This is a genomic window from Enterobacter sp. CFEC122, from assembly GCF_052983755.1.
Map to the genome: position 1 here is coordinate 57,672 of NZ_JBRIQR010000019.1, position 41,852 is coordinate 99,523.

The 41,852-nt window shown below is 55.7% G+C and carries 37 protein-coding genes and 2 pseudogenes (1 of these 39 only partly in view); 23 read left to right on the plus strand and 16 right to left on the minus strand.

Going from position 1 to position 41,852, the window contains the following annotated elements; genetic code table 11:
- Positions 1-1,282: the 5' portion of an ATP-dependent helicase HrpB gene (hrpB, locus tag ACVCAM_RS14855; RefSeq protein WP_407223068.1), read on the minus strand. It extends 1,148 nt beyond the left edge of the window; 1,282 of the gene's 2,430 nt are visible here — the first part of the coding sequence; the start codon lies at positions 1,280-1,282; its stop codon lies beyond the left edge, outside the window.
- Positions 1,283-1,355: 73 nt separating this feature from the next.
- Between hrpB and thpR the strand changes: the two are divergent.
- The 9 genes and pseudogenes from thpR to panD all read left to right on the plus strand — a co-directional run bounded on the left by thpR (position 1,356) and on the right by panD (position 8,294).
- A pseudogene (gene thpR / locus ACVCAM_RS14860) lies at positions 1,356-1,909 on the plus strand (RNA 2',3'-cyclic phosphodiesterase).
- Positions 1,899-2,603, plus strand: a complete 705-nt coding sequence (sfsA, locus tag ACVCAM_RS14865; RefSeq protein WP_021240498.1) for a DNA/RNA nuclease SfsA — start codon at positions 1,899-1,901, stop codon at positions 2,601-2,603. The pseudogene thpR and the gene sfsA overlap by 11 nt, the downstream one beginning before the upstream one ends.
- Positions 2,604-2,779: 176 nt before the next feature.
- Positions 2,780-3,235, plus strand: coding sequence for an RNA polymerase-binding protein DksA (dksA, locus tag ACVCAM_RS14870; protein ID WP_001155232.1), 456 nt, complete (start codon positions 2,780-2,782; stop codon positions 3,233-3,235).
- A 59-nt stretch (positions 3,236-3,294) separates the two neighbouring features.
- Positions 3,295-4,185: a tRNA glutamyl-Q(34) synthetase GluQRS gene (gluQRS, locus tag ACVCAM_RS14875; RefSeq protein ID WP_008501938.1), complete on the plus strand. Its 891-nt coding sequence runs from the start codon at positions 3,295-3,297 to the stop codon at positions 4,183-4,185.
- Positions 4,186-4,227: 42 nt separating this feature from the next.
- The gene (gene pcnB / locus ACVCAM_RS14880) at positions 4,228-5,625 is read left to right on the plus strand and encodes a polynucleotide adenylyltransferase PcnB (RefSeq protein ID WP_072203850.1); all 1,398 of its coding nucleotides are present in this window, start codon (positions 4,228-4,230) and stop codon (positions 5,623-5,625) included.
- Positions 5,622-6,101, plus strand: a complete 480-nt coding sequence (gene folK / locus ACVCAM_RS14885; protein ID WP_021240500.1) for a 2-amino-4-hydroxy-6-hydroxymethyldihydropteridine diphosphokinase — start codon at positions 5,622-5,624, stop codon at positions 6,099-6,101. Before pcnB ends, folK begins: the two co-directional genes overlap by 4 nt.
- A gap of 123 nt (positions 6,102-6,224) precedes the next feature.
- Positions 6,225-7,016 carry a 3-methyl-2-oxobutanoate hydroxymethyltransferase gene (panB, locus tag ACVCAM_RS14890; RefSeq protein ID WP_065102054.1) on the plus strand — a complete coding sequence of 264 codons (792 nt, stop codon included), beginning with the start codon at positions 6,225-6,227 and terminating at the stop codon, positions 7,014-7,016.
- Positions 7,017-7,027: 11 nt separating this feature from the next.
- Positions 7,028-7,879 (plus strand): pantoate--beta-alanine ligase, encoded by an 852-nt coding sequence (panC, locus tag ACVCAM_RS14895; protein ID WP_008501942.1) that lies wholly within the window; start codon positions 7,028-7,030, stop codon positions 7,877-7,879.
- Between the two features lie 34 nt (positions 7,880-7,913).
- The gene (gene panD, locus ACVCAM_RS14900) at positions 7,914-8,294 is read left to right on the plus strand and encodes an aspartate 1-decarboxylase (RefSeq protein WP_006173750.1); all 381 of its coding nucleotides are present in this window, start codon (positions 7,914-7,916) and stop codon (positions 8,292-8,294) included.
- Between the two features lie 3 nt (positions 8,295-8,297).
- On the opposite strand, the gene ACVCAM_RS14905 is transcribed toward panD, so the two are convergent.
- From ACVCAM_RS14905 to ACVCAM_RS14920, 4 genes are all read right to left on the minus strand, one after another.
- A complete protein-coding gene (locus ACVCAM_RS14905) occupies positions 8,298-9,545 on the minus strand; it encodes a polysaccharide deacetylase family protein (RefSeq protein WP_008501943.1) in 1,248 nt (415 codons plus the stop codon).
- 64 nt (positions 9,546-9,609) lie between these two features.
- Positions 9,610-10,050, minus strand: a complete 441-nt coding sequence (locus tag ACVCAM_RS14910; RefSeq protein WP_008501944.1) for a PTS sugar transporter subunit IIA — start codon at positions 10,048-10,050, stop codon at positions 9,610-9,612.
- 104 nt (positions 10,051-10,154) lie between these two features.
- Entirely contained in the window at positions 10,155-10,925 is a 771-nt protein-coding gene (locus ACVCAM_RS14915; protein ID WP_008501945.1) for an ABC transporter permease, read from the minus strand.
- Complete coding sequence (locus ACVCAM_RS14920; protein ID WP_008501946.1) at positions 10,922-11,848, minus strand: ABC transporter ATP-binding protein; 927 nt, start codon at positions 11,846-11,848, stop codon at positions 10,922-10,924. The genes ACVCAM_RS14915 and ACVCAM_RS14920 overlap by 4 nt, the downstream gene beginning before the upstream one ends.
- A gap of 107 nt (positions 11,849-11,955) precedes the next feature.
- Here ACVCAM_RS14920 and can point away from each other — a divergent pair, with 107 nt between their 5' ends.
- Positions 11,956-12,618 (plus strand): carbonate dehydratase, encoded by a 663-nt coding sequence (gene can / locus ACVCAM_RS14925; RefSeq protein WP_008501947.1) that lies wholly within the window; start codon positions 11,956-11,958, stop codon positions 12,616-12,618.
- 91 nt (positions 12,619-12,709) lie between these two features.
- Here can and hpt read toward each other — a convergent pair whose 3' ends face one another.
- Positions 12,710-13,246, minus strand: a complete 537-nt coding sequence (hpt, locus tag ACVCAM_RS14930; protein WP_008501948.1) for a hypoxanthine phosphoribosyltransferase — start codon at positions 13,244-13,246, stop codon at positions 12,710-12,712.
- A gap of 208 nt (positions 13,247-13,454) precedes the next feature.
- Between hpt and ACVCAM_RS14935 the strand changes: the two genes are divergently transcribed.
- Positions 13,455-15,845: a glucose/quinate/shikimate family membrane-bound PQQ-dependent dehydrogenase gene (locus ACVCAM_RS14935; protein WP_447093619.1), complete on the plus strand. Its 2,391-nt coding sequence runs from the start codon at positions 13,455-13,457 to the stop codon at positions 15,843-15,845.
- Positions 15,846-15,931: 86 nt separating this feature from the next.
- On the opposite strand, the gene cueO is transcribed toward ACVCAM_RS14935, so the two are convergent.
- Positions 15,932-17,500: a multicopper oxidase CueO gene (gene cueO / locus ACVCAM_RS14940; protein WP_065102053.1), complete on the minus strand. Its 1,569-nt coding sequence runs from the start codon at positions 17,498-17,500 to the stop codon at positions 15,932-15,934.
- 145 nt (positions 17,501-17,645) lie between these two features.
- On the opposite strand from cueO, the gene ACVCAM_RS14945 reads away from it, so the two are divergent.
- The 3 genes from ACVCAM_RS14945 to speD all read left to right on the plus strand — a co-directional run bounded on the left by ACVCAM_RS14945 (position 17,646) and on the right by speD (position 19,773).
- Entirely contained in the window at positions 17,646-17,993 is a 348-nt protein-coding gene (locus tag ACVCAM_RS14945; protein ID WP_014882582.1) for a YacC family pilotin-like protein, read from the plus strand.
- Positions 17,994-18,108: 115 nt separating this feature from the next.
- Positions 18,109-18,978 carry a polyamine aminopropyltransferase gene (speE, locus tag ACVCAM_RS14950; RefSeq protein ID WP_039265690.1) on the plus strand — a complete coding sequence of 290 codons (870 nt, stop codon included), beginning with the start codon at positions 18,109-18,111 and terminating at the stop codon, positions 18,976-18,978.
- Positions 18,979-19,773, plus strand: coding sequence for an adenosylmethionine decarboxylase (gene speD, locus ACVCAM_RS14955; protein ID WP_008501953.1), 795 nt, complete (start codon positions 18,979-18,981; stop codon positions 19,771-19,773).
- Positions 19,774-19,804: 31 nt separating this feature from the next.
- On the opposite strand, the gene yacL is transcribed toward speD, so the two are convergent.
- Together yacL and acnB are read right to left on the minus strand one after the other, a co-directional pair.
- A complete protein-coding gene (gene yacL / locus ACVCAM_RS14960; RefSeq protein ID WP_008501954.1) occupies positions 19,805-20,167 on the minus strand; it encodes a protein YacL in 363 nt (120 codons plus the stop codon).
- Positions 20,168-20,374: 207 nt separating this feature from the next.
- Positions 20,375-22,972, minus strand: a complete 2,598-nt coding sequence (gene acnB / locus ACVCAM_RS14965) for a bifunctional aconitate hydratase 2/2-methylisocitrate dehydratase (protein WP_407223067.1) — start codon at positions 22,970-22,972, stop codon at positions 20,375-20,377.
- Positions 22,973-23,370: 398 nt separating this feature from the next.
- On the opposite strand from acnB, the gene ACVCAM_RS14970 reads away from it, so the two are divergent.
- Entirely contained in the window at positions 23,371-24,924 is a 1,554-nt protein-coding gene (locus ACVCAM_RS14970) for a DUF3300 domain-containing protein (protein WP_407223066.1), read from the plus strand.
- Between the two features lie 10 nt (positions 24,925-24,934).
- Complete coding sequence (locus ACVCAM_RS14975; protein ID WP_407223065.1) at positions 24,935-25,726, plus strand: DUF2950 family protein; 792 nt, start codon at positions 24,935-24,937, stop codon at positions 25,724-25,726.
- 53 nt (positions 25,727-25,779) lie between these two features.
- Here the strand turns inward: ACVCAM_RS14975 and lpdA are convergent, their stop codons facing one another.
- From lpdA to pdhR, 4 genes are all read right to left on the minus strand, one after another.
- Positions 25,780-27,204 carry a dihydrolipoyl dehydrogenase gene (lpdA, locus tag ACVCAM_RS14980; RefSeq protein WP_003856313.1) on the minus strand — a complete coding sequence of 475 codons (1,425 nt, stop codon included), beginning with the start codon at positions 27,202-27,204 and terminating at the stop codon, positions 25,780-25,782.
- Positions 27,205-27,379: 175 nt separating this feature from the next.
- Positions 27,380-29,275, minus strand: coding sequence for a pyruvate dehydrogenase complex dihydrolipoyllysine-residue acetyltransferase (gene aceF, locus ACVCAM_RS14985; RefSeq protein ID WP_044597143.1), 1,896 nt, complete (start codon positions 29,273-29,275; stop codon positions 27,380-27,382).
- A gap of 14 nt (positions 29,276-29,289) precedes the next feature.
- Positions 29,290-31,953: a pyruvate dehydrogenase (acetyl-transferring), homodimeric type gene (gene aceE / locus ACVCAM_RS14990; RefSeq protein WP_008501959.1), complete on the minus strand. Its 2,664-nt coding sequence runs from the start codon at positions 31,951-31,953 to the stop codon at positions 29,290-29,292.
- Positions 31,954-32,076: 123 nt separating this feature from the next.
- Positions 32,077-32,841 carry a pyruvate dehydrogenase complex transcriptional repressor PdhR gene (pdhR, locus tag ACVCAM_RS14995; RefSeq protein ID WP_008501960.1) on the minus strand — a complete coding sequence of 255 codons (765 nt, stop codon included), beginning with the start codon at positions 32,839-32,841 and terminating at the stop codon, positions 32,077-32,079.
- Positions 32,842-33,104: 263 nt separating this feature from the next.
- On the opposite strand from pdhR, the gene ACVCAM_RS15000 reads away from it, so the two are divergent.
- The 4 genes from ACVCAM_RS15000 to ACVCAM_RS15015 all read left to right on the plus strand — a co-directional run bounded on the left by ACVCAM_RS15000 (position 33,105) and on the right by ACVCAM_RS15015 (position 37,272).
- Positions 33,105-33,332 carry a hypothetical protein gene (locus ACVCAM_RS15000; RefSeq protein ID WP_021240510.1) on the plus strand — a complete coding sequence of 76 codons (228 nt, stop codon included), beginning with the start codon at positions 33,105-33,107 and terminating at the stop codon, positions 33,330-33,332.
- Between the two features lie 46 nt (positions 33,333-33,378).
- Positions 33,379-34,749 (plus strand): aromatic amino acid transporter AroP, encoded by a 1,371-nt coding sequence (aroP, locus tag ACVCAM_RS15005; protein WP_008501961.1) that lies wholly within the window; start codon positions 33,379-33,381, stop codon positions 34,747-34,749.
- Between the two features lie 164 nt (positions 34,750-34,913).
- Positions 34,914-36,311 carry an MFS transporter gene (locus tag ACVCAM_RS15010; protein ID WP_320733334.1) on the plus strand — a complete coding sequence of 466 codons (1,398 nt, stop codon included), beginning with the start codon at positions 34,914-34,916 and terminating at the stop codon, positions 36,309-36,311.
- A gap of 10 nt (positions 36,312-36,321) precedes the next feature.
- Positions 36,322-37,272, plus strand: a complete 951-nt coding sequence (locus tag ACVCAM_RS15015) for a glycoside hydrolase family 43 protein (RefSeq protein WP_407223063.1) — start codon at positions 36,322-36,324, stop codon at positions 37,270-37,272.
- An 18-nt stretch (positions 37,273-37,290) separates the two neighbouring features.
- Here ACVCAM_RS15015 and ampE read toward each other — a convergent pair whose 3' ends face one another.
- The gene (gene ampE, locus ACVCAM_RS15020) at positions 37,291-38,145 is read right to left on the minus strand and encodes a beta-lactamase regulator AmpE (RefSeq protein WP_023326702.1); all 855 of its coding nucleotides are present in this window, start codon (positions 38,143-38,145) and stop codon (positions 37,291-37,293) included.
- Between the two features lie 9 nt (positions 38,146-38,154).
- Positions 38,155-38,706 (minus strand): 1,6-anhydro-N-acetylmuramyl-L-alanine amidase AmpD, encoded by a 552-nt coding sequence (gene ampD, locus ACVCAM_RS15025; protein ID WP_008501965.1) that lies wholly within the window; start codon positions 38,704-38,706, stop codon positions 38,155-38,157.
- An 87-nt stretch (positions 38,707-38,793) separates the two neighbouring features.
- On the opposite strand from ampD, the gene nadC reads away from it, so the two are divergent.
- The 3 genes and pseudogenes from nadC to ACVCAM_RS15040 all read left to right on the plus strand — a co-directional run.
- A complete protein-coding gene (gene nadC / locus ACVCAM_RS15030; RefSeq protein WP_021240514.1) occupies positions 38,794-39,687 on the plus strand; it encodes a carboxylating nicotinate-nucleotide diphosphorylase in 894 nt (297 codons plus the stop codon).
- 174 nt (positions 39,688-39,861) lie between these two features.
- Positions 39,862-40,299 (plus strand): prepilin peptidase-dependent pilin, encoded by a 438-nt coding sequence (gene ppdD, locus ACVCAM_RS15035; protein ID WP_032675951.1) that lies wholly within the window; start codon positions 39,862-39,864, stop codon positions 40,297-40,299.
- A 10-nt stretch (positions 40,300-40,309) separates the two neighbouring features.
- Positions 40,310-41,251: pseudogene (locus tag ACVCAM_RS15040) on the plus strand (ATPase, T2SS/T4P/T4SS family); the annotation flags it as partial.
- 382 nt (positions 41,252-41,633) lie between these two features.
- On the opposite strand, the gene ACVCAM_RS15045 reads toward ACVCAM_RS15040, so the two are convergent.
- Positions 41,634-41,852, minus strand: a 219-nt coding sequence (locus tag ACVCAM_RS15045) for a hypothetical protein (protein WP_447093620.1), incomplete at its 5' end; no start/stop codon positions are given.

Consider the following 41,852-nt stretch of genomic DNA (forward strand, 5'->3'; position numbering starts at 1 on the left):
GCGCGGCCACCAGCATCGCGGCCAGACGCGGATCGTTGCCCAGTGCCGCCATTTTCTGGCCGCGTACCGTCAGACGTTCGCCTTCCAGCGCACCAAGCTGGGTCAACAGGTTGCGCGCAGCGGTGAGGTTCACGGCTGGCGGGGAATCAAGCCAGGTAAGCTGTCCAGGCTCCGGGCAGCCCCACTGCAGCAGATCCATCACCAGGCCAGACAAATCGCTTTGTAAAATTTCCGGTGTGCTTTGCTGCGCCGCGCGTTCCGCCTGCTCTGCGCTGGTCAAATGCAGGCAGATACCCGGCTCAAGTCGCCCCGCGCGGCCCGCGCGCTGCACCATTGATGCCTGGCTGATGCGCTGCGTCAGGAGTTTAGTCAGCCCGGTGCGCGGGTCAAAGCTTGCCACCCTCTCCTGCGCGCTATCGACCACCAGGCGAATACCTTCGATGGTCAAACTGGTTTCAGCAATATTGGTTGCCAGTACCACCTTGCGCTGTCCAACCGGGGCAGGAAGGATAGCTTTACGCTGCTCCTGCAGCGACAGCGCGCCGTAGAGCGGGCAGAGCAGTACATCACCGCCTACGCGAGAGGAAAGCTGCTCCTGCACGCGCTGGATCTCCCCGACGCCCGGCAAAAACAGCAGCAGCGAGCCGGGTTCCTGACGCAGCAGTTCTGCGGTGGCAATGGCGACCGCTTCGTCAAAACGCTGATGGGAGGGAAGCGGTTGATAGCGGCGTTCAACAGGAAACGCCCGCCCTTCAGAGCTGATGACAGGCGCATCGGGTAGCGCCTGCCGTAGCCGCGCATTGTCCAGCGTGGCCGACATTATCAGCAGCCGGAGATCGTCACGCAGTCCCTGCTGAACGTCCAGCAACAGCGCGAGGGCCAGATCCGCCTGCAGGCTGCGCTCGTGAAATTCATCCAGGATCACCAGCCCGACGCCGGTCAGCTCCGGATCGTTTTGCAGCATGCGGGTGAGAATACCCTCGGTGACCACCTCAAGGCGCGTTGTCGGACCCACGCAGGTCTCGGCGCGCATCCTGTACCCTACCGTTTCGCCCGGTTTTTCATTCAGCAGTTCCGCCAGGCGCTGCGCTACGTTGCGCGCGGCCAGCCTGCGCGGCTCCAGCAGGATAATTTTCCCGCTGATGTTCCCCTCTTTCAGAATCTGCAGCGGCAGCCAGGTGGACTTACCCGCCCCCGTCGGGGCATTCAGCAAAACCTGCGGGGAATGGCGTAAGGCAGCGAGAAGGTCAGGAAGAACAACGGCGACCGGCAATGAGGACACTAACAGCTCCAGAGGGTTAACATTCGTCGGCGTACATTGTAGCATCGGCGCATATCATTACCGAGTCCTCCGTATGCCTGAGTCGAAACGGCTGTTTTTTGCCATTGAATTGCCCCCCCCTTACAGCGTCAAATTGTTCGCTGGCGCGCTGACCACTTCCCGCCGGAGGCCGGACGCCCTGTCGCGGCGGCCAACCTGCACCTGACGCTGGCCTTTTTGGGCGACGTCAGTGCCGAAAAACAGCGGGCGCTAGCCGCCATGGCAGGGCGTATTGCCCAGCCGGAATTTACGCTGCACCTCGACGACGCGGGCCAGTGGCTGCGTTCGCGCGTGGTCTGGCTGGGTACGCGACAGCCTCCGCGCGGATTATTACAGCTGGCGAACATGCTGCGCGCGCAGGCGGCGCGCAGCGGCTGTTATCAAAGCCCACAGCCGTTTCATCCGCACATCACCCTGCTGCGCGATGCCGGTCAGGCCGTTGCCATCCCGCCGCCGGGTTTTCACTGGGCCTTTCAGGTCAACACATTCGCGCTTTATGAATCCGTCTTTATTCAGGGACGCACCCGCTATACGCCGCTACAGCGCTGGACGCTGGGCGACACCGAAAGGAATTCTGATGAAGTTTAGTCCTCCCCTGCAGCACGCTACGCTTGTCCAACGCTACAAACGCTTCCTCGCCGATGTGATCACGCCAGAAGGCGAACAGCTCACCCTGCACTGCCCCAATACCGGTGCCATGACGGGCTGTGCGACGCCGGGTGACAGGGTCTGGTATTCCACATCAGAAAATACTAAACGCAAATATGCTCATACCTGGGAAATGACCGAAACCCAAAACGGGGCATTTATTTGCGTTAATACCCTGCGCGCCAATCAGTTAGTTAAGGAAGCGCTGACCCATGGCGTTATTCCCGAACTGGTTGGTTATGGCACGCATAAAAGCGAAGTGAAATATGGCGATGAAGGCAGCAGAATTGACTTCATGTTACAGGCGGAAGACAGGCCGGAGTGCTATATTGAAGTAAAATCAGTGACGTTAGCGGAACAGGAAAATGGCTACTTCCCGGATGCGGTAACGCTACGTGGTCAGAAGCATCTGCGAGAGCTAATGAGTGTTGCGGCGGCGGGCAAACGCGCCGTATTGCTGTTTGCGGTATTGCATTCAGCCATTGAACGTTTCTCCCCTGCCCGCCATATTGATCCTAAATACGCGCAATTGTTGAATGAGGCACAAAAGCAGGGGGTAGAGGTTTTCGCTTATAAAGCGGAACTTTCTGCCGATAATATGACTCTGAGATCCTCTCTTCCCATTGTCTTATAAGGGATTAGACGATTGACTATTAAGTGTTCTGGCCGCGTGCGCAAATACGCTTTTCCTCACAGGCTTGTCAAGTGTTACGTTTAGATAATTGCCATACGGAAAAGCATCTGCTATTTATAGCGACCTGATTTTTCCCCCAACACGGGGATCGATAGTGCGTGTTAAGGAGAAGCAACATGCAAGAAGGGCAAAACCGTAAAACATCGTCCCTGAGTATTCTCGCCATCGCTGGGGTGGAGCCGTATCAAGAGAAACCGGGCGAAGAGTATATGAACGAAGCCCAGCTGTCGCACTTCAAGCGTATTCTTGAAGCATGGCGTAATCAACTCAGGGATGAAGTCGATCGCACCGTTACTCATATGCAGGATGAAGCTGCTAACTTCCCGGATCCGGTAGACCGTGCCGCTCAGGAAGAAGAGTTCAGCCTCGAACTGCGTAACCGTGACCGCGAACGCAAACTGATCAAAAAGATCGAGAAAACGCTGAAAAAAGTCGAAGACGAAGATTTTGGCTACTGCGAATCCTGCGGTGTTGAAATTGGCATTCGTCGCCTGGAAGCGCGTCCAACCGCCGATCTGTGCATCGACTGCAAAACGCTGGCCGAAATCCGCGAAAAACAGATGGCCGGTTAACACCAGCGCTGTTTACACACTCCAAAGGCGGGAGTCTCTCCCGCCTTGTTACTGTTGATATGTCTGAATCACACTATATTGGGCGCTTCGCGCCATCTCCTTCCGGTGAATTACACTTCGGCTCATTAATTGCCGCGCTCGGCAGCTACCTGCAGGCTCGCGCCCGTCAGGGAAAATGGCTCGTCCGCATTGAAGATATTGACCCTCCGCGTGAAGTTCCCGGTGCAGCAGAGACGATTCTGCGTCAGCTGGAACATTACGGTCTTCACTGGGATGACGAGGTTCTGTGGCAGTCAACACGTCACGAGGCGTATCGGGAACGTCTGGCCTGGCTTCGCGCTCAGGGGCTTTCCTATAACTGCACCTGCACCCGCGCGCGTATCCAGAGCGCAGGCGGCGTCTATGACGGCCACTGCCGCACGTTGAACAACGGTCCTGAAAATGCCGCCGTGCGCATACTGCAGCGCTCACCGGTGACGCGCTTTCACGATTTACTCTCCGGTGAGATTCATGCCGATGAACGTCTGGCGCGTGAGGATTTTATTATTCACCGTCGCGATGGCCTGTTCGCCTACAACCTGGCCGTGGTGGTGGACGATCATTTCCAGGGCGTGACGGAAATTGTGCGCGGGGCGGATCTGGTCGAGCCCACCGTACGGCAAATCTCGCTGTATCACCAGTTTGGCTGGACGGCACCGGACTATATTCATCTGCCGCTGGCGGTTAATGCGCAGGGCTTAAAATTATCAAAGCAGAACCACGCCCCGGCCCTGCCAGACGGCGATCCGCGTCCTGTTTTGATCGACGCGCTGCGTTTTCTCAACCAGAATGTAACCAACGAATGGCAGGATCTTCGTATTGACGAACTGCTGAAAATGGCCATCGCCAACTGGACGCTCAGGGCTGTGCCAAAAATCCAGCATTCTCAAATGCGTTGCGCTGAGCTATGATTAGCCGCTTTTTTCATAACAAAACACACTACGAGGTGTACCATTTTTACCCGAGTCGCTAATTTTTGCCGTAAAGTGCTAAGCCGCGAAGAGAGCATGGCGAATGATGCTATTGCACAGCCACACATGTCGGTTATTCCGCGTGAGCAGCACTCTATTTCCCGCAAAGATATCAGTGAAAATGCCCTCAAGGTACTCTATCGTCTGAATAAAGCGGGCTACGAGGCCTATCTCGTCGGCGGTGGGGTGCGTGATTTACTGCTGGGCAAAAAACCGAAAGATTTCGACGTGACGACCAGCGCCACGCCTGAGCAGGTGCGCAAATTATTCCGCAACTGTCGTCTCGTTGGCCGCCGCTTCCGTCTGGCTCACGTGATGTTTGGGCCGGAAATTATCGAAGTGGCGACCTTCCGCGGCCACCACGAAGCGGGCGCATCCGATCGCACCACGTCGCAGCGCGGCCAGAACGGTATGCTGCTGCGCGACAACATCTTCGGCTCTATCGAAGAAGATGCCCAGCGTCGCGACTTCACCATCAACAGCCTCTATTACAGCGTGGCGGATTTCACCGTGCGCGATTACGTCGGCGGCATGCAGGACCTGAAAGAAGGTCTGATCCGCCTGATCGGCACGCCGGAAACGCGCTACCGTGAAGATCCCGTGCGTATGCTGCGCGCCGTGCGTTTCGCCGCCAAGCTCAATATGCGCATCAGCCCGGAAACGGCCGAGCCGATCCCGCGTCTGGCGACGCTGATTAACGACGTGCCGCCTGCTCGCCTGTTCGAAGAGGCGCTGAAGCTGCTGCAGGCCGGCCACGGTTTTGAAACCTATAATCTTCTGCGCGAATACAACCTGTTCCAGCCGCTGTTCCCGACCATTACCCGCTACTTCACCGAAAACGGTGACAGCCCAATGGAGCGCATGATTGCGCAGGTGCTGAAGAATACCGATACCCGCATTCGCAACGACATGCGCGTGAACCCGGCGTTCCTGTTTGCCGCGATGTTCTGGTATCCGCTGCTGGAAACGGCCCAGCGCATTACCCAGGAGAGCGGGCTCGCCTATTACGATGCGTTCGCGCTGGCCGCCAACGACGTGCTGGACGAAGGCTGCCGCACGCTCGCCATTCCGAAACGTATTACCACTCTGGTGCGCGACATCTGGCAGCTTCAGCTGCGCATGTCCCGTCGTCAGGGCAAACGCGCCTGGAAGCTGATGGAGCATCCTAAGTTCCGTGCCGCCTTCGATCTCCTGTCGCTGCGCGCTGAAATTGAACGCAACCAGGAGCTGCAGCGTCTGGCGCAGTGGTGGGCTGAATTCCAGGTCTCCGCCCCGCCAGAGCAGAAAGATATGCTGACCGGGCTGGATGAAGAGCCGGAACCGCGTCGCCGTCATCGTCGCCCGCGCAAACGCGCGCCGCGTCGTGAAGGGACAGCATGACCCTCGCGTATATCGCCATCGGCAGCAATTTAGCCTCACCGCTGGAGCAGGTGAATGCTGCCGTAGAGGCGCTGGGTGAGATCCCGCAAAGCCGCATCGTGGCGGTCTCCTCGTTCTATCGCACCCCGCCGCTGGGGCCGCAGGATCAGCCAGACTACCTCAACGCCGCCGTGGTTCTTGAGACTGAGCTGGGTCCCGAAGCGCTGCTGGACAATACCCAGCGTATTGAGCTTCAGCAGGGCCGCGTACGCAAAGCCGAACGCTGGGGGCCGCGCACGCTTGATCTCGATATTATGCTGTTCGGCCATGAGGTGATTAACACTGAACGCCTCACCGTACCGCATTACGACATGAAAAATCGCGGGTTTATGCTCTGGCCGCTGTATGAAGTTGCCCCTTCCCTTACCTTTCCTGACGGGCTCTCGCTAAAGGCCGTTCTCAACAGTCTCGGTGCGGAGAAACCCGCCCGCTGGTAAGGCTGTTTTTTTAGCGATTAACCATAAAATATTTATGGTTAATCGTTTACCTAAAATCATTGTTCCCTCGAATGTTACTGTTAGAATGCGCAAAGATTCGCTTTTGGGCTATCAGGAAACAGTATGAAACCAACCACCATCTCCTTACTGCAGAAATGCAAACAGGAAAAAAAACGCTTCGCCACCATCACCGCGTATGACTACAGCTTCGCCAAACTGTTTGCCGAAGAGGGGATCAACGTCATGCTGGTCGGGGACTCGTTAGGGATGACGGTACAAGGACATGATTCCACCCTGCCGGTAACGGTTGAGGATATCGCTTACCATACCCGCTCCGTGCGCCGTGGCGCCCCAGCCTGCCTGCTGCTTTCCGATCTGCCGTTTATGGCCTATGCCACGCCGGAACAGGCATTCGAAAACGCGGCGGCAGTGATGCGTGCCGGTGCCAATATGGTCAAAATTGAAGGCGGCGCCTGGCTTGTGGATACGGTGAAGATGCTCACCGAGCGCGCCGTGCCGGTGTGCGGGCATTTAGGCCTGACGCCGCAGTCCGTCAATATCTTTGGCGGCTATAAGGTGCAGGGCCGTGGCGATGCAGCCCAGACGCTGCTGGATGATGCCCTGGCGCTGGAAGCCGCAGGTGCCCAGCTGCTGGTGCTGGAGTGCGTGCCGGTTGAGCTGGCGAAACGCATCACCGACGCGCTGTCCATTCCGGTGATTGGTATTGGTGCAGGCAACGTCACCGACGGTCAAATTCTGGTGATGCACGACGCCTTCGGTATCACCGGCGGACACATCCCGAAATTTGCCAAAAATTTCCTCGCCGAAGCGGGCGACATGCGCGCTGCGGTCAGGCAGTATATTGCCGACGTTGAATCCGGTGTTTACCCGGGTGAAGAACACAGTTTCCATTAAGGAGTCTCGTTGTGCTAATCATTGAAACCCTGCCGCTGCTTCGCCAGCATATCCGCCGCGCGCGACAGGAAGGTAAACGTATCGCACTGGTCCCGACCATGGGCAATCTGCATGACGGCCACATGAAGCTCGTCGACGAAGCCCGTGCGCGAGCAGATATCGTGGTGGTCAGTATCTTCGTGAACCCCATGCAGTTTGACCGTGCCGACGACCTGGCACGCTATCCGCGCACCCTGCAGGAAGATTGCGAGAAGCTCAAAAAACGCCACGCGGATATTGTCTTCTCACCTGCACCGGCGGACGTTTACCCGCAGGGTACCGAAGAGGCAACCTACGTTGACGTCCCGGGCATTTCCACCATGCTCGAAGGCGCGAGCCGCCCGGGCCATTTCCGCGGCGTTTCCACCATCGTTAGCAAGCTGTTCAACCTGGTGCAGCCGGACGTGGCCTGCTTTGGCGAGAAAGATTTCCAGCAGCTGGCGCTGATCCGCAAGATGGTTGCGGATATGGGTTACGATATCGAGATTGTCGGCGTACCGATTGTACGCGCCAAAGACGGTCTGGCACTCAGCTCGCGAAATGGCTACCTGACTGCCGAACAGCGTAAAATCGCGCCGGGCTTAAGCAAGGTCATGAACACCATGGCAGAGCAGATGCTGGCAAAAGAGTTAACAGCAGAAGAGATTATCGCCCTTGCCGAGCAGGCGCTTAACGATAAAGGCCTTCGTGCTGACGACGTACAAATTCGTGATGCTGATACGCTGCTGGAATTAACCCAGAACAGCAAGCGCGCAGTCATCCTGGTGGCGGCCTGGCTAGGTCAGGCGCGTCTGATCGACAATAAAGTGGTTGAGCTGGCGTAGTTCCCTTCACCCCTGATAATGATAGGTAAACGTAATGATTCGCAAAATGCTGCAAGGTAAGCTTCACCGTGTGAAAGTCACGCAGGCCGACCTGCACTATGAAGGCTCCTGCGCCATTGATCAGGATTTCCTTGATGCAGCAGGTATCCTCGAAAACGAAGCGATTGATATCTGGAACGTGAACAACGGCAAACGCTTCTCTACCTACGCGATTGCCGCCGAGCGCGGGTCCAAAATCATCTCCGTTAACGGCGCTGCGGCGCACTGCGCGGACGTGGGTGATATCGTGATCATCGCCAGCTTCGTGATGATGTCTGACGAAGAAGCCCGCCGCTGGCAGCCTAAAGTGGCCTACTTCGAAGGCGAGAATGAAATGAAGCGCACCGCAAAGGCGATTCCGGTTCAGGTTGCATAAGCACTACCCCTGCGGCTGATTGCTGATCAGCCGCGACATCGTCTCCAGCGAATCCGTTCTTAAGATGTACAGGCGTTTCAGTAAGAACGGATTATCCCCCGGCTTCACCTTTCCTTTCACCGTCGTCACCGCCAGATGGAAACCGGCATCATTCGCCGCCTTTATCGCTTTATTGTCGTAGCCGCCGAAGGGGTAAGAGACATACAGCACGCGCGGGTTAAACTGCGCCAGCGCGCGACGCGAGCGTTCAAAATCAAACAAAATCACGTGATAGCTGCGGCTCAGTAAAATCGGATGCTTATTGGCATCCACGCGGTGCAGGAAGTGGGTATGAGACTGAATATCGAACACATCCTGAATCCCCTTAATCTCCTGCACGCTCATAAACTGCAGGGATTTAGGATCCCACTTCTGCGGATGGCCTTTTATGCGGGAAGAGATAATAAACGCGGTAGCCTTGAAGCCGTACTCTTTCAGCACTGGATAAGCATAGCGGCTGACAGATTTCAGGCCATCGTCAAAGGTTATCACCACCGATTTCGCAGGCAGGTTCATTTTGTTACGCACGTACCCTTCCAGCTGGTACATCGTCAGGGTGGTATAGCCCTGATCGCGAAGCCATGCCATCTGGTTATTGAACGCACGTACGCTGGTCGTCGTGGACGTATGTCGAAAGCGCGTGTTTTCTTCATCGCGCAAAATATGATGGTAGGTCAGAACAGGAAGGCCGTTATCTTCCTGCGCATCCAGGCTGCTGATCCACGCCAGACGATTACCGATGCGGATCTGAAACCAGGTCTGGTTTAAACGGTCTTTAAGTTTGTTCAGGATCGGATAGCGAAGATTGGCGCTTAAGGTGCCGAAGGGTGCGCTGCCGTTGTTCGGGGCGTTATAAACGGGCGTGTCTTTCCACGTTATCAGGTTTTGATTGCTCAGCGGTTTATTCAAATCCCCCAGGCCATCCTCGACGCGCTGTTTGCCCTGAACCGGCTCCAGATGCCCCTTGTCGATAAAGCCCGTGCCAAATCCGAAGCGAAATTCATAGTAGTCCGCCGCCGCAGGCACCACCGCGAGGATCTGCCCTGCCCGCACGTTGCCAACGTTAATGACGCTGTTGCCGATCTGCGCCCAAATCGCCGCATCTTCGGTGGTTTGCATATATTGAGCAGGCAGTCTTTGCTGACTTAATAAACTGGCAGAAACAGTGCCGGACACGAACATCAATAGCAGGAAAACAATACGCGTGAACATGAGGGTCTTATTCGAAGCGGAAATACTTACGCCATTGTAGCAAAAGCGACATCAATACCAATGTTTAATTCTTATACAGGTCATGCAGCAGGACAAAGGGAGGATTTTTTTGCTGTTGATGCCACAAGCTGCTGACGCCCGGGGTACCCAGCGAAACGATAGCGTTACGGAACGCTGCGCTGGTTAAGGTCTCGCGATGGGGATACATCATTTCAAGCAGTGGAAAGCTAATACCGGAGATCACCTCGCAGCAGTCGTGCTTATGGCTCATCAGGGCCGCAGCACGGTACGGCGCCGCGCCGGATTTATCGGTAAGAAAAATCACGCCGTCTCCGGTGTCGGTTTCATGAAGGGCATCGCACATCATCCGGCCAAGCATGTTGGTACTCAAACCGCGCCAGTAGTTAACCGCGCGACACTGTGGCAGCGGACCAAACCTGGCTTCCAGCTTCAGCAGCATGTCCTGCGCCCGTTCATCGTGGCAGGTGATAACCCATCCCAGCATAACTCTCTCCTTAGCAGGCAAGTAGTTTAGCGGAGTGAAGGTTAGCTTTCGGTGATAACTGTCAAAGAAAGTGCCCGGCAGACAGAATGTCGCCGGGCTGAGGGCTAGCTGCGCAGACCGCGTCCGCGCTGGATCAGATACCAGCACAGCAGGTAGAAGACGATGATGAACACCACCAGCACCGCCACCGTGGTAAACAGCGGCACATCGGTGATGCCGAGGAAGCCAAAGCGGAAACCGCTGATCATGTAGACGATCGGGTTCAGGTGCGACAGCGCCTGCCAGAACGGCGGCAGCAGCGTCAGGGAGTAGAACACCCCGCCGAGATAGGTCAGCGGCGTCAGCACGAAGGTCGGGATCAGGCTGATGTCGTCAAACGTTTTGGCAAACACGGCGTTCAGCAGACCGGCCAGCGAGAAGAGGATCGCCGTCAGGAGCAGGGTCAGGGCCACGAAAAGCCAGGAGTGCACCTGGAACGGCACGAAGAACAGCGAGATGGCCGTCACCAGGATCCCAACACACAGACCGCGCGCCACGCCGCCACCGACGTAACCGGCAATGATCACATGCGTTGGCACCGGTGCCACCAGCAGCTCCTCAATATTGCGCTGGAACTTGGCGCTGAAAAAGGACGACGCCACGTTGGCATAGGCGTTGGTGATCACCGCCATCATGATCAGGCCAGGCACGATAAACTGCATATAGGTAAAGCCGTGCATCTCACCAATCCGGGAACCAATCAGGTTACCGAAGATGATGAAATAGAGCGTCATCGTGATGACTGGCGGCACCAGGGTTTGCACCCAGATGCGCATAAAACGGTTAATCTCTTTCGCCCAGATACTTTTCAGCGCGACCCAGTAAAGATGCGTCATGCCTTGTCTCCTTGTTTATCCTGCACCAGAGAGACAAACAGCTCTTCCAGTCGGTTCGCTTTGTTACGCATACTTAAAACCTGAATACCCTGCGCGCTCAGCTGGGAGAACACGCTGTTAATCCCCTGCTCGCGCAGCACTTCCACTTCCAGCGTCGAGGTATCCACCAGACGATACTGGTACCCTTCAAGCTTCGGTAGCGGGCTCTTTGCCGCCAGATCGAGAATAAAGGTTTCTGATTTCAGCTTGGAGAGCAGGTTCTTCATCGAGGTGTTTTCCACCAGCTCGCCGTGCTGAATGATGCCGATGTTGCGGCACAGCATTTCCGCCTCTTCCAGGTAGTGGGTAGTCAGAATGATGGTGGTGCCTTTGTCATTGAGGTCTTTCAGGAAGCCCCACATGGAGCGGCGCAGCTCAATGTCTACGCCCGCCGTCGGCTCATCGAGGATCAGCAGCTTTGGCTCGTGCATCAGCGCACGGGCAATCATCAGGCGGCGCTTCATCCCGCCGGATAACATCCGGGCGCGTTCGTTACGCTTTTCCCACAGATCGAGCTGCTTGAGGTATTTTTCGCTCCGCTCCAGGGCCTCTTTACGCTCAACGCCGTAATAACCCGCCTGGTTAACGACGATCTGCTGCACCGTCTCAAACGGGTTGAAGTTGAATTCCTGCGGGACCAGACCCAGCTGGCGCTTGGCGTTGACCACATCTTTTTGCAGGTCGTATCCGAACACGCTGACGCGGCCGGAGGTTTTGTTTACCAGCGAGCTAATGATGCCGATGGTAGTCGATTTCCCCGCCCCGTTCGGCCCCAGAAGCGCGTAAAAATCACCGGCCTCTACTTTCAGATCTATTCCGCGCAGCGCCTGAACGCCGCCCGGATAGGTTTTTTTAAGCTGCTCAAGCTCCAGTGCAATTGCCATGAAATTTACTTACCTTCAGTTCTGACACACGTTGTGTGGTTTCATTAAAAGTCGGGTTACCCTATAGTAGCGCAACGCAATTACTCGGTTACAGGTCGCTAACCTCCATGAACAACATAGATACACTCATCAGCAACAATGCACTATGGTCAAAAATGCTGGTGGAGGAAGACCCCGGATTTTTTGGAAAACTCGCGCAGGCGCAAAACCCACGCTTTCTCTGGATTGGATGCTCCGACAGCCGCGTACCGGCGGAGCGCCTGACCGGCCTCGAGCCCGGCGAACTGTTTGTTCACCGCAACGTTGCCAACCTGGTGATTCACACCGATCTCAACTGTCTTTCTGTTGTTCAGTATGCCGTTGACGTTCTGCAAGTCGAGCACATCATCATCTGCGGCCACTACGGCTGCGGCGGCGTGCAGGCGGCGGTTGAAAACACGGAGCTGGGGCTCATTGATAACTGGCTGCTCCACATCCGCGATATCTGGTTCAAACATAGCTCACTGCTGGGCGAAATGCCGCAGGAGCGCCGCATGGATACCCTGTGCGAACTCAACGTGATGGAGCAGGTGTATAACCTGGGCCACTCAACGATCATGCAATCGGCGTGGAAGCGCGGGCAGAAGGTCTCGATCCACGGCTGGGCGTACGGTATTCACGATGGTCTGCTGCGCAACCTGGAAGTGACCGCCACCAACCGCGAAACGCTGGAGCAGCGTTACCGTTCAGGAATTGCCAACCTTCAGCTTAAGCACGTAAACCATAAATAAACAAAGCCGGGTGGCGGCTGCGCCTTACCCGGCCTACATATGTCCATTCGTAGACCCGGTAAGCGCAGCGCCACCGGGCAACAAACCGCAATTACTCGTCCAGCAATACCACTTTCCCAACATACGGCAGATGACGATAACGCTGTGCGTAGTCAATGCCGTAACCGACGACGAACTCGTCCGGGATAGAGAAACCAACAAACTCCACCGGCACCTGCACTTCACGGCGGTCAGGCTTATCCAGCAGGGTGCAAATCGCCAGCGATTTTGGCTCACGCAGGCTCAGGATCTCGCGCACTTTTGACAGCGTGTTGCCGGAGTCGATGATGTCCTCAACGATCAACACATCTTTGCCACGAATATCTTCATCCAGATCTTTCAGGATTTTCACATCACGGGTGGTGGACATGCCGCTGCCGTAGCTGGAGGCGGTCATAAAATCGACCTCATGGGGCACATGCACCTCACGGCACAGGTCTGCCATGAACATGAAAGAGCCGCGCAACAGACCGACCAGCACCATTTCGCTGCCGCTGTCCTTGTAATGTTCGGTGATTTGACGACCCAGTTCGGCGATACGCGCTTTGATCTCGGCTTCCGGGATCATCACTTCAACAGTATGTTTCATATTACTAACCAAATGATTTTAATGAAAATCTCTCAATGCGGATGAGTTAATATCCAGCACTGATACGCAAGCCAGCCATTATATCAGCAAATGGATAACCCTGGCGTATGAGTTATAAAAAGCAAATATTGTGATTCCGATCACACTTGTTAATACCTATAATTAGTTGCTAGCAAATTATTAACAAAAACTGACGAGTACACTTTCTATGGCTGAAACAAACTCTAAACAGCCGCGTCTACTGGTGACATTAACAGCGCTATTCGCCGCCTTCTGCGGCCTGTACCTGTTAATCGGTGGCGTCTGGCTGGTCGCGATCGGCGGCTCCTGGTACTACCCGATTGCGGGCCTGGTTATGCTTGGCGTAACCGTCCTGCTCTGGCGTAGAAAACAATCTGCACTGTGGCTGTATGCCGCACTCCTTCTTGCCACCATGATCTGGGGCGTCTGGGAAGTCGGCTTTGACTTCTGGGCGCTGACGCCGCGCAGTGACATCCTGGTCTTCTTCGGCATCTGGCTGATCCTGCCGTTCGTCTGGCGTCGCCTGATCGTGCCGTCCAGCGGTGCGGTCGCGGCGCTGGTGGTAGCGTTGTTAATCAGCGGCGGTATCCTTACCTGGGCTGGCTTTAACGACCCGCAGGAGATCAACGGTACGCTGAACGCAGAATCGACGCCTGCGGCGGCGATCTCTCAGGTTGCTGACGGCGACTGGCCTGCCTATGGCCGTAACCAGGAAGGTCAGCGCTACTCTCCGCTGAAGCAGATCAACGCGGACAACGTTAAAAACCTGAAAGAAGCCTGGGTATTCCGTACCGGCGATCTGAAGATGCCGAACGATCCGGGTGAACTGACCAACGAAGTGACGCCAATTAAAGTCGGCGATATGCTTTATCTGTGTACGGCGCACCAGCGTCTGTTCGCGCTCGACGCGGCCACTGGTAAAGAGAAATGGCACTTCGATCCGCAGCTGAGCTCCAACCCGTCCTTCCAGCACGTGACCTGCCGTGGCGTCTCTTATCACGAAGCGCGCCCGGATAATGCGAGCCCGGAAGTCATTGCCGACTGTCCTCGCCGCATCATGCTGCCGGTGAACGATGGTCGTCTGTTCGCCATCAATGCCGAAACGGGCAAGCTGTGCGAAACCTTTGCCAACAAAGGTATCCTGAATCTGCAGACCAATATGCCGGACACCACGCCGGGTCTGTATGAGCCGACCTCCCCGCCCATCATCACCGATAAAACCATCGTGATTGCCGGTTCGGTAACAGATAACTTCTCCACCCGCGAAACCTCCGGCGTTATCCGTGGTTTCGACGTGAATACCGGTAAACTGCTGTGGGCCTTCGACCCGGGCGCGAAAGATCCGAATGCGATCCCGTCGGACGAACACACCTTTACCTTTAACTCGCCAAACTCCTGGGCACCTGCAGCGTATGACGCGAAGCTGGACCTGGTCTACCTGCCGATGGGCGTTACTACGCCAGATATCTGGGGCGGTAACCGCACGCCGGAGCAGGAACGTTATGCCAGCGCTATCGTGGCATTGAACGCGACCACCGGTAAGCTGGCCTGGAGCTACCAGACCGTTCACCACGATCTGTGGGATATGGATATGCCGTCCCAGCCGACGCTGGCGGACATTACCGTTAACGGCAAAACCGTACCGGTGATTTACGCTCCAGCGAAAACCGGCAACATCTTCGTGCTGGATCGCAGCAACGGCAAGCTGGTTGTGCCTGCACCGGAAAAACCGGTTCCGCAGGGTGCGGCGAAAGGCGATTACGTCAGCAAAACCCAGCCGTTCTCCGATCTGAGCTTCCGTCCGAAGAAAGACCTCAGCGGGGCAGACATGTGGGGTGCCACGATGTTTGACCAGCTGGTGTGCCGCGTGATGTTCCATCAGCTGCGCTACGAAGGCATCTTCACGCCGCCTTCTGAGCAGGGCACGCTGGTCTTCCCGGGTAACCTGGGGATGTTCGAGTGGGGTGGGATCTCCGTTGACCCTAACCGTCAGGTCGCGATTGCCAACCCAATGGCGCTGCCGTTCGTTTCCCGTCTGATCCCACGCGGTCCGGGCAACCCAATGGAGCAGCCGAAAGACGCGAAAGGCAGCGGTACCGAAGCCGGTATTCAGCCGCAGTATGGCGTACCGTTCGGCGTGACGCTGAACCCGTTCCTGTCGCCGTTCGGTCTGCCGTGTAAACAGCCTGCCTGGGGTTACATCTCCGGTCTGGATCTGAAAACTAACCAGATCGTATGGAAAAAACGTATTGGTACCCCACAGGACAGCATGCCGTTCCCAATGCCGGTTCCGGTGCCGTTCAATATGGGTATGCCAATGCTGGGTGGCCCAATCTCCACCGCCGGTAACGTGCTGTTCATCGCGGCAACCGCAGATAACTACCTGCGCGCGTACAACATGACCAACGGTGAAAAACTGTGGCAAGGCCGTCTGCCAGCGGGTGGACAAGCCACGCCGATGACCTATGAAGTGAATGGCAAGCAGTACGTTGTCATCTCTGCGGGCGGTCACGGTTCGTTTGGCACGAAGATGGGCGACTATATTGTCGCGTATGCACTGCCTGACGAAAACAAGTAACTGAAAAGCCCGGTGGCGCTTACGCTTACCGGGCCTATGGATACGCTATGTCGGCCGGGTAAGGCGAAGCCGCCACCCGGCTTTTTTTATACGGTAAAGCCCAGCATCATCCCCGTATCTTCATGCTCCAGCAGATGGCAGTGCGCCATGTAGGCAAACTCCTTCGGCGCATCGTGGTCAAACTTCACCAGCACCTCGCTGACGCCGCCTTCCACCTTCACCGTATCCTTCCAGCCCGCGCGATGCGCGTCCGGGGCTTTGCCGTTCTCAGAGAGAATGCGGAACTGCGTGCCGTGGATGTGGAACGGGTGCAGCATCATGTCCCCTTCACCTGAAATCACCCAGCGCTCAAACTGCCCTTTTGTCGCAGCAAACATCGGCGTGTTCATATCGAACGCTTTGCCGTTGATCATGTTGGCGTTGTGGAAATCAAAGCCATGGTCGCCGTGATTCATGTTCCCCATGCCGCCCATGTTGCCGTGGCCCATGTTCATGTGACCCATCATCTGCCCGTGATGCATCCCCGCCATCGCCTTATCGCCATATTTCGCCATCAGCGCCTGCATGCCCATCATATCGAGCATCGGATTCATGGAGAGCTGCAGTTTGCGTTGCGTAAGCCCATCAAGCGACGGAAGTGCTGGCAGCGTGGTTAACGTATCAGGGAGCGTGCCGGAAGCGGTCACCCGTAACGGCTGGATACGCAGCACCGGATGCGGCTTGTCAAACGGCGCGACCGCCATCCCCATCTGGCTAACCGGCAGGGTCACAAGATCGAACGGCTTGCCGTCGCTGATATCCACCAGCACCTCAAAGCGCTCCCCCATCAGCATCGGCAGTTCGTTGACCTTCACCGGCTCAGGCAGCAGCCCGCCGTCGCTGGCGACCACGTACAGCGGACGCTTATCGCTGGTGGCGAAGTTGAGGGAACGCGCGTTACAGCCGTTAAGCAGACGCAGGCGCAGCCAGCCTTTCGGCGCGGCGTGCTGAGGATAAATGGCGCCGTTGGTCAGCAGCGTGTCGCCAAACCAGCCGACCGCCGCGCTCATCACATCCAGCTGGTAGTCGATTTGCCCGTCAGCGGTGAATTTCTTGTCCTGCACAATCACCGGCACATCGTCGATGCCCCACTGCTTCGGCAGGCGCAGCAGTCGGCTTTCGTCGTCTTCAATCAGCACCAGCCCCGCCAGCCCCATCGCTACCTGATGGCCCGTTTTGCCATGCTGATGCGGATGGAACCAGCAGGTCGCGGCGCGCTGGTTGGGCGTAAAGGTGACGCTGCGCGTGCCGCCCGCTTTGATGATGCCCTGCGGCCCGCCGTCTACCTCGCCCGGCACTTCCAGTCCGTGCCAGTGCACCGTCGTCTCTTCAGCAAGCGTATTGTGGATATCCACCGTCACCGCTTTACCTTTGCGCAGCTGTAGCGCAGGACCGAGAAGATTGCCGTTATAGCCCCAGGTTGTCGCGTTGTGCGCACCGAACAGCGTGTTACCGGACTGAACGACAAGCTGGATACGGCTGCGGGCGTCAGCAGTCAGCAAATCAGGGATGGGTAAGGCAGGCCTGTCAGCCGCGAAAACCGCACGGCTCCAGAGGGGTAAGGCGCTGGCAGCCCCCAGCGCCACGGAATATTTTAAAAAATCACGACGTTGCATGTTCATTTCCTTATTTCCAGCAGGCGATCTTTTGAGCATAAACCCTCCCCTTACCGGAAGGTCAAGTAAAGCGGCAATAATAAAGATCGTCGCACTGGCACCAAGTATGCTAACGTTAATTTTCCGTGAAGAAGTGGTAGAAGCAATGAAGACGTTTTTCAGGACAATTTTGTTCGGTAGCCTGATGGCAATGTGTGCGAACAGCTATGCGCTCAGTGAAAATGAAGCGGAAGATATGGCCGATTTAACGGCGGTTTTTGTATTCCTGAAAAATGATTGTGGCTACCAGAATTTACCCAACGGGCAAATTCGCCGCGCGCTGGTCTTTTTTGCCCAGCAGAACCAGTGGGATCTCAGCAACTACGACAGCTTTGACATGAAGGCGCTCGGCGAAGACAGCTACCGTGACCTAAGCGGTATTGGCATTCCCACGGCTAAAAAATGCAAAGCGCTGGCTCGCGATTCGCTCAGCCTGCTCGCCTACGTCAAATAACCTTCCCGACGCCTCCTGTTAAACCTATAGCCGTGCAACCACGGTTATAGTTAGCTATCATGTTTCGCTCATTTTTTGTGAGCGTAACGGATGTTAACAAAGGAGGAGTCCGCGTATGGCCGACCACACGTTGTGGCATGAAACACTGCATGACCAGTTTGGTCAGTACTTTGCCGTTGATAACGTGCTCTATCATGAAAAAACCGATCACCAGGATCTCATCATCTTCGAGAATGCTGCCTTTGGCCGCGTCATGGCCCTGGACGGCGTCGTGCAAACGACCGAGCGAGATGAGTTTATCTATCATGAGATGATGACCCACGTCCCGCTGCTGGCTCACGGCCACGCGAAGCATGTCCTGATTATCGGCGGTGGCGACGGCGCAATGCTGCGTGAAGTTTCCCGCCATCGTTCCATTGAAACCATCACCATGGTGGAAATCGATGCGGGCGTCGTCTCGTTCTGCCGCCAGTATCTGCCCAACCACAATGCCGGCAGCTATGACGACCCGCGCTTTAGCCTGGTGATTGACGACGGCGTTAACTTCGTTAACCAGACCTCGCAGACCTTTGACGTGATCATCTCCGACTGCACCGATCCTATCGGCCCCGGCGCGTCGCTGTTTACCTCCTCGTTCTACGAAGGCTGCAAGCGTTGCCTGAACCCGGGCGGGATCTTCGTCGCCCAAAACGGCGTCTGCTTCCTGCAACAGGATGAAGCGCTGGATAGCCATCGCAAGCTCAGCACCTATTTCGAGGATGTCAGCTTCTATCAGGCGGCCATTCCGACGTACTACGGTGGGATCATGACCTTTGCCTGGGCGACGGATAACGACGTATTACGTCATCTTTCCACCGAAATTATTCAGGCCCGCTTCCATCAGGCCGGTCTACAGTGCCGATACTACAATCCGGCTATTCATACCGCAGCGTTTGCTCTGCCGCAGTACCTGCAAGACGCATTATCCACTAAGGGGGTGAGCTAATTGAAAAAGCTTAAACTGCATGGCTTTAACAATCTGACCAAAAGCCTGAGTTTTTGTATTTACGATATCTGCTATGCCAAAACAGCGGAAGAACGCGATGGTTACATCGCCTATATCGATGAACTCTACAACGCCAACCGTCTGACCGAGATCCTGTCAGAAACCTGTTCCATTATCGGCGCCAACATCCTGAATATTGCCCGACAGGATTATGAACCCCAGGGCGCCAGCGTGACCATACTGGTCAGCGAAGAGCCGGTCGATCCGAAGCTTATCGACAAAACGGAACATCCGGGCCCGCTGCCGGAAGTAGTGGTTGCTCACCTGGATAAAAGCCATATCTGCGTCCATACCTACCCGGAGAGTCACCCGGAAGGCGGGCTGTGTACGTTCCGCGCCGATATTGAAGTGTCGACCTGCGGCGTGATTTCCCCGCTGAACGCACTGAACTATCTCATCCACCAGCTGGAATCGGATATCGTCACGATTGATTACCGCGTGCGCGGTTTTACCCGTGACGTCAACGGCATGAAGCACTTCATCGACCACGAGATCAACTCTATTCAGAACTTTATGTCCGAGGACATGAAGTCGCTGTACGACATGATGGACGTGAACGTGTATCAGGAAAACATCTTCCATACCAAGATGTTACTTAAGGAGTTCGACCTTAAGCACTATATGTTCCACACGAAGCCGGAAGATTTGAGCGAAGAAGAGCGTAAGGCGATTACTGACCTGCTCTGGAAAGAGATGCGCGAGATCTACTACGGCCGCAACATTCCGGCCGTGTAAGTGTTGCCCGGAGCAGGGATGCTTCGGGAAATTACCGCTGTTTCATGAACTCGCGGTAGGCATTCACCACCTGAAGGAAGTCTTCTACGCCGCACAGCGACAGGCTTTCTTCGTCATAGTAGCTCATCCCCTCTTCCATCTCGTCGCCTGAAAACTCGAGCTGGTTGGCACGCACCATGACCTCTTCACCGTCCATCCACAGCGTGTATTCGTGCCCGGCGCGTTGCCAGGAGCGCTCACTGCCTTTCACCGTCTTTGCCGCCTGTTCAACCTCATCAAGAAGGGAGAGATTTTCTTTCACCTCTTCGTTAAACCAGTGTCCAACGGCTTCGTGGCCCATCGACATACGCACTTTCACCACTCCGGTGATGTCGCGCAGAAATTCGTAATCCATAGTGTTTTCCTCTGCAAAGCCATTAAGGTAATTATCGCAGCAGCGAGGAAGAAAAAAAGCGTGGGAGGTGGGAGGAATGAAAATAAAAAACCCACCGTAGTTGCGATGGGTTTTGTAGGCCCGGTTAGCGTAGCGCCACCGGGCAATGGGTCAGGTGCGGTCTGGTGCCTTCACCCCCAGCCCCTCTCCCACGGGAGAGGGTAGCATTTATACTGCCGTCTGGAAGATAACCCCGTCAGCCTTCTCGGTGTACTGAGAGAGCTGGTCGAAGTTCAGGTAGCGATAGGTATCCACCGCGGTCTTATCCACCTGCGCCACGAAGGTCTGGTACTCTTCCGGCGTTGGCAGTTTGCCAATCAGCGCCGCAACCGCCGCCAGCTCCGCAGAGGCCAGGTAGACGTTCGCACCGGTACCTAAACGGTTCGGGAAGTTACGGGTAGAGGTGGAAACCACCGTCGCACCGTCGGCCACGCGCGCCTGGTTACCCATACACAGGGAGCAACCAGGGATTTCGATACGCGCCCCGCTCTTACCGAACACGCTGTAGTAACCCTCTTCGGTCAACTGAGCCGCGTCCATACGGGTTGGCGGTGCCACCCACAGGCGGGTCGGCAGCTGGCCTTTGTGGGTATCCAGCAGCTTACCGGCGGCACGGAAGTGGCCGATGTTGGTCATACAGGAGCCGATGAACACTTCGTCGATCTTATCGCCCTGCACGTCAGAGAGCAGACGCGCATCGTCCGGATCGTTCGGCGCACAGAGGATTGGCTCTTTAATATCCGCCAGATCGATGTCGATCACCGCCGCGTACTCTGCGTCAGCATCGGCTTCCAGCAGTTGCGGATCCGCCAGCCATTTCTCCATACCCTGAATACGACGCTCCAGCGTGCGGCGGTCGCCGTAACCTTCTGCGATCATCCACTTCAGCAGCACGATGTTGGAAGTCAGATACTCAATGATCGGCTCTTTGTTCAGCTTGATGGTACAGCCTGCCGCAGAACGCTCGGCGGAGGCGTCGGTCAGCTCGAACGCCTGCTCAACTTTCAGATCCGGCAGACCTTCAATTTCCAGGATGCGGCCAGAGAAGATGTTTTTCTTGCCTTTCTTCTCAACGGTCAGCAGACCCTGTTTAATCGCATACAGCGGGATCGCGTGAACCAGGTCGCGCAGGGTAATACCCGGCTGCATTTTACCTTTGAAGCGAACCAGCACCGATTCCGGCATATCCAGCGGCATCACGCCGGTCGCGGCAGCAAACGCCACCAGACCGGAGCCCGCCGGGAAGGAGATACCGATTGGGAAACGGGTATGGGAGTCACCGCCGGTACCCACGGTATCCGGCAGCAGCATGCGGTTCAGCCAGGAGTGGATAACGCCGTCGCCCGGACGCAGGGAGACACCGCCACGGTTCATAATGAAATCTGGCAGCGTGTGGTGCGTGGTCACGTCAACCGGCTTCGGATAGGCCGCCGTGTGGCAGAAGGACTGCATCACCAGGTCAGAAGAGAAGCCCAGGCACGCAAGGTCTTTCAGTTCGTCACGGGTCATTGGGCCAGTGGTGTCCTGAGAACCGACGGAGGTCATCTTCGGCTCGCAGTAGGCGCCAGGACGAACACCGGCGACGCCGCAGGCGCGACCGACCATTTTCTGTGCCAGCGAGAAGCCGCGGTTGCTTTCCGCAACGTCTTTCGCGTGACGGAATACATCACTGTGCGGCAGACCCAGTGCTTCACGCGCTTTGGTGGTCAGGCCGCGGCCGATGATCAGCGGAATACGGCCACCGGCGCGCACTTCGTCAATCAGCACGTCGGTTTTCAGCTCGAAGCTTGCCAGCAGCTCGTTGGTTTCGTGGTTACGGACTTCGCCTTTATACGGGTAGACGTCAATCACGTCGCCCATGTTCAGGTTAGAGACATCCACTTCAATTGGCAGTGCGCCCGCATCTTCCATGGTGTTGAAGAAGATCGGTGCAATTTTACCACCGAGGCACAGGCCGCCGCCGCGTTTGTTTGGCACGTGCGGAATGTCATCACCCATGAACCACAGCACGGAGTTGGTCGCGGATTTACGGGAAGAACCGGTACCCACAACGTCACCCACGTAAGCCAGCGGGAAACCTTTTTTCTGCAACGCTTCGATCTGTTTGATCGGGCCGACAACGCCCGGCTGATCCGGCTCAATACCTTCACGGGCGTTTTTCAGCATCGCCAGGGCGTGCAGCGGGATATCCGGGCGAGACCACGCGTCCGGTGCCGGAGAGAGGTCATCGGTGTTGGTTTCACCGGTCACTTTGAAAACAGTAACGGTAATTTTTTCAGCCAGCGCTGGACGATTCAGGAACCATTCGGCATCAGCCCAGGACTGCATCACCTGCTTCGCATAGACGTTGCCTGCTTTGGCTTTTTCTTCCACATCGTAGAAGTTATCGAACATCAGCAGCGTAGACGAGAGCGCTTTAGCGGCAATCGGTGCCAGCTTGTCGTTATCCAGCGCGTCAATCAGCGGATGAATGTTGTAACCACCCTGCATGGTGCCGAGCAGTTCAATGGCTTTTTCAGGAGTAACCAGTGGGGAGGTGGCTTCGCCTTTGGCGATAGCAGCAAGGAATCCGGCTTTTACGTAGGCAGCTTCATCTACGCCAGGCGGTACGCGGTTGATCAACAGATCTAACAGGAATTCTTCTTCGCCCTTAGGCGGGTTCTTCAGCAGCTCGACGAGCGCGGCCATTTGGGTTGCATCTAAAGGTTTGGGTACAATTCCCTCGGCGGCACGTTCTGCTACGTGCTTACGGTATTCTTCTAGCACGACGGTTCTCCTCGCTCTCATTGTCATATGCGGCGGGCGTTCTCTTCACGCTCCTGTGAGACAGCAGTTTGTAGGGTAAATGCCCGATACCGCGTCGGGCAGCATAGCAGGATTTCTGCACAGTGTTAATCCGTTTACAAAAAAGCAACATTAAAAAGTTTGCTGAATCGTTAAGCATGGTGTAGCGGGGATTTAGGGCATCATTTGGCGGTTCTTCTGCACCGTGACGCTTCAGTTTTTTCTTCATCAGATATAATTGTGTAATAAATACTCACACTCTTTATCCGGACGTACCGGACGCTTCCCAATAAAAGTCAAAACAGTAAAAGACGGGTGAATAATACTCACGCCAACCGTAACGCCTCACGGCACAGCGCTGGTCTCGTTGGAGTCATTTTATGAAGTTGCCCTTTAAGCCACATCTGCTCATCCTTCTGTGCAGTGCCGGGCTGCTTGCCGCCTCAGGCGTCTTGTTTGTCAAAAGTCGTGCAACGGAACCCGTTGCGCCAGCCCCCGTCGCTCAACAACCGGCGGCGCCTGCCGTAGCCCAGCCCGCCCCTGTGGTCGCGCCGACCTACACTGCCGCGCAAATCGATCAGTGGGTTGCCCCCATTGCGCTCTACCCTGACGCCCTGCTTTCGCAAATTCTGATGGCCTCGACTTACCCGGCCAACGTGATTCAGGCGGCTCAGTGGTCAAAAGACAACCCTAAAATGGAAGGGGACGCCGCCATTCAGGCCGTTGCCAGCCAGCCCTGGGATCCGAGCGTAAAATCGCTGGTCGCGTTTCCTCAGCTCATGTCGCTGATGGGTGAAAACCCGCCGTGGGTACAAAATCTGGGCGATGCGTTTCTCGCGCAGCCGAAAGACGTGATGGATTCCGTTCAACGCCTGCGCGCGCTGGCACAGAAGACCGGAGCTTTACAATCTACGCCTCAGCAGACGGTCACCACCGTGACAAAGCCAGCACCAGCGAAAACCCGCGCCACCGAGGCAACGACAACAACCGCGTCTGCGCCCGCCCCAACGGTGATCAAAATTGAATCTGCCGATCCGCAGGTCGTTTATGTTCCCACCTATAACCCCAATACGGTTTACGGGACCTGGCCCAACACCGCCTATCCTCCCACCTATCTCCCGCCCACGCCCGGAGAGCAGTTTGGCAACAGCTTCGTCAACGGCTTAGGCTTCAGCCTGGGCGTTGCCACAACCTATGCCATTTTCAGCAATATCGACTGGGATGACGACGATGACTGGGACCACCACCATGACGGTGACTGGGATAATCACGGCGGCTATAACCGCAACGGTGATAACAACATCAATATCAACGTTGAGAACTTCAATAAAATCAGTGGACAGCGTCTGACAGACGCCAACCGTACCTGGCAGCATAACCCGGCCTACCGGGAGGGTGTGCCCTATCCGACTGACCAGCTCAACACCCGTTTCCACTCCACCAGCACAGTCACCGGGCTAAGCTCAACGCAGCAAAAACCGGTTAACCGGGATAGCCAGCGTCAGGCGGCCCTGAGCCAGATGGAGAAATCCACGGGGAAAACCTTCCCGCAAACGGCACGTCCCGGCACGAAAGATGTGCAGCGTCAGGCCTCGAGTGAACAGCTGAAGCAAATTTCGCAGCGCAACAACTACCGTGGCTACGACACCAAACCGCAGACGGCGAAGCGGACTACCACGCAGCAGCGAGAAAATCGTCAGGCTGTAACCCAAAGACAGGAGAAACGCGCTTCACAGCCCGCGCAGCAACGCGCTCTGCAGCAGCGAAACGGTCAGCCCCGGGCCAATGCGCTAAGCGGCAACGACAGCCGTTCCGCGAACTGGCAGGCGCAGCAGCAGCGCGGTGCGCAAAGCAGGCAGCTTGCGGCTCGCCAGCAGCAGCCCCGTCAGGTGTCTGGTGGACGCGCTGAACGCCGTGAATTTAGACATCGCTAAGGGAACCGACATGAAAAGTAAACTACTCAGTGGAATGGTGTTGTTCATGCTTTCGGCCTCGGCGATAGCGCAGCAGTCCTTTAGCACGCCCGACCAGGCGACCGATGCGCTGGCCAGCGCCATTAGTGAGCATAATGAGCGCGCGATGAGCAATCTGCTTGGAGAGAACTGGCGCGATTTTCTCCCTCCCGAAGGCGTTGATCCGGATGCCGTCGATCGTTTCCTGCGCGACTGGAAAGTTCGTCATAACACCGTTGTCGAAGGAGATACGGCGCACCTTGTTGTTGGAGACAACGACTGGCAGCTTCCCATCCCGGTGTTCAAAACCGCCGCCGGCTGGCAATTCGATATCAAAGAAGGGGCTGAAGAGATCCTGACCCGTGAAATCGGGCGTAACGAACTTGCCGCCATTGAAGCCCTGCATGCCTATGTTGATGCGCAGCAAAGCTACTTTGCGATGAACCAGAAATACGCGCAGAAGATTGTCAGCTCGGAAGGGAAGAAAGACGGTTTGTACTGGCCCGTCTCACCCGGCGAAACGCCCAGTCCGCTCGGACCGGCATTTAGCCCGAAAGAGCCGGGTACCGGCTATCACGGCTATCGCTTCCGGATCCTGCCGGATAATAACGGTTTCGCGATGGTGGCATGGCCGGTCAGCTACGGTCAAACGGGCGTGATGAGCTTTGTGATAAATCAGGAAGACAAGGTGTATCAGTCCGATCTCGGCAAGGATTCTGAGCAGAAAGCCCGGGCGTTAACCGCCTATAACCCGGATAAAACCTGGCAACCCGTGGCTCCCTGAACGCAGCGCATAAAAAAAGCGGCCTCAGGCCGCTTTTTTTCATCTGAAGAAACTTATTTCTTCTTCGCTTTCGCGTTTGGCAGGTCGGTGATGCTGCCTTCAAACACTTCTGCCGCCAGGCCCACGGACTCGTGCAGAGTCGGGTGAGCGTGGATGGTCAGCGCGATGTCTTCAGCGTCACAACCCATTTCGATAGCCAGACCGATTTCACCCAGCAGCTCGCCGCCGTTGGTACCGACAATCGCACCACCGATTACGCGGTGAGTCTCTTTGTCGAAGATCAGCTTGGTCATACCGTCTGCGCAGTCGGACGCGATAGCACGGCCAGAAGCAGCCCACGGGAAGGTGGCGGTTTCGTAGCTGATGCCTTTCTCTTTCGCTTCTTTCTCAGTCAGACCCACCCATGCCACTTCTGGCTCGGTATACGCGATAGATGGGATCACTTTCGGATCGAAGTAGTGCTTCATGCCGGCGATAACTTCAGCGGCAACGTGACCTTCGTGAACACCTTTGTGCGCCAGCATTGGCTGACCGACGATATCGCCGATAGCAAAGATGTGCGGCACGTTGGTGCGTAGCTGTTTGTCAACGCGGATGAAGCCACGGTCGTCCACTTCCACGCCAGCTTTGCCCGCGTCGAGGTTCTTACCGTTCGGCACACGGCCGATCGCCACCAGCACGGCGTCGTAACGCTGTGGTTCGGATGGGGCTTTTTTGCCTTCCATGGAAACGTAAATACCGTCTTCTTTCGCTTCAACGGCAGTCACTTTGGTTTCCAGCATCAGGTTGAATTTCTTGCTGATGCGCTTGGTGAAGACTTTAACGATGTCTTTGTCAGCAGCCGGGATAACCTGGTCGAACATTTCAACCACGTCGATCTCTGAACCCAGCGCGTGGTACACGGTACCCATTTCCAGACCGATGATACCGCCGCCCATCACCAGCAGACGCTTAGGAACGGTTTTCAGCTCCAGCGCATCGGTGGAATCCCACACGCGCGGATCTTCATGTGGAATGAATGGCAGTTCGATTGGGCGAGAGCCTGCCGCGATGATCGCGTTGTCGAAGTTGATCACGGTTTTGCCGTTTTCGCCTTCCACTTCCAGGGTGTTCGCACCGGTGAATTTACCCAGACCGTTTACCACTTTCACTTTACGGCCTTTGGCCATACCCGCCAGACCGCCGGTCAGCTGAGTGATAACTTTCTCTTTCCAGGTACGAATTTTGTCGATGTCGGTTTTCGGCTCGCCGAAGACGATACCGTGTTCAGCCAGCGCTTTGGCTTCTTCGATAACTTTCGCTACGTGCAGCAGCGCTTTAGAAGGGATACAGCCGACGTTCAGACAAACACCGCCGAGGGTGCTGTAACGTTCTACGATGACGGTTTCCAGACCTAAATCCGCTGCGCGAAATGCTGCGGAGTAACCTGCCGGGCCTGCCCCAAGTACTACGACCTGAGTTTTGATTTCTGTGCTCATCATGACCTCTTAGTTTATACCCGTCGTCCACCGGGTCGTTCTATCCGCCCGCAGTTTACAAAATTGTTAACAATTTTGAAACAACAAACGGCTCACGAATTGTCGCTTTCGCCAATAACCTCACAAACGCCATGAGATTATCAGAAAAAAGCCGGCCGACTGGCCGGCTTTTCGATTACATCACCAGGCGGCGAATGTCGCTCAGCATGTTGTTGATGATGGTGATGAAACGCGCACCATCAGCACCGTCGATCACGCGGTGGTCGAAGGACAGAGAGATTGGCATCATCAGACGCGGCACGAACTCTTTGCCGTTCCACACCGGCTCCATCGCGGACTTGGACACACCGAGGATAGCCACTTCCGGCGCGTTAACAATCGGTGCGAAGTGGGTAGTACCCAGGCCGCCGATGCTGGAGATAGTGAAGCAGCCGCCCTGCATTTCGCCGGCAGTCAGCTTACCATCACGCGCTTTCTTGGAGATGGTGGTCAGTTCACGGGACAGCTCAGTGATGCTCTTCTTGTTCACGTCTTTGAAGACCGGAACAACCAGACCATTTGGCGTATCAACCGCAACACCGATGTTGATGTATTTCTTCAGCGTCAGCTTCTGGCCGTCTTCGGACAGGGAGCTGTTGAAGCGTGGCATCTGTTCCAGAGCCGCAGCAACCGCCTTCATGATGAAGACCACTGGGGTGAATTTCACGTCCAGTTTACGCTTCTCAGCTTCGGCGTTCTGCTGTTTACGGAACGCTTCCAGATCGGTGATATCGGTCTTATCGAAGTGCGTAACGTGCGGGATCATGACCCAGTTACGGCTCAGGTTCGCACCAGAGATTTTCTGGATACGGCCCAGCTCCACTTCTTCGATTTCGCCGAACTTGCTGAAGTCCACTTTCGGCCATGGCAGCATGCCCGGGATACCGCCGCCAGCGGCTGCAGCTGGTGCAGCTTCAGCGCGTTTCACCGCGTCTTTCACATAAGCCTGAACGTCTTCGCGCAGGATACGACCTTTACGGCCAGTCCCTTTCACTTTCGCCAGGTTCACGCCGAATTCGCGCGCCAGGCGACGAATCAGCGGGGTCGCGTGGACGTAAGCGTCGTTTTCAGCGAACTCTGATTTTTCTGCTTTTGCAGCAGGGGCAGCGGCTGGTTTAGCAGCCTGAGCCGGTGCAGCAGCCGGTGCTGGAGCAGCCGCGGCAGCCGGAGCTGCGGCAGGCGCAGCGCCTTCCACTTCGAAGACCATGATCAGAGAGCCGGTAGACACTTTGTCGCCGGTGCTGATTTTGATCTCTTTAACGGTACCCGCGAACGGCGCAGGCACTTCCATGGAAGCTTTGTCGCCTTCAACGGTGATCAGTGACTGTTCAGCGGCAACTTTGTCGCCCACTTTTACCATCACTTCGGTGACTTCAACTTCGTCACCGCCGATGTCCGGTACGTTAACGTCTTTCGCGCCGCCAGCAGCGGCTGGTGCAGCGGCCGGAGCCGGAGCAGCGGCCTGTGCAGGCGCGGCAGCAGGTGCAGCACCTGCCACTTCGAAGATCATGATCAGAGAGCCGGTAGACACTTTGTCGCCGGTGTTGATCTTGATCTCTTTAACGGTACCTGCGAACGGCGCTGGCACTTCCATAGAGGCTTTGTCGCCTTCTACGGTGATCAGTGACTGCTCGGCCGCAACGGTATCGCCCACTTTCACGAGGATCTCAGTGACTTCAACTTCGTCACCGCCGATGTCAGGCACGTTCACTTCTTTCGCGCTCGCGGCAGCTGCTGGAGCAGCGGCGGCCGGAGCAGCTTTCTTCTCTTCCTGCGCAGGTGCAGCAGCTGCTGCACCGTCGGCGGAATCGAAAATCATGATCAGTTTGCCGGTCTCGGTTTTATCGCCAACAGAGACTTTGATCTCTTTAACGATGCCTGCCTGAGGAGACGGGACTTCCATAGAGGCTTTGTCGCCTTCTACGGTGATCAGCGACTGTTCAGCTTCAACTTTGTCGCCTACTTTGACCAGGATCTCGGTGATTTCAACTTCATCAGCCCCGATGTCCGGTACATTGATTTCGATAGCCATTATTCTTTTACCTCTTACGCCAGACGCGGGTTAACTTTTTCTGCATCGATGTTGAATTTGGTAATTGCGTCTGCAACCACTTTCTTATCGATTTCGCCACGTTTAGCCAGTTCGCCCAGTGCTGCTACAACCACGTAAGAAGCATCAACTTCGAAGTGGTGACGCAGGTTTTCGCGGCTGTCAGAACGACCGAAGCCGTCAGTACCCAGAACGCGATAATCATCAGCTGGAACGTAAGTACGAACCTGCTCAGCGAACAGTTTCATATAGTCAGTAGACGCCACCGCTGGCGCGTCGTTCATCACCTGAGCGATGTACGGTACGCGTGGGGTTTCCAGTGGGTGCAGCATGTTCCAGCGCTCACAATCCTGGCCATCACGCGCCAGTTCAGTGAAGGAGGTCACAGAGTACACGTCGGAACCGACACCGTAGTCTTTCGCCAGGATCTGCGCTGCTTCACGAACGTGACGCAGGATAGAACCGGAGCCCAGCAGCTGAACTTTACCTTTGCTACCTTCGATGGTTTCGAGTTTGTAGATACCTTTACGGATACCTTCCTCGGCACCTGCTGGCATTGCCGGCATGTGGTAGTTTTCGTTCAGGGTGGTGATGTAGTAGTAAATGTTCTCCTGCGCTTCACCGTACATGCGCTGCAGACCGTCATGCATGATGACTGCCACTTCATACGCGTAAGACGGGTCGTAAGAGATACAGTTAGGGATAGTCAGAGACTGAATGTGGCTGTGACCATCTTCGTGCTGCAAACCTTCACCGTTCAGGGTCGTACGACCGGAAGTACCACCGATCAGGAAGCCGCGAGCCTGCTGGTCGCCTGCCTGCCAGCAGAGGTCACCGATACGCTGGAACCCGAACATGGAGTAGTAAATGTAGAACGGGATCATCGGCAGGTTGTTGGTGCTGTAAGAGGTCGCAGCAGCCAGCCAGGATGCGCCTGCGCCCAGCTCGTTGATACCTTCCTGCAGGATCTGACCTTTCTCGTCTTCTTTGTAGTATGCAACCTGCTCACGGTCCTGCGGGGTGTACTGCTGGCCGTTCGGGCTGTAGATACCGATCTGACGGAACAGGCCTTCCATACCGAAAGTACGCGCTTCGTCGGCGATGATTGGCACGAGGCGATCTTTGATCGACTTGTTCTTCAGCATCACGTTCAGGGCACGAACGAAAGCGATAGTGGTAGAGATCTCCTTGTTCTGCTCTTCCAGCAGCTGAGAGAAGTCTTCCAGCGCTGGCAGTTCCAGCTTCTCGGTGAAGTTAGGCTGACGAGCTGGCAGGTAGCCTTTCAGCGCCTGACGACGTTCGTGCAGGTACTTGTGCTCTTCGGAGCCTTCCGGGAAGGTGATGTAAGACAGGTTTTCGACCTGCTCATCGGTCACTGGAACGTTGAAACGGTCGCGGATATAGCGCACGCCGTCCATGTTCATTTTCTTAACCTGGTGAGCGATGTTTTTACCTTCTGCGGTATCACCCATGCCGTAACCTTTGATGGTGTGGGCCAGGATTACAGTCGCTTTACCTTTGGTTTCACGCGCTTTTTTCAGTGCAGCGTAAATTTTCTTCGGATCGTGACCACCGCGGTTCAGGGCCCAGATCTGCTCATCAGTCCAGTCTGCAACCAGGGCTGCGGTTTCTGGATATTTGCCGAAGAAGTGCTCACGCACGTAGGCACCGTCTTTGGATTTGAAGGTCTGGTAGTCACCGTCAACGGTTTCGTTCATCAGCTGGATCAGTTTACCGCTGGTGTCTTTACGCAGCAGTTCGTCCCAACGGGAACCCCACATGACTTTGATCACGTTCCAGCCAGCACCTGCGAAGATGCCTTCCAGTTCGTTGATGATCTTGCCGTTACCGGTTACCGGACCATCCAGACGCTGCAGGTTACAGTTGATGATGAAGCACAGGTTGTCCAGCTTCTCACGGGTCGCGATGGTGATCGCGCCTTTAGATTCTGGCTCATCCATTTCGCCGTCGCCCAGGAAGGCGTATACGGTCTGCTCAGAGGTGTCTTTCAGACCACGGTGTTCCAGATACTTGAGGAATTTCGCCTGGTAGATCGCACCAATTGGGCCCAGACCCATGGATACGGTCGGGAACTGCCAGAATTCAGGCATCAGTTTAGGGTGCGGGTAAGAAGACAGACCTTTACCGTGAACTTCCTGACGGAAGTTGTTCATCTGCTCTTCAGTCAGACGACCTTCCAGGAATGCACGTGCATAGATGCCCGGAGAGATGTGGCCCTGGAAGTACACCAGATCGCCGCCGTCTTTCTCGTTCGCTGCACGGAAGAAGTGGTTGAAGCACACTTCGTAAACGGTCGCAGAAGACTGGAAGGACGCCATGTGGCCACCCAGTTCCAGGTCTTTCTTGGATGCGCGCAGAACGGTCATGATGGCGTTCCAGCGGATTGCAGAACGGATACGACGTTCCAGATCCAGATTGCCCGGGTATTCCGGTTCGTCTTCAACGGCAATCGTGTTTACGTAGTTGCTAGCCCCTGCACCTGAAGCAACCTTCACGCCGCCTTTGCGGGCTTCAGAAAGCAGCTGATCAATCAGATACTGAGCGCGCTCAACACCTTCTTCACGGATGACCGATTCGATCGCCTGTAGCCAGTCGCGAGTTTCGATCGGATCCACGTCATTTTGGAGACGTTCTGACATGGGGGTATTCCTTATCTATCTAATACGTTGATTTGTCTGGAACCTGTCCCATTGTGCTCTTGGGCAAGAACACAATAAGACAGGTTCTGCGTTTAGTTGCCGCGCTCTAAAAGTACCTGGCGCTTAATCCTTTCGTTGCTGTATGCGGCGTAATGAACGTTCGCGACGCGATTGTTCACGGCTGCGGTCCAGCAAGATTTCCTCAATGAAAGCCAGATGGCGGTGCGACGCTTCGCGCGCCTGCTCCGGTTCCCCGGCCATTATCGCCTCGAATACTCGGGTGCGATGGTTGCTTACCAGTGGGAGCATGTCCCGACGGGCATACAACAATTCAAAATTTTGACGAACGTTCTGGGCCAGCATCGGCTCCATGCAGCGTAGCAGATGGAGGAGCACCACGTTGTGGGCCGCTTCGGTGACGGCAATTTGATACTGGACGACGGCGCTGGACTCGGCGTCTAAATCGCCGGACTGCTGTGCCCGTTCAATGGCCTGATGCAGCTCGCGGATACGCACGCGATCTTCATCAGTGCTGCGAAGGGCGGCGTAATAGGCCGCAATACCTTCCAGCGCGTGACGGGTCTCAAGCAGATCAAACTGGGATTCTGGGTGGTCAGAGAGAAGTTCTACCAGCGGATCGCTGAAGCTCTGCCACAGGCTGTTTTGCACAAAGGTTCCGCCGCCCTGGCGACGAAGCAGCAAGCCCTTTGCTTCGAGACGTTGAATCGCCTCACGCAGAGAGGGACGTGAAACGTCGAACTGTTTTGCCAGTTCGCGTTCTGGCGGAAGTTTCTCACCCGGGCGCAGAGTCCCTTCGAGGATTAAAAACTCCAGCTGCTGCTCAATCACATCAGATAGTTTTGGTTGGCGAATTTTGCTGTAGGCCATATTCCCTGTCTTACGCCTTTTTGCCCGGAGTCAATTGGTCTTACCAATTTCTATTTCGTATCGCTAAAGTAACAAAGTATTCACCTTCTGTCCATATTGGTTTTGATTGAAATCAGTAAACCCTGCACATTTTAACAACCTTACAGAAATAACGTTTCAGAAATGTAACTTTGCACAAATGAGTTGATTACTCCTAAAGAGGGAGTTTTAACCATAATGAAACGAGGGTTTTTGCAATCTGAAGCGATTCAACAAGGCAAATAATGAAAATTCGCCCACTTAAGGCGCATTTCTATTCTATAGGTTGGGTGAGGAACAACGAGCGGGCCGATTTACAAATGCTTTCTTTTTATTCAAGTCGTCATCACCCCTTCATAAAGCAGGTGCATTCGCAGGCACTTACCACTATTCTGGCGCTTACGGAAGTCATCTCCGCTTTTTTCGGTCTCGTTAACCGTAAAGAAATAAATACAGAATATGGATTTTCATAATTACACACGCTCAGCGTGAACATAACAACCACACACGAGGTTTCAAATGGAAGCTCAACAGCACGGCGATCAGCTAAAGCGCGGGCTTAAAAACCGCCATATTCAGCTCATCGCACTGGGCGGTGCGATTGGTACCGGCCTGTTTCTGGGCAGCGCATCCGTTATCCAGTCTGCCGGTCCGGGTATTATTTTGGGTTACGCGATTGCGGGTTTCATTGCTTTTCTGATCATGCGCCAGCTGGGCGAAATGGTCGTGGAAGAGCCGGTCGCAGGCTCCTTCAGCCACTTTGCCTATAAGTACTGGGGCAGCTTTGCCGGTTTCGCCTCGGGCTGGAACTACTGGGTGCTGTACGTTCTGGTTGCCATGGCCGAACTGACCGCCGTCGGGAAATACATTCAGTTCTGGTATCCCGAAATCCCAACCTGGGCTTCTGCTGCAGCCTTCTTCGTTATTATCAACGCCATTAACCTGACCAACGTTAAAGTGTTCGGGGAGATGGAGTTCTGGTTTGCCATCATCAAGGTCATTGCCGTGGTGGCGATGATTATCTTCGGCGGCTGGCTGCTGTTCAGCGGCAACGGCGGCCCGCAGGCCACGGTGCGCAACCTCTGGGAACAGGGTGGCTTCCTGCCTCACGGCATGACCGGCCTGGTGATGATGATGGCGATCATTATGTTCTCCTTCGGCGGCCTGGAGCTGGTGGGCATCACCGCCGCAGAAGCCGACAACCCTGAGCAGAGCATCCCGAAAGCCACAAATCAGGTTATCTACCGCATCCTGATCTTCTATGTGGGCTCACTGGCGGTGCTGCTCTCCCTGCTGCCGTGGACGCGCGTGACTGCTGACACCAGCCCGTTTGTGCTGATCTTCCACGAGCTGGGCGATACCTTTGTCGCCAACGCGCTGAACATCGTGGTGCTGACCGCAGCGCTCTCCGTTTACAACAGCTGCGTATACTGCAACAGCCGCATGCTGTTCGGCCTCGCCCAGCAGGGTAACGCGCCGAAGATGCTGCTTAACGTTGATAAACGTGGCGTGCCGGTGAATACCATCATTGTTTCCGCCATCGTGACAGCCCTGTGCGTGCTCATTAACTACATGGCACCGGAATCGGCGTTTGGCCTGCTGATGGCGCTGGTGGTCTCTGCGCTGGTCATCAACTGGGCGATGATCAGCCTTGCGCACATGAAGTTCCGCCGCGCGAAACAGCAGCAGGGCGTCACCACGCGCTTCCCTGCCCTGCTCTATCCTCTGGGTAACTGGATCTGCCTGCTGTTCATGGCGGCCGTGCTGGTGATCATGCTGATCACCCCAGGTATGGCGATTTCCGTCTACCTGATCCCGGTCTGGATTGCAGTACTCGGCGTTGGCTATCTCTTCAGTCAGAAAAGCCGTAATGCCATGAAGGCGCACTAAGCCTCCCACCGCGGTGCCTGCTTTTGCGGGTGCCGCGCGTTGTTACCTCCTTCACACTTTCACGCCCACAGCGCATTTATCCATATCACCGCCCTGATACTGCAACGCATATATCCCTTCGCCAGCGAATAATTCTCTCCATACCGTAAACCGGAGAGCTGTCGATGGATAACAACACACTGTCAGTAAAAGAAAAGATCGGCTATGGGATGGGCGACGCCGGATGCAACATTATCTTTGGCGCCATCATGCTGTTTGTTAACTATTTTTATACGGATATTTTTGGTCTGGCCCCTGCGCTGGTCGGCGTGCTGCTACTGTCTGTCCGCGTGATTGACGCCGTAACGGACCCGATCATGGGCGCGATTGCCGACCGCACCCGCAGTAAATATGGCCGGTTTCGTCCATGGCTACTGTGGATTGCGTTCCCCTACGCGCTGTTCAGCATCCTGATGTTCACCACGCCAGAGTGGAGCTATAACAGCAAAGTTATCTATGCCTTTGTCACCTACTTCCTGCTGTCGCTCACCTACACCGCCATCAACATCCCCTACTGCTCGCTGGGCGGGGTGATCACCAACGATCCAAAAGAACGTGTGGCCTGCCAGTCGTATCGCTTCGTGCTGGTCGGCATCGCCACGCTGCTGCTCTCATTAACGCTGCTGCCGATGGCAGACTGGTTTGGCGGGGACAACAAAGCCAAAGGCTACCAGATGGCGATGACCGTGCTGGCGCTGATTGGCACCTGCATGTTCCTGTTCTGCTTCGCCACCGTGCGCGAGCGCGTGCGCCCGGCGGTGCAGACCAACGATGAGCTGAAAAACGATCTGAAAGACGTGTGGAAGAACGACCAGTGGGTGCGCATTCTGCTCCTGACGCTCTGCAACGTCTGCCCCGGCTTTATCCGCATGGCGGCCACCATGTATTACGTGACCTGGGTGATGGGCCAGAGCACCCACTTCGCCACGCTGTTTATCAGCCTGGGCGTTGTTGGCATGATGCTCGGCAGCGTGCTGGCAAAAGTGCTGACCGACCGCTGGTGCAAGCTGAAGGTCTTCTTCTGGACCAATATCGTGCTGGCGATTTTCTCCTGCGCCTTTTATTTCTTCGACCCGAAAGCGACCGTCACCATCGTGGTGCTCTACCTCCTGCTGAACATCCTGCACCAGATCCCGTCTCCGCTGCACTGGTCGCTGATGGCCGACGTGGATGACTACGGCGAGTGGAAAACCGGGAAGCGCATCACCGGCATCAGCTTCTCGGGCAACATCTTCTTCCTGAAGCTGGGGCTGGCGATTGCCGGGGCGATGGTCGGTTTTCTGCTCTCCTGGTACGGCTACGACGCGGGGGCGAAAGCGCAAAGCGCAGACGCCCTGAACGGGATTGTGCTGCTGTTTACCGTTATCCCGGGGGTGGGTTATTTGATCACTGCGGGCGTAGTGCGCCTGCTGAAGGTGGATCGTGAAACCATGAAGCAGATCCAGCTCGATCTGGAAAAACGCCGCAACAACTACCACGAGCTGAACGATTATCAGGAACTGAAAGCCGCTGAGACTAAATAAGGAAAGCCGAATGCAAACCTGGCCAAACCCGTTTATTGAACAACGCGCCGACTCGTATATCCTGCGCCACGATGGGCAATATTACTTTATCGCCTCCGTGCCGCAGTACGACAGGCTGGCGATCCGCCGTGCAGACTCGCTGGAAGGCTTACGTCATGCCGAAGAGGTGGTGGTCTGGCGTAAACCCGACGCAGGCCCAATGAGCCAGCTGATATGGGCGCCGGAACTGCACCACATTGACGGAAAGTGGTACATCTATTTTGCCGCGACGCACACCCAGGCGCTCGACGCGCTCGGGATGTTCCAGCACCGCATGTTTGCCATTGAATGTACCGACGACGATCCGCTCACCGGCAGGTGGGTAGAAAAAGGCCAGATCGAAACCCCGTTCGACACCTTCGCCCTGGACGCCACCACCTTTGTGCATCAGGGAAAACGCTGGTATCTGTGGGCGCAAAAAGCGCCGGACATCTCCGGGAACTCCAACCTTTATCTGTGTGAAATGGCGAACCCGTGGACGCTGAAAGGCGAGCCTGTGATGCTCAGCAAGCCGGAGTATGACTGGGAGTGTCGCGGGTTTTGGGTCAACGAAGGCCCGGCGGTGCTGTTCCATGGCAACAAACTGTTTATCAGCTATTCCGCCAGCGCCACCGACGAGAACTACTGCATGGGGCTGCTGTGGATAGACCTGAACGCCGATCCGCAAAACCCTGCAAACTGGCATAAATCCCCGCGTCCCGTATTCGCCACCAGCTACGAAAATCGCCAGTACGGCCCGGGACACAACAGCTTTACGCAAACGCCGGAAGGGGAAGATGTGCTGGTGTATCACGCGCGGAACTACACCGAAATTGAGGGCGATCCGCTGTACGATCCAAACCGCCATACCCGCCTGAAGCGCGTCCGCTGGAATGAAAACGGGATGCCTGATTTCGGCATCCCGCCTGCGGACACGCTTTAATCGTTACGGCGCGCTGGCTTACACCAGCGTGCCGTAGATCGTCAGCAGCGCCACGATAACCACGACCACAAACGACGTTTTCTTCGCCATGGAGACAGCGGCTTTCGGCGTTTCAATCTTATCGGTATGCGGCTCGCGCGCCAGCGAGAACTGCGCCAGACGCGTTAACACCTGATACTGCGACGTATGGCGGTCGGCAAGCGAGGCGAACCACGCGGGCAGCGCTTTTTCACCGTGGCCAATTAACGCGTACACCACGCCCACCAGACGCACCGGAAGCCAGTCAACCACGTGCAGGATGGCATCAATGCCGGACAGCAAACGCTCGTGCGGCGTCAGATAGCGGGCAAGCCAGGTCTGCCAGGCGCGCAGGAACGCATACCCCATCAGCAAGACCGGTCCCCATGGACCGCCCACCACAAACCAGAACAGCGGCGCCAGGTAGTAACGGAAGTTAATCCACAGCAGCGCGTTCTGCAGTTCGCGCAGGAACTCGCGCTCGTCGCAGTCCGGCGGCACGCCGTGGATCATCGTCAGCTCGCTCGCCATGGCATTGCGCGCATGGGCATCGTCACGGGAGGCGGCTTTCAGGTACGCGTGATAGTGCAAACGCACCTTGCCCGCACCAATGCACAGCACGCCGAGCAGGATCCACACCACCAGCAGCGGCACGTTGAAAAAGAGTCCATACAGCGAGCGCAGCAGCAGGAACGTAATCACCATCACACCCGCCATCATCAGCAGCGTGCGCAGCATGGAAAAGTGCTTGATACGGCGGAATAACACCTCCAGCCGGTGATCCAGATGCCAGTGCTCACCGAGCTTGAACAGGCGTTCAGCGATGATAACCAGCAGCATGGTAAACAACGTCATGGTATCTCCTTATTCTGACGACGCGGTGAGCATGGCGCGGAACCGCGGCCAGTCAAATGCCGGGCCGGGATCGGTTTTTCTCGCCGGAGCGATATCGCTGTGCCCGGTAATATTGTCGGCGATGGCCGGGTAAAGTCCGATAAGCGTGCGGGTCACAGCCGCTAGCTGTTGATACTGTGAATCGGTGTAGGGCGTGGTATCCGTGCCTTCCAGTTCGATCCCGATAGAAAAATCGTTGCACCGTTCGCGCCCGTGATACATCGACACCCCGGCATGCCAGGCGCGCTTATCAAAGGGAACATACTGAACCACTTCACCATCGCGACGAATCAGGCAATGAGCCGACACGCGCAGATGCGCAATCTCAGCAAAGAAAGGATGGGCATCGGGATCTATCGTTCCCGTGAATAACGCATCGATCCACGGGCCGCCGAATTCCCCCGGCGGGAGACTAATATTATGAACCACCAGCAGTGTGGGCTTTTCATCCTCCGGGCGGCAGTCGTGGTGCGGCGAAGGCACATGCCGCGCATCCACCAGCCATCCGTTTTCTAACAACATGCTGGAACTCCTTATGTATGGTGCTGTTACTCGGTTCAGAGTAGCATGTTTCAATATTTTGATTCGTTACCAATTTGGAGTTTTATCATGCCGCCTCGCCGCTACAACCCCGACCACCGACGTGAAGCGCTTCTGGAACGTATTAATATGGATATTCCGGCAAGCGTTGCCCATGCTTTGAAAGAAGATCTGGGCGGTGACGTCAATGCCGATAAAGATATTACCGCACAATTGTTGCCGAAAGAGACGCGCTCCCACGCGGTCATCATCACCCGTGAAGAGGGTGTTTTTTGCGGCAAGCGCTGGGTTGAAGAGGTCTTTACCCAGCTGGCGGGCGATGATGTGCAGGTCACATGGCACGTGGAGGACGGCGATAGCGTCACGCCAAATCAGCCGCTGTTCGAGCTGGACGGCCCCTCCCGCGTCTTGCTGACCGGCGAACGTACCGCGCTCAATTTTGTACAAACGCTCTCTGGCGTCGCCAGCGAAGTGCGTCGTTACGTTGACCTGCTGGCCGGCACCCGAACCCAGCTGCTGGATACCCGCAAAACGCTGCCGGGCCTGCGCACGGCGCTGAAGTACGCGGTGCTCTGCGGCGGCGGCGCAAACCATCGTCTGGGCCTGTCCGACGCTTTCCTGATTAAAGAGAACCACATTATTGCATCGGGTTCCGTACGTCAGGCGGTGGAGAAGGCCTTCTGGCTGCATCCGGATGTGCCGGTTGAAGTAGAAGTGGAAAACCTGGACGAGCTGGAGCAGGCGATTAAGGCCGGGGCCGATATCATCATGCTCGATAACTTCGAAACCGAGCAGATGCGTGAGGCGGTAAAACTGACCAATGGCCGGGCCCAGCTCGAAGTCTCCGGAAACGTCACCTTCGAAACGATCCGTGAATTCGCCGAAACCGGCGTGGATTACATCTCCGTCGGCGCGCTGACCAAGCACGTTCGCGCCCTCGACCTCTCGATGCGTTTTAAATAGTGATTCCTCCCCTCTCCGCCTGGAGAGGGGAATTTCAGCCCCGCTCGCAAATCCGCTGTTCTTCCCTGCAACACCGCATTAATTCTCTGAATGCGCTTTCCCGTTCCCTTTTTTGCCCCTCGTTTCTGCCCTTTTGCGCTGACAGAGTAGCGCCACTTAACGTAAGGAGCAGATATGAACAGACAACACGGATTCACTCTTATTGAGCTGATGGTGGTCATCGGCATTATTGCGATTCTGAGCGCCATCGGCATACCTGCCTATCAGAACTACCTGCGCAAAGCGGCGCTGACCGATATGCTGCAAACCTTCATTCCCTACCGCACCGCCATTGAACTTTGCGCGCTGGATCACGGTGGTGTGGAGAGCTGCGATGCCAACAGCAACGGCATCCCTTCCCCCACCACGACACGCTACGTTTCCGGAATGAGCGTAGCGAAAGGGATCGTGACCTTAACAGGACAGGAAAGTCTTAACGGGCTGGAAGTGGTCATGACGCCGCAGTGGAACAACGGCAACGGGATGACGGGCTGGACGCGCGTCTGCAACATCAGTGCTGATAGCGCTCTGAAGCAGGCCTGCGAAGACGTTTTCCGCTTCAGCAATAACTGAGGAGCGGAGAATGAATACCGATCAACTCGTGGCGCTTTGTCTTCGCCATCACGCGCTGCTGCTATCCAGCGACAGTGAGAGGATCAACATTGCCGTCGTGGGAAAGCCCGCGACCGAACTCATGGAGGCGCTGCGTTTCGCGACCCAGAAACGGATTGATATTGAGTGCTGGAGCGCGGAGCGCATGGAAAAACACCGGCAGCTGACGTCTCAATCGCATCTGCCCGGCGTTTCGCAAACACACTCTACGGTAGATGTCCTTAACCACACGCTGCAGCAGGCAATCAACCAGCGCGCCTCTGATATTCATATCGAACCGATGGAGCACGCGTGCCAGATTCGTTTACGTATCGACGGCGTACTTTGTCCGCAGCCTCCGCTTGCCGCTGAACTGGCTAACCTGTTAAGCGCACGTTTAAAAGTGCTGGGTAACCTGGATATTGCAGAACGCCGACTGCCTCAGGACGGCCAGTTTACGATTGAACTGGCCAATGAGCCGGTCTCGTTTCGGATCGCGACGCTTCCCTGCAGCGGCGGCGAAAAAATTGTGCTGCGCCTCCTGCATCAGGTTCCGCAGGCCCTTGAGCCGAAAGCGCTTGGCATGGATGCTGAACAGTTGGCCTGTTTTAATGCGGTTCTCCACCAGCCGCAGGGGCTGATTCTGGTCACCGGCCCTACAGGCAGCGGCAAAACCGTGACGCTGTACAGCGCTTTGCAGTCGCGTAACACCCCTGACGTCAACATCTGCAGCGTGGAAGATCCTATTGAGATCCCCCTTGCCGGATTAAACCAGACGCAGATTAATCCCCGGGCGGGTTTAACCTTCCAGAACGTGCTGCGCGCACTGCTACGTCAGGATCCCGACATCATTATGGTCGGCGAAATCCGTGACGGAGAAACGGCCGGGATTGCCATTAATGCTGCCCAAACCGGGCATCTGGTGCTAATTACAACTCTCTAATAACTAACTTCGATTTGTATAGATGTTAAGCGACTTCAAGGATATGGCTTAGAGCTTTGCCAGACAGTTCCAATTGATTCCTACGCTGGTTTTATTTACAGTGAATCGTGATAAAGCAAGTAGCATTCAGGAGATTACTTATGTCCTCTTATGATTCGCGGGTTCAGTTGACGTCAAAAAGCAGCGTTATCTATAAGTTTCTGGTTCATGCGGCTACCCCACAGGGGGCAAGAGTTAAAGTCCAAAACCATCTGAGAAAGCTGGGAGATTTTGATTTCAGTGAAATTTGCATTTCGTCTATGGAGGTGAGGGGTGATGTCTTGCTTCTAAACCCTGACGGTACAAAGTGCCTGATTCTTTAAGGTACAAGTCATCATCGAAATGTATGTTTTTCAAGCAGATGAACAATAACGATGTGATGTCGCTGCTTATCACTACACCCTGCAATACCGTATCGCTTAACCAGTTCATAGCCGACCTTATCCAGCCTTTTAAGTAGCTGCTCAGGTAGCGATAAGACCAAATTAAAGGCTACGGGGGTAAGCACCTCTTGCTTATCATTTTGTTTCAGTGGGTTGAATGCGTAAAGGTT

Coding starts and splice junctions, on each gene's coding strand:
- sfsA (WP_021240498.1), top strand. CDS start 1,899: ATGAAGTTTAGTCCTCCCCTGCAGCACGCTACGCTTGTCCAACGCTAC.
- dksA (WP_001155232.1), top strand. CDS start 2,780: ATGCAAGAAGGGCAAAACCGTAAAACATCGTCCCTGAGTATTCTCGCC.
- gluQRS (WP_008501938.1), top strand. CDS start 3,295: ATGTCTGAATCACACTATATTGGGCGCTTCGCGCCATCTCCTTCCGGT.
- folK (WP_021240500.1), top strand. CDS start 5,622: ATGACCCTCGCGTATATCGCCATCGGCAGCAATTTAGCCTCACCGCTG.
- panB (WP_065102054.1), top strand. CDS start 6,225: ATGAAACCAACCACCATCTCCTTACTGCAGAAATGCAAACAGGAAAAA.
- panD (WP_006173750.1), top strand. CDS start 7,914: ATGATTCGCAAAATGCTGCAAGGTAAGCTTCACCGTGTGAAAGTCACG.
- ACVCAM_RS14905 (WP_008501943.1), bottom strand. CDS start 9,545: ATGTTCACGCGTATTGTTTTCCTGCTATTGATGTTCGTGTCCGGCACT.
- ACVCAM_RS14910 (WP_008501944.1), bottom strand. CDS start 10,050: ATGCTGGGATGGGTTATCACCTGCCACGATGAACGGGCGCAGGACATG.
- ACVCAM_RS14915 (WP_008501945.1), bottom strand. CDS start 10,925: ATGACGCATCTTTACTGGGTCGCGCTGAAAAGTATCTGGGCGAAAGAG.
- ACVCAM_RS14920 (WP_008501946.1), bottom strand. CDS start 11,848: ATGGCAATTGCACTGGAGCTTGAGCAGCTTAAAAAAACCTATCCGGGC.
- can (WP_008501947.1), top strand. CDS start 11,956: ATGAACAACATAGATACACTCATCAGCAACAATGCACTATGGTCAAAA.
- hpt (WP_008501948.1), bottom strand. CDS start 13,246: ATGAAACATACTGTTGAAGTGATGATCCCGGAAGCCGAGATCAAAGCG.
- ACVCAM_RS14935 (WP_447093619.1), top strand. CDS start 13,455: ATGGCTGAAACAAACTCTAAACAGCCGCGTCTACTGGTGACATTAACA.
- cueO (WP_065102053.1), bottom strand. CDS start 17,500: ATGCAACGTCGTGATTTTTTAAAATATTCCGTGGCGCTGGGGGCTGCC.
- ACVCAM_RS14945 (WP_014882582.1), top strand. CDS start 17,646: ATGAAGACGTTTTTCAGGACAATTTTGTTCGGTAGCCTGATGGCAATG.
- speE (WP_039265690.1), top strand. CDS start 18,109: ATGGCCGACCACACGTTGTGGCATGAAACACTGCATGACCAGTTTGGT.
- yacL (WP_008501954.1), bottom strand. CDS start 20,167: ATGGATTACGAATTTCTGCGCGACATCACCGGAGTGGTGAAAGTGCGT.
- ACVCAM_RS14970 (WP_407223066.1), top strand. CDS start 23,371: ATGAAGTTGCCCTTTAAGCCACATCTGCTCATCCTTCTGTGCAGTGCC.
- ACVCAM_RS14975 (WP_407223065.1), top strand. CDS start 24,935: ATGAAAAGTAAACTACTCAGTGGAATGGTGTTGTTCATGCTTTCGGCC.
- lpdA (WP_003856313.1), bottom strand. CDS start 27,204: ATGAGCACAGAAATCAAAACTCAGGTCGTAGTACTTGGGGCAGGCCCG.
- aceF (WP_044597143.1), bottom strand. CDS start 29,275: ATGGCTATCGAAATCAATGTACCGGACATCGGGGCTGATGAAGTTGAA.
- aceE (WP_008501959.1), bottom strand. CDS start 31,953: ATGTCAGAACGTCTCCAAAATGACGTGGATCCGATCGAAACTCGCGAC.
- pdhR (WP_008501960.1), bottom strand. CDS start 32,841: ATGGCCTACAGCAAAATTCGCCAACCAAAACTATCTGATGTGATTGAG.
- ACVCAM_RS15000 (WP_021240510.1), top strand. CDS start 33,105: ATGAAAATTCGCCCACTTAAGGCGCATTTCTATTCTATAGGTTGGGTG.
- aroP (WP_008501961.1), top strand. CDS start 33,379: ATGGAAGCTCAACAGCACGGCGATCAGCTAAAGCGCGGGCTTAAAAAC.
- ACVCAM_RS15010 (WP_320733334.1), top strand. CDS start 34,914: ATGGATAACAACACACTGTCAGTAAAAGAAAAGATCGGCTATGGGATG.
- ACVCAM_RS15015 (WP_407223063.1), top strand. CDS start 36,322: ATGCAAACCTGGCCAAACCCGTTTATTGAACAACGCGCCGACTCGTAT.
- ampE (WP_023326702.1), bottom strand. CDS start 38,145: ATGACGTTGTTTACCATGCTGCTGGTTATCATCGCTGAACGCCTGTTC.
- ampD (WP_008501965.1), bottom strand. CDS start 38,706: ATGTTGTTAGAAAACGGATGGCTGGTGGATGCGCGGCATGTGCCTTCG.
- nadC (WP_021240514.1), top strand. CDS start 38,794: ATGCCGCCTCGCCGCTACAACCCCGACCACCGACGTGAAGCGCTTCTG.
- ppdD (WP_032675951.1), top strand. CDS start 39,862: ATGAACAGACAACACGGATTCACTCTTATTGAGCTGATGGTGGTCATC.